Origin of the sequence: Streptomyces sp. NPDC048479 (assembly GCF_040651435.1) — a bacterium.
In the GTDB taxonomy this organism is placed as follows: domain Bacteria; phylum Actinomycetota; class Actinomycetes; order Streptomycetales; family Streptomycetaceae; genus Streptomyces.
Genome location: NZ_JBEZKA010000032.1, coordinates 1 through 57,671 on the forward strand (window position 1 = coordinate 1; position 57,671 = coordinate 57,671).

The following is a 57,671-nucleotide window of genomic DNA, read 5'->3' on the forward strand; positions in this document are numbered from 1 at the left end:
CCACCGGGCGATCGTCCGCTACATCGAGATGTTCTACAATCGAAAACGCCTCCACTCCGGACTCGGCTACAAGACTCCCGCAGAAGTCCACGCCGAGTACGAGGAGTTGCAGGCAGCGGCATAACGAGAACCCTCAACACCGCTGTCCGAGAAGCCCAGGGCCCCTCACTCCGCCATGAGGTGGATCTCCATGGCGGAGCCTCCGCCGCATGGGGGAAGCGGATCATGCGCTGGCCCGATCCCTGCGCGCTGCGGATGCAGAACAGTGATCCCATGGCAATCAGCGAGACGAGTCCAACGACGGCGGTCGAGGGGACCGAGCGGCCTGTGCCGCTCTGGGCAGAGCGCATTGCCCGGCGAGATTGGGAGCCACCCCTATCGGGTGACATACGACGCTGCCGGGATGGGTGCCGGAGTGTCTGTGCGAGCGGTCCACGCGCGGACCGATGTCTGGGGTCCCGAGTTCTCCCAGTCCGCACGTCCGATGGGAACGACGCCGAACCCTCCGTCGTTCCCGGCAGTCAACTGTGTTGAGGACGATGGGGAGGCCAGCTGTGGCGATGTGGGCCATGTCGTTTCCGGCGTTCGTGTGTCTGCTGGTCTGGTTCGCCCTGGTGGAGAGCGCGTGGCGATGGTTCACGGGGCTGGGCTTGATCCCGTGGCTACGCAGGCGCACGGGTCAGTCGTTGTCGAACACGGCCTTCGATGAATTCACGGCGGTCGTGAACGGAAACAAGACGGTGGAGCTGGAGCAGCGGCGGGTGGAGCTGCTGCGGCGGGAGGACGAGAGCGACGGTGCGCCGCCCCGCTCCAGCATTGACCTGACCAAGGGCACGGCGTTCATCGTGTTGCCACAGGAAGCGGACGGCCCGTGCGCTGACAGGCGCGATGTCCTTGAGGGCCGGCGGTGAGACGCGAACCGAAGGGAACAGGTGCAGAACCGTCCACGCTGTGGGGGCGCATCGCGTCCTTGTGGGCGGCCGCGTTCGCCGGGTTGCATTTCTACTGGGCCGTCGGCGGTGATGTGGGGCTGAGCATCTCCGCCGGTCCGCTGGCCACCGAGCGCCCACTGTGGTTCGTCGTAGCCGGTTTGTGGGGTGTCGGTGCGCTCTGCCTCCTCGGCGCCTTGCTGGCATGGCTGCTTGCCCGGTCCAGGCTCCGGGGTGTTCCCGCTCTGCTGGCAAGGTGGCTGGGGTGGGGCGTCAGTGCCCTCCTACTGGTCCGGGGCATCGGTATCGAGGTGCTGCTGCTGACCAACACGACGCACCTGGACACCTCGGTGAGCGTGGGGCAGCGGGCCTGGACGCTGGCCCTCTGGAACCCCTGTTTCATCGCCGGCGGACTGGCCTTCGGCCTCGCCACCCTTCGGTCCAGCAGGCATACCGACGCAGAACCGCGACCCCCGTCCAGAAGCTGATTGCTCCACCAGTCAGCTCACAGCCCCACTACTCCAACAGCGGCAGGTAACACACCATCAGGCCAGGTGGCTCCCAATTTCGTTGCCGAACCAGCGGCTCCCCATCTCAGCGCCCCACCGGCTCTGGGCCTTGACCCCGGATTTTGGACACCGGAGACACTTGGATCTTGATGGTCCGGGTGGTCAGGAGTCCTGCACAGATGGCAATGAAGCACTATCCGCCGGAGTTCAAGGCGGACGCGGTCGCGCTGTACCGTTCGAGGCCGGGAGCGACGATCAAGTCGGTCGCTCAGGACCTCGGGGTCAACACCGAGACGCTGCGGAACTGGATCCGGGCCGACGACGGACGGCGCCCGGGCGCCCACTCGACGCCTCCGGCCGCGCCGGCCCAGGCCCGGAGCCCGGTGGAGGCCGAGCTGGTGGCCGCGCGGAAGCGGATTCGCGAGCTGGAGGAAGAACGCGACATTCTCCGAAAGACGGCCCGGTATTTCGCCGGGGAGACGCGCTGGTGACCCGCTTCCAGTTCGTCGCCGACCACCAGCGCCGCCACGGCGTGAAGCGGCTGTGCGCCATCCTCGGGATCGCCCGTTCCAGCTTCTACTACTGGCGCCGCACCACCCCCAAGCGGGCCGCCCGCCAGGCTGCGGACGCCCAACTCGCGGCCCGGATACGTCAAGTGCACCGGGACTCGGACGGCACCTACGGCGTCCCGCGGATCACCGCCGAACTCCGCGACGACGGCCGGGCGGTGAACCACAAGCGCGTCGCCCGCGTCATGCGGACCATTGGGCTCACCGGAGTGCGCCTGCGCCGCAGGATCGCACGACGGTCCCGGCCCCGTCCGCGGCCAAGGTGAGGTTGATCCCTGGGAGTGGACACCGGGTTTCATGCGGCGAGTGACAGCGTAGTTGCTCTGATCAATCGCTGTTCGAACTCGATCGGTGTGAGGTAGCCGAGGGCTGAGTGCCGTCGGCGCCGGTTGTAGTAGGCGAGCCAGCGGAACAGTTCGAGCCGAGTCTGTGCCTTCGAGGTCGAGGTCGGCGGCACGTTCCAGCAGATCCCGCAGTAGCTACGCCCCGGGGACGGCGGCCAGCGTCGTCGGCGTCACGGCCGGCCTCGCCCTGGATGCCGCCTCACACTGGTGGGCGGACCGCCGCACCACACTCGCCTGGCTCGCCAAGATCACCGGCAAGGCCGAGTTCTACCGCCTCGGAACCGACACCGTGCACACCACCACCGAAGCCGACGGCATCACCGGCAAGCACATCGGTACCGGCGCCTACGCGCTCGACCTTCTCTGCACTAACTTTCGGGATGCGATCGCCTGACTTCGTACGCGCTCATGGGTATCTCGATGAGGCCCAACTCCCGCCGGACTGCTGTAAAGAATGCATGCTGGGCCGACCACAGCTTCTCGAAGTCCTCCGCCGGAAGAGCTGCCTCGGAATGAGTTGCTCGCGCGGCAGCGATCTGGCGGACGCTCCGGACTACATCCCCGGTGGCACTAACGGTCTCGGCGGACTCCGACACGAGACGAACAGCCATCGAGGTTGCCTCCAGCCTTTCTTTGTAGGGCCGTCCGGCTTCGTCAAAGAACGGCATGAGGCTGCCAGGAATCCTGGGATGCGGGACGGCAGTGATGTTGGCGGTCGGCTCAAGCGTGTACGCCATGTACTCACGGTAGGCAGCCACGAAGTCTTTGCAGGCAGCGAGGCGGATGTCCCTCCATTGGCGCGCGTGGTCACGCTGCCACAACCGGTCTTGATTGCGAATGGACAACCACCCGCCCAGAACCACGCCAAGCAGTGCAACCACCGCCGTGATCGATGTGCCCACAACGTCCATCGATTCTCCCCCTCCAGACCGTGTTGGACCAAGCGCAGTTTTCAGCCCTGCGTGTTCGCGACGCGCCCCGGCAACGACGGCGTCTCGCCTTCCACCCCGCTACCACATCGAGCCGTGACCCAAGTTAGTGCAGTCAACTGACCAGAGCTTCCACGCCCTGTTCCTGTTCTTCGCCGCCCTGATCATCGCCACCGTCTGAGAGGAAGGCTCGTCATGAACGCCGAGACGCCGAAGGAACTCGCGACGACCGCCCACGTCACCGCGATCGAGACCACCGCCGACCGCGCGGGAGAGACCGGTGAACTCGGCTTCCTCGCCCCGGCGGCTGCCGCCGCGCTGCGCCTCCTCGCTGACGCCATCCAGCGCGGCACCGACCACGACATCGTCGTCCAGGCCCTGAAGGACGCTGGCGTCCATGACGCGTTCGCCGACGTCCTGGACGCAGCCTCCGGGGCCGTCATGAACAGCACCGAGGACCCGTACGACTTCGACGAGCGCCTGGAAGCCGACAACCTCAGCGGCGCGGCCTCCCAGGTCCGCGACGCCTTCCGTTGGCTGTAGCTGCAACATCGGTCCGAGAGAAAGGGATGCTCACATGGCGCATCGTCTGACCCCCAGGCGACTGGCCGCCCTCCCTGCCGCAGCCGCGCACCCGATGGGCAACATCACCCCGCGCATCGAGATAGCTCCCGGGGTAAAGGCCTGGCTGACGGCAGCAGACGAGATCGCCCTCGAAGAGCTCGGCCTCGGCTACTCGATCGACGACTGCGGCCACGCCCAGGGCAGCGCCGACCCCAGCGGTGAACACCGCGCGCACCCGCACCAGCGTCGATCACTACTCGTCCGGTTCCATTCGCATTGCTCGGGTGCGCGCGGTCTGCGCGCTGCCGCGTGCTTCGCGGGCCTTCCGGGCGGCCTCCGCGGCTCGGTGCCCGGCCTGGTCCAGTGCGCTGCGGGCCTGGCGTTTTTGTACCTGGGCGGCTTTCACCTCCTGGGCGAGGGCGGCAGTTCGCTCCTCTGCCTCCTGAAGCTGCTTCTCGGCCTGCTCCCGCTCCGATTCGGCTCGGCGCAGCTCGTCCTCCCGCTCGTGTGCTCGCTGCTCGGCACTCTCCGCGTCCTGGCGGGCCTGGGCGACCTTCCGCTGCCGCTCCGCATCTCGACGCTGCTCCTTGGCGCTCCGGACCGGACTGTCCGACCCGTTGTGATGGTCCCGCCCGGCCGGGCGGGACGATCGTGTGGGCGGTGGGGCAGGGGCCGTCTGCGGGGTGCTGCTGACCGCGGCCGCAGGGAAGCCGACCGGGGGAGCGAGCGGCCTGACGATGCGGCCAGCGGCCCATTCCCGCGCTGCCTGGGGATCGGCCAGGACTGCGTGCAGGGTCACTTCGATCTCGCGCTGCACGTCTTCACTGACTGGGTGCCCGGCCTCGGCTGCCAGCTGGCGGGCTTGGCGCGCCAGCGCGCCGGCCAGGCGGTGCTGCTGGCTGGACAGTTCACGCAGCTGCTCACGGTCGAGTTCCTGGTGGGCTTCTCGCAGGCCTTGGCCGAGGCGGAGCAGGCCGGCGACTGCGTCGGGCTGGGCACGTACGAGGAGATTGCTGGCCCAGGCGGAGAGCGTCGGCCGTCTCAGCGCGCCGATCTTGCCGGCCAGCTCTCGGTCTCCCGCCTTGCGAGCATCGGCCGCGTGTCGGCTGCGGGCGTCAATGAAGCCCTCGGGCGGCAGCCCGTACAGCTCGTCTGCGATGCTCTCCAGATCCCACAGCTCTCCCAGCACCCCTCACTCAGATAGAGACGAGTTTGCACTCTTTACCCGGGTAATCCCCATGTATGAGTCTTGCTCCTCCGGTGGAGCCGATGCTGGCCCGAGCGGTGCCGCGTCTCCCGGTGCCCGCCGCCTTGCCGGGCGGCACGGTGCTGGAGCCGAAGTACGACGGGTTCCGGTTGCTCGTGTTCGCCGGCGCCGATGGCGCGGTGTTCCTGCAGTCCCGCAACGGTCGTGACCTCACCGGGGCATTCCCGGAGATCGCGAGCGCGGCCGCGGCGCTTGGCGAGGACGTTGTCATCGACGGCGAGGCTGTCATCTACACGGGCAGTCGGCTGGACTTCTCGGCGCTGCAGCAGCGGATGAACCGCCGGCCGCGAACGATCGCGCTACTGGCTCGGGAGCAGCCGACCCATCTGGTCGCCTTCGACCTGCTGCAGCACGCCGGCGCGGAGATGCTCACCTGGTCGTATGCCGAGCGCCGCGCCAGCTTGGAATCGCTTTTCCAAGGCCACGGCCTTCAGGCTCCGTGGGCGCTCACGCCATCGACGACCGACCGGGCCCTTGCCCAGGAGTGGCTGACCGAGTGGACCGCGGTCGGCGTGGAGGGCCTGGTCATCAAGGGCCTCGATCAGACCTATCAGCCGGGCCGGCGAGGCTGGCTGAAGTACCGCACCCGCAACACCGCCGAGGCGGTCATCGGCGCAGTCACCGGAAGCCTCATCCGACCGGAGACTGCCCTGCTCGGCCGCTACACCACCGACGGGCGCTTCCTGCTGGTCGCCCGCAGCACACCCCTTGCACCGCGGCTCCGGGCAGGGCTCGGCGGCGGCCTGCTTACCCCCGCAGGCGCCGATCACCCCTGGCGCGACGTGCACTTCACTTCGCACTGGGGCAGCCCTGAACCGCTCGCCTTCACCCCTGTCGCGCCCCAGCTTGTCGCCGAATTTCACGGTGACACCGCTGTCGATCGCGGCCGCTGGCGCCACCCCGTCAATCTCCACCGGCTCCGTATCGACATCGCCCCCGACGACGTCCCGCCCTATGGCGCGGAACGGCATTCCGCGGACCCGGACCAGCCGGCAGCGGAATGACGCCCGGCTGCGTCAACACCGCTTGCCCGGGCTTCGACCGTCAGTGGGGTCTCACGTGCGCCACGGTCGCTGAACCCAGCATCACGCGTTACTGTTCTCGAACGGAAGTTCGAAATCGCTTTTCGGTGTATTCCGCACGAAAATAGACAGGTGGGGTCAGTGGTGTTCGGAGGCGCGGCGTGGCGGGTTTTACCCACGTGCATGTCGCGTCCGGCTATTCCGCCCGGTACGGGGCCTCCCACCCCGAGGACTTGGTGGAGCGGGCGGCCGAGCGCGGCATGAGCGCGCTGGCGCTGACCGACCGGGACACCGTCACCGGCGCGGTGCGCTTCGCGAAGGCGGCTATGAAGCACGGCATCCGCCCGGTCTTCGGCATCGACCTGGCCGTCGCCCCCCTTGCTGCCGTGCGTGCGCAGCGCCGCCGCACCCCGGTGCGCGGCGGCGCCCACGTGCTGGAGCGGCCGCTGCGTATCGTGTTGCTCGCCGAGAACAAGGCCGGATGGGCGCGGCTGTGCCGCCTGACCTCCGCCGCCCACCAGCAGCCCCACGGCGAGAGGCCGGTGGTGTCCTGGGAGGCGCTGCGCCAGTACGGGGGCGACGGGCTGATCCCCATGCTCGGGCCCCTCTCCGAACCAGTCCGCGCGCTCTCCGCGGGCAGGCCGGACATTGCCGCGCAGCTGCTCCCCCCTGGCGCGAGATTTTCGGCGACCCGCTGCGGCTGGAAGCGGTGTGGCACGGCCAATCCGGCACCGGCCCCGGCTCGCTGCGCCTGGCCGCCCGCACCCTCCAGCTCGCCGACCAAACACACATCCCCACCGTGCTGACCAACGCCACCCGTTACGCCGATCCCAGCCAGCACCGGCTCGCCGACGTCCTGGACGCGGCCCGCCTGCTGCGCCCCATCGACCGGCGCCAGCTCGATTCGGGAGAACGCTGGCTCAAGGACCGGCCGCCATGGCGGATGCAGCCTCCCGGATTGCCGAAGCCGCCAGCACAGGAGAACAGCGGGCCCGCCGCCTGCTCGCCGACACCGAAGAGACCGCGGCGCAGTGCGTGCTTGACCCGGTCGCGGACCTGGGCCTGGGCACACCGCACTTCCCCGAACCGGAAGTCGTCGGCGCCGCCGGCGGAGCGGGGGAGGCATCCCGGCTGCTGCGCGAGCGGTGCGAGGCCGGCATAGTCCGCCGCGGCCTGGACCGCGACACCGCGGCCCTCCAGCGGCTGGAGGAGGAGCTCGCCGTCATCGCCGAGCTCCGCTATGACACCTACTTCCTGACCGTCGCCCAAGTAGTCGCCGACGTACTTGTAGGTTCGCATTTCGCGTGTCCCTTTCCCATTGACGATGGCCCTCGTCCGGCCCATGGGACAACGCGCTGAGACGTACTCCTGTCTGATCGTTCACTCGTCGTAGTGCTGTTCCCGGTCTCGTTCTATGCAGCGGCTCCATTCCGCTTGATCGTGGAGATGTCGCAGCTGGCCGAGACCAGGAGCTCCGCGCCCCGCTCTCGCTGCTCGGGGGTGGAGCATGTCGCGTGTGATCGGCGAAGTCTCGATGAGTCTCCGTAGTACGAACGGGAAAATCGACGAGGACCTGGTCTGGTCGACGACAGACATCGACATCTTCAGGCCCTCGATTCCTTGGCGTACGTTCCGCTGGCGAGAAGGCCAGAAGCACTATTCCGGCCTGTATTGGTCGTCAACCATGCGCGACCACGTCGTCTACGAATCCCGGCTTGAGCTGACACGACTGCTCTACGCCGACTTCGACCAGGACGTGACGGCCGTCTTCGCCCAGCCGTTCTTGCTGTCCACCACCGCCGATGGCCGTCGGCGCCGACACGTGCCCGACTTCCTGGTGATGCGCGAGAAAGACGTTCCGCTGGTCGTGGACGTCAAACCGCGGCACCGGCTCACCCGCCCGAAGGTGAACTTCGCGCTCGGCTGGGCCCGCGAGGTCGTTCTGTCACGCGGCTGGGACTTCCAGGTGTGGTCCGAGCCGCCCGAAGCTGAACTGGCGAACCTGCGTTTCCTCGCGGGCTATCGCCGCGACTGGCTCTTCGACGAGGACCTGCTCGCGGAGATCAGGGCGACAGATCTGAACGAGGCGACGCTGGGCGAGGCGTTTCAAGCCTTCCCCCGTCACCCGGACTGGCGGGTGAGGGCCGCGGTACTGCGGCTGTTGTGGTGCCAGCACTTCGTGACGGACTTGACGGAGCCCCTGTCCGAGCGCCACATGCTGCGCCCGGGCCCGGCCACGGTGGTTGGCGCTGGCAGACGCGACTTGCCCCGCCCCGTCGAAGAGCCCGGGGACGAATCCGCACTCGACGAGGAGCAGATCGAGCAGATCTGTCGGATCACGAGGTCGGGGTCTCGTGGAGGAGGACATGTGACCGGCGCTGCTGTTCGTGTCGGGGTGGGCACGAGGCTGAAGTACGACGGCGAAGTCGTCGTGGTGGAGGAGATGTTCGGCTCAGCGTCCGGCAACGAGGTGCTGGTCCGTGACGGGCCGGGCCGCAGGTTCCGTCTGTCGCTGCGCGAGGTGCTCGCCTCTGGCCGGGCCCAGGTCATCGCGACCGGACCGGGGCCGGAATCGGACGACGACCGCGAGACGGCCTCGGTGCTATTCGCTCTGCTCAGCGATGAGGAACTTGCCGAGGTTCGGGAGCGGGCCGCCCATATCAACGAGGTTCTGACCGGCTTCCGGTCAGGCAGCGACGAGATCGCGGAGGCTGGCGAGCCCCGGCCGCAGTACGCGGCCACGGTGCCCAAGCTGCGGCGATACGAGGCGAAGGCCACCGAGCTGGGCGTGAGCGTACGCACCATCAAGCGGTGGGTGCGCGCCTTCCTCACCGACCGGGAAGCCGGGCTCGTACGCGGCGGTCCGGATCGTGGGAGCGGCGACATGGGAGGACTGGGCCGGGCCGACGTGCGGTGGGTCGAGATGGCTCTGGAGATCATGGCCGAGCACGGGAAGGACTCGAAGCCGACCCGTGGGAAGGTGATCCGCTCCGTCGGCCCGCGCCTGGAGGCCCGCTATGGCGAAGGCGAGGTGAAGCTGCCCGGTCGCGCGACGGCCTACCGGTGGCTCGAGGAGTTGGAGCGGCGGCTGCCGACCTTCCGGCTGAGTACGAAGCGCAACCGGGACATCGCCACCCGGCCGCCGGGCGCGTACGGGAAGCTGCGGCCGACGCGGCCGGGCGAGTACCTGTTGATGGACACTACGCGCCTGGACGTCTTTGCCATGGACCCGATCACGATGAAGTGGGTCCAGGCCGAACTGACGGTCGCGATGGACTGGTACGACAGGTGCGTGTGCGGGATCAGGGTTACACCGGTGTCCACGTCGTCCATCGACGTCGCGGCCGTGATGTTTCAGACTTTCCGCCCCCGCCCCGCCGGCAAGGACTGGCCCGCGCACGCCGTGTGGCCCGACCACGGCATTCCTCGCACGGTGTTCGTCGAGCGGAAGGCACTCGACCCGGACCAAGAGGAGCCGGAGGAAGCCAAGAAGGGCGGTGTCGCCTCTCCGGCTCTGGTGCCGGAGACGATCGTCGTCGACCATGGCAAACCCTTCATCTCGGAGCACGTCACCTCCGTCTGCCAGCATCTAGGCCTGTCGATCCAGCCGGCTCGTCTGCGAACGGGCCGGGATAAGGGGCCGATTGAAAGATTCTTTAAAACCGTGCGCGAGGGGCTGCTGGAGTCGCTGCCCGGCTACAAGGGCCCGGACCTGTTCTCGCGGGGTGAGCGGCCGGAGGACCAGGCGTTCTTCTTCCTCCACGAGTTGGAAGCGATCATCCGGGAATGGGTGGCCTGCACGTATCACCACAGGCCGCACAGGGGACTCGTCGACGCCCATGTACCTGGGCTGAAGCTGTCGCCGGCGGCGATGTTCGAGCACGGCATCGCCCGGGCCGGCTACATCGAGGTGCCCCGCGATCCGGCGCTCGGCTTCGAGTTCCTGAAGACCGAGTGGAAGCAGACCCACCACTACGGCGTCGAGATCCGCAAGTGCCGCTACAACGGCGACGGGCTGGACGGCTACCGGGGCAAGACCAGCCCGTACACCGGGCCGAAGTCCCAGGGGCTGTGGCCCGTCCAGGTTGACCCCGACAACATCAACTACATCTACTTCCGCCGCCCGGACACCCGCCGCTGGCACACCCTTCAGTGGGAGCACGCCCCGGCGCAGAAGTTCCCGATCAGCCGGGGGGCCATCGAGATCGCCCGGAAGATCGCGGGCGAGAAATATCCGTTCCCCGACGACGAGACCGCGGTCGCCGAACTGCTCGACCGCTGGCACCTAGGCCTCGGGCTGACCATGACCGAGCGCCGTCTGGCGCTGCGCCAGGCCCGCGACGAATCCACCTTCGACCTCCCGGGAACCGTCGAGGACGACGTGCGCATGCTGCCGTCCGTCGCGCGGATCCTCGCCACAAACGCCGACGTCGAGGACGACGACGCAGAGGAGCCGGATGAGGTGGAGGCCGAGCCGTATGAGGGCCTGCTGCCTGGTGATGACGACGAGGACGACGATCTCGACGGCCCTGAGGACAACGGGGACTTCTACGACGATGCCCTGGAGGACGCGTGACGCTACCCCGCCCCGAGAACCCGCCGCTGGACAACCTCACTCTCTCCCGCAAGGAGGGCCTTCGCGCTCTTGCCGAGGCGCCGAAGCGGGAGCCGCCGGAGCTGCTCACCCTCAAACAGAAGGCGGACCTGGGCGAGGCGGCACTCGTGGAGTACGAGCAGGACCGGAGCGTCTGGCACGCCAACCTGGGGCCGATCGGCACGCCGCAACTCAAGGCGCTGCACGAAGACTTGCGGGACATCATCGACAGCAATCAGCAGGACGGCGACCAGGCCAAAGGCGCTGTGGCGGTGGACGCCTTCCCGGGACTCGGCAAGACCACCGCGGTCCTGGACTTCGTGCTGAAGTATCACCGGCGGGTGATCGAGCGGGAGGGCGCGTTCACCGCTTCCGGACACGAGCGGTGGCCGGTCTGCCGGGTCGGCCTGACCAGCAACATTGGCATGAAGGACTTCAACCGGTCGCTGCTGGAGTATTTCGCGCACCCCGGCCGCAAGGACGGCACCGCCACGCTCTTCGCGCAGCGCGCCCTGGACTGCGTGTTGGAATGCGAGACACGCATCTTGGTCATCGATGACCTGCACTTCCTGAAGTGGCATGACCGCAATGGGACCGAGGTCAGCAACCACTTCAAGTACATCGCGAACGAGTTCCCCGTCACGATCATCTTCATCGGTGTGGAGCTGGGCAATCGTGGCCTGTACTCCGAGGCCAACCCCTGCGGAAACATCACCATCGCGCAGACCGCGCGGCGCACCACCCCGCTGACGATGGAGCCGTTCGTCGTCACCAACGACAAGCACCGTCATGAGTGGCGCAGCTTGCTGCTCGCCCTGGAGCAGCGGATCGTGCTGTGCCGGAAGTTCCCCGGCATGCTCGCGGACGAGCTGTCCGATTACCTCTACATCCGCTCTACCGGCCACATCGGTTCGCTGATGACGCTGATCAACCGGGGATGTCAGCGCGCGGCCCGCACCGGCATCGAGCTCTTGGACGAGGAACTCCTCGACCAGGTCAAGCTGGACGCGGCGGCGGAGCGGGCGCGCAAGGCGCTCGCGAAGAAGTTCGCCCGCGGACGGATGACGACCCGGCCGCGCTCCCGGACCGCAAAGGCCGCCGCGAGGGTGACCGTTACATGACGCTGATGAGAACGCTGCCGCTGCGGATTGAACCCGTTCCCGGTGAAGCGCTCGACTCATGGCTGGAGGCGGTGAGCCGTCAGTTGCGAACCCCGTGGAACGATCTCCTGCCTGATCTCGGACTCAGTGACCTGCGGCAGCATCCTCAGAAGCATCCCTCGTGGCTGACTCTGCTCCCCGACGCGGAAGCCGCAGCCCTATCCGCAGCCACTGGTGTCGAGCCCGCCCGGCTCCGCCGGATGACTCTTGCCCACTACGACGGTCGGGCCCTGGTTGTCGAACCCAAACCACGCATGATCCACCCGCGGCGTTTGTGGGGGCGTTCACGAGGGTCCTTCTTCTGCCCGGACTGCCTTCGCGAGAACGGCGGCCGATGGCTGCTGCGCTGGCGTCTGGGCTGGTCCTTCGCCTGCGTAAAGCACCGTCGGCTGCTCGGCGACCAGTGCCCTGTGTGCTGCCGGATGCCGCGTCTTCAGCCCTATCCGGCAAGTCACTTATCCGAGCCGAGCCGGTGCATGAACTCCCTGGCCGGGCAGGCGCGAACGCGCGGCCGGGCAGCTCTCCGATGCGGCCATCTGCTCACGGAAGTGCCGCACTGCTATCTGCCCGACGGGCACCGGGCCCTACTCGCCCAGCAGATGCTGAACCAGATCATCACCCGCGACCTTGCCAACATGGGCCTCTACGCGGAGCGTCCACAGAACGCGATCACCGCGCTGGGCGACTTCAAGGCGCTTGCCTGCCGGGTCATCAACAGAGCCACACGACAGCACCTGACCGGCGTGCTGCCCGACGACCTCGTCGAGCTCGGCGCACACCTTCTGCCAGCAGAGCTACCCCGGGACGCTCAGACCCCGTCGCGGGACGGCGGCAAGGCCCCGTCCCGATCCGCCGTCACCGCCGTTTCCCTGACGGCGGCAGCGGAACTCCTGGCGCAACCTGATGTGCACGCGGCCGGCGAGGCGATGCGCTGGCTCATCAGCATCTACTACCCCACGAAGCCGCCGAGCCCCGCCCACGTCCGGCCCTGGGGTGAAGGATGCAGTCCCGTCCTGAATGCCGTCATCATCAAGGCTCTTCAGCCCACGATGCAGCGTGGATCCGTCCTTCGCTACCGCACCGGATCAAGCCTGCCCGGCACTTCCATGCACGTCACTGCCGCTGCAGGACGGGCGAAGAGGCTCCCGGGCCTGATGTGGGGCCGGTGGGCATTGAGGATGCTGCCGCCGAAAGGGTTCAATGTGCGAACGGTGCAGGTGGCGCTGCCTTGCCTCGTCCTGCAGATCGGCAACACCCTCACCCACCCCCGGGCAGCAAAGATCCTGGGCGATGCCAGCACCCAGGAGAGCAACTTCCGGGTCCTGCACGCCCTGCAGAACAACCCGCGCTGGCCCGACACCCAGCGAGCCCTGCTCCGACTGGCCGACCATCTGGACCACACCCCACCCCCCATCGACTACCAACGCCGCCGCGAGCTCAACTACAGCGACGTGCTGCCCGAAGAGGACTGGCACCGGTTCTGTCACGCCGCCCAGGCAGCTGTGGGCCAAGGCCCCCGCTACCTCGTCACCCGGTGCTACCTGATCGAACGGATCAGCGCCATGCCGGTAGGACTCGCTCCTGAGCTGCGCAGCCAACTCTCCGGCTTCCCCGCCACCTTGACGCCGCAGTTCGTAGCCGAACTCGAGGCAACAGCCCACGCGTTCCTGACCCGCTGCGGAATCAGCGAGCCCACGGTGTGGGAGCCCCCGGTGAAACTTTTCGACGGCCTGGCCCTGCCCGGCTTCGACCCGGCAGCAGTACAGGCCCGGGACATTCATGAGCTGATGCGGAAACAGGGCCTGACCGCCGCCCAGACCGCCGACCGGCTGGGCACCTCCTCCCACGTGATCCACCACATCCTTGAGCGAGTGCCTCTCGCGCAGAACCTGTACCAGGCACGGCTCGCCGGAACGAAGCGTGAGGAACTCAAACGCCGCCTGCCCAGGGTGGTGTTGGCGCAGCTCGGACGGCGCTACTCCGAGGCAGAGATCGCCCGCCGCTTCAGCGTGAGCAATCACATGGTCGCGGCGCTCCGCAAGGAATACGGGCTGCCAGCACCGCCGCGGGGCAACCGTGCCGTTCTGGCAACGGACCCCTAAGGCCCGCCGGCGAGGACGACGAGGAGTGCGGGACTCCGATCCTTCGACGCCTTCGGCATCGACATCTGCGGCTGATCCAGGCATGACTGCACCTCCTGTTGCCGCCGGCGGTGTCCCGGGCCAGGATCCGGATCATGCTGGTGAGCAGCGAGGACGCGGCGCGCAGCCGCTTGCTGTAGCCGGACTGCTGGGGCACGTAGGGGGAGAGGTGGCCGATGTCCGCCCCGACACGGCGCAGCCAGCCCCGCTCGGAGGTGTAACCGAGCAGCGCTGACGTGACCGCGAGGGTGACCAGTTCGGCGTCACTGAGTGTGAGTGCGATCCCGACGGCGGGCCGGCACGGGGCCAGCCACGGCGAAGCCTTCAACTCGTCGTCGATCCGGGCATAGAGTGCCGTTGCGAGGGTGTCCAGGTCTGTCTTCACACACTGACATTGGACGCCCTCGTCTCATGTCCGCAGGCCATCCCTCGGACCCAATCATCTAGCCATCAAGGACGGACTGGCCTGCCTCAGCCCGAGTCCGGCGCCTGGGTGTTGTCGGATGCGGTACTGGTCCCCGAGGGCCCGGGCGGTGGCTTGGCAGGCTTCTGCGGCGCGATCCGGGCGGTTACCGTACGGGTGTCTTGTAGGTCTCGGACGTCGCCGAACTCGCGCTCAACGCGCTTGCGGCGGCGGAAGGGCCAGATACCTCTCATTGCGGCGTCTCCTCATTGTCGGGGTGTGATTAGGGGTGTAGCCATTCGACGATGTCACCGTCCTTGAGTGACACCCAGACCCCGGCAGTCGCGTTCACCGGGTCGCCGATCGTGCCGTCCGGGGCGATGTGGTGCTGGTCCTCGATGAAGATGTCGCGTGGCTCGGGGTAGGTACTGACGAACGATTTGGTGGCGAACCAGCCGCCGACCCATCGGCCGTCGCTGAGCCTGATCCGCACCCACCGGCCTTCCAGTCGGCTGGCGACCTGGTCCCACGCTGTCGGCACGGGCGAGTTCGTGGTGCCGCGCGCTGGCACTCTGACCGGGAACCGGCCGATTGCCCTCGCCTCGCGCCAGCGTGGCTCTCCGTGCCGGAGATAGGCGAGCAGTGCTGGGACGAGTAGGCCAAGACAGAGGATGCCGAGTGCGGCGAGGCGGGGCTGCGTCTGCAGGGTGTCAGTGCCCCCGGCGACCCAGCTGACCGCAATCTTGCCGAGCACCAGCAGGTACACAGTGTCGAGGAGGACGCTGACAAGGATCGCCTGCAGGACCCGGGGCGTCCAGCCCCGGTCGTGGGGACGGGTACCGGAGACGGTCGCCCGGACCGCGCCGTAGACGATGCCGGGCAGGACCAGCACCAGGAAGACGGCGACGGCGTACGCGGTCGTGGGGATAGTCATCGGGGCCCCTCGGCTATTCGATCCGCGCTGTCGGACCCGTCGGCCCAGTCCCGCAGCTCGTTAACCGAAGTGTCGAGGTCAGTCGGCAGTAGCTTGCCGGGCTCAGCGAAGTACTGGTCGATGTCGGCGAGCATTTCGTGGACGACGTTGATGCCCTCGCTGTTCCGGTGTAGTGCAATGAAACTGCGGGCCAGTTTGACGTGCAGGCGTGCGAGGTTCGCCCGCCACCATCCAACGTCCAAGGGGTGTTCCCGGAGCGTGGTGATCACGGAGCGTAGATGGTCGATCGAGATGTCCGACAACCCAACTTCGCGGAAGGCATGGGCGGCATCGGCGCTGGCGATGGCGCTGACAGGCTGGAACCATCTGGCATCGGTCGGCACCAGTTCGACGTAGAGAGCCACGGCGCGTACTGCCGCCTCCAGCAAGTGATGGTCATCGGGGTCCCGGCGTGTCAGTCCGGGCAGGGACAAGTGGGTGCAATAGGCGGCGAGCGCGGCGCGCCCCCGTACCGGCTCGCGTTCGATGGCTTGTCCAAGCAGGTCGAGCACCTCGATGGGTGGCGCAGCGCCCATCACCGCCTCAGTGCTCTCTGCCATCCGGGTGGCCAACTCGTGGACCACTTCGCGTGTCGGCCACCGGTCGGTTTTCCTGTCTAGGTCGTGCGCCACGACGAGAGCGTCGACGGCCTGAGAAGTCAGTCCGGAGCGCTGTGCTTTCACCGCTGAGCGGATGAGCCGTTGCCGCGAGTCCAGCTGGCTCTTCCGGGTGTGGCCGCGTCGTTGGTCGTCCGCCACCCCCTTCAGCACGACGTCGATGTGCAGGTTGCGATACGCCGGGCGGGGGCTCGCGGGGCGAAGGTGCGCCGGCCAGGTGACGGGCTGACCGGTCCGTAGCCGCGCGCCGATGGCGGCGCACGCCATGAACGCGAGCAACATAAGCAGCGTGAATCCACCGAGTTGCACGAATTCGGTGACTCCGAATTCTTGGAGGCCGCCGAAGCGGAACGGCCACCAGTGGAAGTCCGACCACGGCGGCTTCCACCGGGGGTAAAGCAGGGGGCGCAGGACGTTAGGTACCGGCGACAGCCCAGCCTTGAGGCTTGCCAGCCCGATGAGCCAACTCACCAACCCGGCCAATCGGGCGACGGGCTGACTGATCGTGGCGACGAACCAATTGGGTGCCCGGCGCAGGCCCCGCAGTACGGTGGCCCGGTGCGCCGCTCCGGCGACCTCGACGCCCGCTAGGGCCATGAATAGCAGGGCCTTCAGTGCTTCCGGCAGGCCCGTGTGGCGCAGTAGCGCACCTGTCATGAGGACCCCGACGGCGGTCACCACGGCGAACGCGAACGTCGACCGCGTCAGTTCGGCGAAGTAGCCGGTGATTTGACGCTGGAAATTGGCGAGGAGTCGTTGGGGTTTGTTCCGGTCCGACATCCTGACAAAGGCCAGAAACTGTCGCACGGTGATGTCACGTCGCGACGGGGCGTGCAGTCTGCGCTGCCAACGAAGCCACGTACGCAGCTGCTTCAGCGTGGCGGCGTCGGTAGCAGCCGTCCTCAGACCTTCGTCGAACTGTCGTGCACCGATTTCTTCACGGACGTCGTTGAGAACATCCAGCGGTTGCTCGATAGCGAACGGTGCAGCACTCCCGAGGGCAACCTTGAACGCTCGGACCGCGGTATCCATCGCATCATCGTTCCTGCCCTGCCTCTGGTAGAGGTCGGCGAGTTCGGCCAGCCCCTCGACCCGGGTCTGATCGTCGTCGATATCCTCGGCAAGATCCAGCGCCTCGTTCAAAGCAGCCACGGCAGACTCGTAGTTGTCCCGCTTCCGGTACAGAGCCGCCATCATCCGGTACGTACGGGCCTGACCGGGCAAGTCGTGGACGATCCTTTGCATCTCCAGCGCGCTGTCGTAGCGCTCTGCAGCGACATCGATCAGGCCCATGTCCACAGCGAGCGTGCCTAATCGTTGGCAAACCAGGCCGCCGACCGCGACCGCGACCGATGGGTGAGCATTCCCGATTGACAGGGCGTTCCCATAGGCGACATTGGCCTCGTACCGCAGCTCGCGCGACCGGTACAGGTCGCCGATGTCGATGTGCACCAGGCAGGCGGATCGGTGGTCCTGTTCGGCTTCATAGCGCGCGAGAGCCCGGCGCAGCTGTGCCTCGGCCTCGGTGTAGCGCTTCTGCTTGAGCTCGGCAAGACCGAGGTGCCGGTAGGTGTCGGCTATGCCATGTGTCGGGGGGAGCGCTCCGCCGCGGGCCCGTGCCTGGTCGAGCAGCTTCTGGCCTTCACTCTCCTCGCCATTGCGGATGGCGAGGGCACCGAGCCGCCCCAGGGTCCCGACGATCTCGGCCTCGTCGCCGTCCCGGCGGAACCCAGCCAGAGCCTGGTCGAAAAACTGCTGCGCCTTCGTGTCATCGCCCGCCAGGACGCAGAGGTCACCGATGCCCTGCTCGATGCGGGCCGCGTCCGCGGGTGCCGGGTGGCCCCAGCCGCGCGCTTCCTCGTAGAGGGAGTACGCCTTCGACCACCAGCCGAGGTCGGCCAGCGTCCGGCATATCTGGTCGTTGACCAGCAGGGCATCACGCAGTTTGCCGGCCTCCTTCAGGTGGTGACGCGCCTCCAGCAGCCAGTCGGTCGGGTTGCCGGGCACGTCGTTACGCCGCCAGTAGGCCGCGGCACGCAGGTGCGCATCGGCCGCATCAGCCGGCCGCCCCTGCAGCATGACACCAGCGATCCAGCGGTCGACGAGGTAGCGGTCATCCGCCCGGGCGACCAGGCCCGCTGCGCAGAGTCGGTCCAGCGCGGTACCGATTCGCCCACGCGAGTTCAGTCCACCGAACGCGTCGGCGCCGACCGGCACCCTGAACACCGCCACATCGAGCAGCAGCTGCCAGTCAGCGTCCATGGCGAGCTGGGTCAGGCCAGCGGCGTCCGCTGCTTCGTCGATGGCAGACGCAACAAGTCGATCCACCACACCGTTCCCAGCTGGCAGCCCCTGACTGGCCCGCATCGCGACCCGCTGGTAGATGCCCGGATGGCCGCCGACTGCCTGCAGCATTCGGGTCTGTGCGTCCGCGTCCAGGGTGGACAACCGTCGGGCGAGCAGGCGCGCCTCGACGGGGTGCAGAGGTCCGACTTGATGCCGGTGTATTCGAGGGGTACCGGGAAGGGCGAACCGCCGCCGGGCGGTGAGTACCAGCGGCGTCGTCGGCGTGAGCTGGGTCCAGGCGGTGAAGAACCAGGCGAGTTGCTGGTCGACGAGCAGCCAGTCGGCCTCGCCGGGTGCCGCCGGCGGCAGGAGCGCGGCGTCGGGCACCTCGATGAGCAGCAGCACCGGGCCGTGTTGAATCGCTGGCCAGATCGTGTCGAGGTAGCGGAACCAGGAGCCGACGCCTTGCCATGGCGCGAGATTTAGGGCATCCGCGATGCTGTAGAGGACACCGCCGACGCCTCTGTCACAGCGGACACGGATAGTCCGTGGCGTTCCCGGCAACCGTTCGGCGAGTGCATTGGCCAGGCTGCGCACACCGCTGCCGCCGAGGCCGTGCAGCATTATGTGCGGGTCGTGCGACTGCAGGACCCGTCCCAGCGTGCGCAGTTCGGCGCGTCGACCGACGAAGGGGATACGGGCCGTTCGCTGGGGTACCGGCCGCTCGGCGGGTATGTACAGGGGACCAGGATCTGCGCCAGTGAACAGCGTCGGCACCCACCATTCCACCTGTGCCTGGCCCGGTGCCGTCCGCTCGGCCTGCTCCCTCGCCTGTTCCCGGTCCTGGCGGGCCTGGGTAAACGCCGTCAGCGGATCGACGGCGGGATCCGCGGCGAGCAACTGGTAGAACGTGCCCGCGAGTTCGGTCGCATAGAGGTCACTTACCGAAGCGGTCATAGCAAGGACGGTCGGTACCCCGTGCCGGATCAGTTCCCTGGCCATCCCCCTGAACTCATCCGAGTCCTTGCTACCGGTCTTCATACCCAACCCCGTAGAGCACGCCGAAAGTACGACGAGGGGTGGTACGTGGCCCGAGGACAGCAAGGATGCGGCGAAGCGGGCGGTGGACACGTAGTCGGGGTAACCCCCGTCGTCCTCCAGTACCAGCAACCCGGGTGCGGCGTGAGCCGTCACGTGCAAGACATGGAACGTTCCACTACACAACCTCGCTTCGATCGCCGCGAGGGAACCCCACTCCTCTTTCTCGAACTCAGCTCCCTGACCACCGTGCACCGCAGGATCGGTCGCGGACAGCAGCCGGTCGACCTCGGCCTCGTAGTCCAACCGCTCCTCCCCGCCGAGCTCAGGGCTGGCGACGACGGCGAGAATCCGCAACGGCCCGGCAGTCGGCACCGCCGCCACCTCGGACCGGCCCGGCACCCTGCGGAACACCTGCACCCGCCGGTCGAGCGCGAACGGCTCCGACTCGCCTGGCGGTACCGTCATCTCCCATGGCAGGTCGACGAGGGCAGGGTCCTCGACCTCGACCGCGAGCCGCAGCACTTCCCCCGCCCGCAGCGCCGCGCAGAGGGCGGCACCGGCTTCTCCGGCCAGGAAATGTTCTCCCAGCCGCCTGCCGAGCCGGTCCAGGGCTGCCACGTACCGTTCGACCGGCTTGTCGGTCGCTGCTGTGCCAGCGCCCGTTCGGTGCCGCGCTTTCGCCACCGCTCGCAACTCCGCGTCGATCTGGCCCAGTTCCCCGCCTGGACAGTGCCGAGCCATCACGCCGACATGCTCAAACGCCACCTCGTCGACGGTGATGCCCAGCCGCGCGATCGCCCCCATATATGCAGACTAGAGTCACAGGTCGTAATCTGACCCCTTTTTGCAACAATCGAACCAGACTTGGATGATCGGCTCTCATGGTCCTCCGCCCCTGCTGACCTATCAACCTGGGCACCTGCTGCGGGTCCGCTGATGGCAGCCCGCGCGCTTTCCCGGCTTGCGTGTCCGGTGGGTGTTCACGCGCGCCTGGCACTTGCGTATCTCCCCAGCACCGAATCGCCCGAGATTAGACGGGACAGCGGGGCAGATCGACGGCGAACCGTCCGAACCACAGCGCCAGCAAAGGAGGCCTCGCCCCGTCCGTGGGCATGTCACCAGCCAGGCAAGGCTTCCACGGCTTGGGATCCTGCAGGCGATCCGTGACCGTCCATCGCCTGGGAACGCGTGGCTGAGATCCCGCTCAACGAGCCCATGGAGTAGACCACGAGATGGGCCAAGATCGTGAGACAGAAATGCCGTGTCCCTCAAATGAGACGACTGGAAAGCCCCAGGTCGTTGCGGCGGGACAGGACATTCCGAATGCGGCCCTACACGTACGGGAGATGGGCATCCGGGTCGCTGCCCGTGGCTCCGGGGCAGGCAGCATGGTCAATCACGCGCTGATGATCGCCACCGCCAACCCGCTGGATCACCGGCTGCTCTTTGAGCGATTCCTGTCGGTGCGCCGCGCCTCGCTTCCGGACATCGACATCGACGTGGAGTCCGCCCGCCGTCTCGACGTCTACGACAAGATCATTGACCGTTTCGGGCTGGATCGGGTCGCCGTCACCGGCATGCCGGAGACCTACCGGGCGAGGCACGCCCTGCGCGACGCCGGCCTCGCCCTCGGCATCTCGCCCGCGGACGTGGACCGGATCGCCAAATCGTTCCCGCACATCCGGGCCTGCGACTCACCGCCGCCCTCGCCGAACTGCCCGAACTGAAGCAACTGGCGGCAGAGGCGGCCCGTACCGGCTGCTGTTCGAGCTCGCCGAGGGCCTCGACGCCCTGCCACGCGGGATCGCCATGCACCCCTGCGGCGTCATCCTCACCGACGCCTCGCTGCTCGACAGGCTGCCCGTGCAGCCCACCCCCGGCGGCTATCCGATGGTCCAGGCCGACAAGGAAGACGTCGAAGACCTCGGCCTGATCAAACTCGATGTCCTCGGCGTGCGGATGCAGTCCGCGATGGCACACGCCACCGCCGAGATCCAGCGCACCACCGGCGAGACCATCGATCTCGATGACCCGCAGCAGGTGCCACTGGACGACTTCTTCGCCTTCAAGCTCATCCAGGCCTCCGACACCCTGGGCCTGTTCCAGCTCGATTCTGTGTCAAGTCCAGCCGTGTTGCCGTCTTCCTGCTGCTTCCCTGCCGGCACCCCATCACGTCAGCTCGTCGGAGTCACGTGATGGACGGTTTCACGCACCTCCACGTCGCTTCCGGGTTCTCCGCCCGCTACGGCGCCTCCCACCCTCAGGACATCGCGCGCAGGACGGCGGAGCTGGGCAGAGGCGCGCTCGCGCCGACGGACTGGGACAGTGTCACCGGCGCGGTACGGCATGCGAAAGCGTGCATGAGCGCCGGGGTACGTCCGATCTTCAGGGTGGACATCGCCATACCTGCGTTCGACGCCGCGAAGGCTTCTCGGCGCCCGCGCACGCTGGTCCGTGGTGGTACGCACGTGGCAGAGCCGCGCCTGCGCATTTCGCTGCTGTCCGGCTCCGCGAGCGGGTGGGCGCAGATCTGCCGTCTCGTGTCCGCGGCCCATGCGCGTCCGGTCAACGGGTTTCCGGTCGCCTCCTGGAAAACGCTGCACGAGCGCCTGGGCGAGGACGTCGTGGTGATCCTCGTCCGCGCACTGGCCGCAGGGCGGCCCGACGTCGCGGAGCGGCTGCTCGTCCCATGGCAGGAGATCACGGGCCAGGGTCTTCTTCGGCTCGAGGCCGTCGCCTACGGTCTGCCCGGGCTGGGTGCCGGGTCGGTGCGGTTGGCCGCGCACACCCTGGCTCTGGGCGGCCGGCTCGGTATCCCGACGGTGCTCACCAACGCCGTGCGCTACGAGCGGCGCGAACAGCACCGCCTGGCTGACGTGTTGGACGCCGCCCCGGCTTTTGCGTCCGATCCCGCGGCGCGGCCCGCTCGACCCCGGCGAGCGGTATCTGAAGTCCGGGCCCGAGATGACCGAGGTGGCCGCGCGGGTGGCCGCGGCCGCGAGCGCCCCGGCCAGCCGGGGATGGAGTACACCGCACACACCCCGGCGCTCAGAGCTGCCGCCTACGACCTGTACGCCCGGCTCGGGCTCCAGCATGCCCGCGTTCGCACGATCACCCTTCGCGCAGATCTCACCGATGCCCAAGGCGCCGTCCAGCAGCTGCTCCTGGACCCGGCGGACGGCAAGCGGCGCCGTATCGAGCGCGCCGCCGACCAGGCACGGGCCCGCTTCGGCGATCACGCGATCCGCCCGGGAACCTCGCCCAGCGGGCTCAGCCGGTGCCGTGTTGCACCGGATAGTGGATGACGACCGCACCGCCGGTGGCGTAGTTGGCGACATCGGCGGCCACCTGGCGGCCCTGCGGCGACGCTCTTGCCGCGGTCATTGCCGCAGCGTCAGCGAACTCGGCTTCGAAGACCGCGAAGTACGGCGTCTGTCCCTGCGTCGCTGCCACGTCGAAGCTGTAGCGCCACGCGAGCAGGCCGGGCAGGCGGGTGACCAGCGGGAGGTGGTTGGTCACGTAGTAGTCGCGGAAGTGGTCGGAATCGGCGGGTTCGGGGTACAGGACCATGAGCTTGTGCATGACAGACCTCCGTTGAGCAGCGGGCGAGCAAAGCACTCCGGAGACGCCTCTGGCGCGGCCGTCATCGGTGCGTCCTGTCCAGCCAGTCGGTGATGAGGGGGAAGGCGTCGCTGAGGGTGTCGGCGCGGTGGTGTGCGCCGGCGAGTTCTTCGTCAGGGTGGGTGGTGCGGACTGCGATCACCGTCATGCCTGCGGCCCGGGCCGCTCCTACGCCAGCGGGAGCGTCCTCGATCACCAGGCAGGCGGGCGCCGGCACCTTGAGGAGCTGGGCCGCGCGTAGGTAGCCCTCCGGATCGGGTTTGCCGCGTCGGACTTGGCTGCTGTCGACCAGGATCGGAGGATCGGGTAGCCCGCCTGCGCGGAGGCGGTGCAGGACCGTGGGTGTTCGGCCTGAGGTGACGACGCCCCACCGCCGGTCCTGCAACAGGCGCAGCACCGCGGCGGCGTCGGGGTACACGGGAAAGCTGTCGCCTTCGTGGGCCATGATTTCCTTGATCAGCCGGTATTCAGCGGCGGCGTCGAGTTGTGGCGCCACTACCTGGATGGTGTCGACGGGCCGGCGGCCATGGGTGTGTGACCAGACCAGGTCTGGATCGAGGTTGCGGTGGGTTGCCCATCGGCTCCAGATGCGGCGGTATGCGGGGTACGAATCGACGAGCACGCCGTCGACGTCGAACAACACTGCCCTGTCGGTAGAGCTCGCCCCGATGTCGTGGAGGTGATGGAGCCCTTCGTGCGCGGCCTGCCGAACCATGCACAGGACGGTGCGGCGTTCGCGAGGGAGCCGGACGGCTGAGCGGCTCCACTGCAGTGCGCTGATCTCTCTCGCGAGGGCGGCGAACCGGTCAGCATTGCGCTCGAGATCCAGGAGTACGGCGGTCAGCGATTGCTGGTTGTAGGCGCCTTGCTCGGCGCGCTCGTCGTTGCGCATCGGTTCGAGGGTGGGTTCGTGCTCGGTCAGCGTGCGGCGGACTCGGGTGCCGTAGACGTCGTAGACGTCGCGGACATGGCAGGCGTACTCCAGCGCCGACCATACTCCGGGCGCCGGCCGCCGGCGCAGGACGTCGATCGGCAGGTGCAGCAGCCGGCGCCGGTACCGCGCGGGATGGCTGCGGATCAGCTCGAGGGCCGCCGACGGGGTCAGGTCGCCGTATCGCAGACCACACGATTCACAGTGGTGGCCCTCTTCCGGCAAGGGCGGGAGGGCCATCACACCGCCAGGCTCTGCAGTCGGCCGACCGCGTGGACGGCCGGTGCCGGCCCGATCGACAGATCAATGCCCATTTTGGCGTACAGCGCAGTGCGTAAACGCCTCACGATGCCATCCCTGTCGCTTCGGAAATAGAATCAATACGCGGGACGGTACTGTATCGAAGATCGAAGCATCAAGAGGGGTGGCGCAGGCGATGACGATGCCCAGGCCGGGCCGGCCGGTACGCGGATCGAGTACCGGGCGACCCCTCATGGCCGCCCTCGACCTGTTCGGCCGCCGCTGGAACCTGCGCATCGTCTGGGAGCTGCAGCACGGGCCGGTCGGGTTCCGCGCGTTGCAGCAGCGCTGCGACAACATGTCCTCCAGCGTCCTGCGGCAACGGCTGACCGAGCTTCTTGACGCCCACCTCGTCGCCCAGCAGCCGGACACGACCTACACGCTCACCGATCTGGGCCGCGGCGTCTACCAGGCATTGCGCCCGCTCGCCCGTTGGTCCGACACGTGGGCCTCGGCCCTGGGCGAGGACGGCGAAAAACCGATCCCGTGAAGCACCACCTCTGGCGCTTCGGAAACCGAATCACTACCGTGCTTCTGAATCCGAATCACCTGGAGGGACCATGGCTCGCATCCCGGCGCTCGAACCGCCGTTCACGCCGGACGTGGAGGCACAACTCGCCACGATGATGCCCGCCGTCTCCTATCGCCCTGTTCCGGACGTTCGCCAAGAACTTGCCGATGACCGTCGCGATGAGCAACTGGGGCAGGTACGAACTCGGCCGCGACCTGACCCTGACACTCCGCGAGCGGGAGGTCGTCATCCTGCGCACCTGCGCGCGCTGCGGCTGCGAATACGAGTGGGGCGTCCACGTGATGGTCTTCGCTGAGCGTGCCGAACTCTCGCCGGCCGAGGTCACCTCACTCACCTGCGGCTCCCCTGACGATCCCTGCTGGACGGCCGGCCGCGAAGCCATGCTCATCCGGATGGTGGACGCCCTGCACGACTCGTGCCACGTCGACGACGAACTATGGCGATCCGCGCAGGAGTTGCTCGACGAGCGGCAACTGCTCGACGTGCTACTGCTGTGCGGGTGGTACCACGCGATCTGCTTCGCCGCGCGCACCGCTCGCGTCGACCTCGAGCCCGGCGCTCCCCACTTCGCCGACATCACGGCCGCCTGATGGCCGGCCCACCGATGGCAGTGGTAAACGCCTGCACCCGCGATGGGCAGGGCGGCAGCCCCACCGCGGTCGTGATCGACGACGCCACGCTCACCGACGACGACCGGCACGCCACCGCCCGCAGGACCGGCACCTCCCACACCGCGTTCATCGACACCAGCACAGCGGACACCCCCACGGTGCGCTTCTTCGCCAGCGCCGGAGAACTCACGAACTGCGGCCATGGCACCATCGCCGCGCAAGCCGTCCTGCTGCACCGCAGCGGCGCCACCGAGCACCACGGGCGCCAGCGCACCGCAGGCCGCACCTTCGCCACGACCGCCATCCGCCGTCGCGACGGCGTCGAAGTCTGGTTTGACCAAGGCATCATCGCCCTGGCGGACCACGCCGACGCCACCGGCGGTGGCATTATCGCGGCCCTCGGCCTGCAACGAGCGGACATCGCCGCCGGCGTACGGGTCGCTTCGCCCGGCACGCCACGCCTTCTCGTCCCCGTCCGGGATCACCCGACACTGCTGTCCATGCAGCCCGACTTCGATCGGCTGGCAACCGAGTGTCGCCGACTCGGGTATCTCGGCTGCTTCACCTACGCACTCTCGCCGACCGCAGGAACGGCCGCAGCCCGCATGTTCGCCCCCGCGATCGGCGTCACCGAGGACATCGCGAACGCCAACAGTGTCGGCTGCCTCGCCGCCCACTTACTCGACACATCCGGCAACGGCGAAATCGAAGTCCACCTGGGTGACACGCTCGGGAGACCGTCATCGATTTCCGCCAGCGCGAGACACACCGGATCCGGCATCGTCGCCAGAATCGGCGGAGTAGTCGACCTCGGCCCGCCCATCGTTTCCGGCTGAACCATCAAGCGAGCAGCGCTCGGCCGTCTTCCTGGTCCCCCTCGCGTTCGGCGGGGACCTGACCGGTTCACCGCTGCGGGCGATGACCTTCATGATCGTGGCCTCGCCGTGCGCGGTGGTCCTGGCGACGATGCCGCCGCTGCTCCCCGCGATCGCCAACGCCGGACGTCACGGCGTCCTGGTGAAGTCCGCCGTGGTCATGGAGCGTCTCGGGCAGGTCGAGGCGGTCGCCCTGGACAAGACCGGCACCCTGACCGAGGGCACCCTCCGAGTCACCGACATTCGCTCATCGCCCGCTCCGGGCTGACCGAGGACGCCGTGCTGGCGCTGGCGGCCGATGCCGAACGCCCCAGCGAACACCCGCTGGTCCGCGCCGTCGTCGACGCCGCCCGCACCCGCGACCTGGCCATCACCGGCATGCGGGACTTCTCCTCCACGCCCGGCGTCGGTGTCACCGCCACCGTCGGCGGCGACACGGTCGCGGTCGGCGCGCCCGCCCGCCTCCTCGCCGGCACGGACGGCACCGAGGCAGCCTGCGCCGCCGAGGTCGCGGCCGAGTTGGAGGACGGCGGCCGCACGGCCGTCCTGGTCCTGCGCGACGGTATCCCCGTCGGGGTGCTGGGCATCGCCGACCGGCTGCGGCCGGACGCCGCCGCGATGGTCGCCGCGCTGAGCGCGCTGACCGGCAGCTCTCCGATGCTGCTGACGGGCGACAACCCGCGCGCCGCTGCCCGCCTGGCCGCCGAGGCCGGCATCACCGGCGACGAGGTCCACGCCGGCCTGCTGCCCCAGGACAAGGTCGAAGCCGTACGGCGCCTGGAGGACCAGGGGCGCAACGTGCTGGTCATCGGCGACGGCGTCAACGACGCCCCCGCCCTGGCCGCCGCCCACACCGCCATCGCACTGGGCAGCGCGGGCTCCGACCTCGCCCTGAAGACGGCCGACGCCGTCATCGTGCGCGACGAACTCGCCACCGTCCCCAAGGTGATCGCCCTGTCGCGGGCCGCCCGCCGCCTGGTGGTGCAGAACCTTCTCATCGCCGCCGGTCTTCATCTCCGGCCTGGTCATCTGGGACCTGGCCGGCCACCTGCCGCTGCCGTTCGGCGTCCTCGGCCACGAGGGCTCGACCGTCATCGTCGGCCTCAACGGCCTGCGCCTGCTGCGCGATGCCGCCTGGAACCGCGTCACCGCCTCGCAGACACTCCGTCTGTAAGCCGCTGTCGGTCACCGGTTCACCGCGACGATCTGTGTCTGCCGGTCCTGCTCGGGCCCGCCCTCCCATCCGCCTGGCCACCAGGAAGGCGGGCATCACCTCTCCCTCGCCCATGGGCTGCTGTCCCTGTCACTGGGCGGGCGGCCGCTGCCGGACTGGGAGCGCGCGCACCACACCGTCCTTGCCGGCCGACTGCCGCAGCTGCTGGTTCTCGACCTCCAGCACGTGGACCACGCGCGCCAACTGCTTGATATCCGTACGCAGCTGGTCGTGCTCGCCGCGCAGGGACGAGGACGCCCAGCTCTTCCTCGGCCGCTTCCTGCTCGCGCTCGCCCTCGACCCCGAGGATGCCGGGCGCCCCGCCGTCACGGACGGCCGATTCATTGACTGCGGCCGCTCCCAGGGCTACGCCCAGTCGCGGCTGTACGAGCTACGCGAGCTGGCCGAGTACGCCCACGCCCGAGGCCTGCGCGTCACCTGGGGCTGACAGCCCGCCCAGGCCGCCCCGCCGCGCTGCCGCCAGGGTGGCATCGGGGCCGACACGCGGGTACGCGCGTTGTGCAAGCCCCTGGTCCCCGTTGGCTGGAACCACGCCCGAAGCGAGTGAGGAAGAAGGATCATGATGCGCGCTGCCGTCCTGTATGCCCCCGGCGATGTCCGGGTGGAGGAGGTCGCCGAGCCGGAGATCACCGCTCCGACGGATGCGGTCATCCGGTTGGCGGCCAGCTGTGTCTGCGGATCGGACCTGTGGCCCTACCGCGGTATCGAGCCCGTCTCGCAGCCCGTGCCGATGGGGCACGAGTACGTCGGGGTCGTCGAAGAGGTCGGCAGCGAGGTCCGCAGCGTCAGGCCGGGGCAGTTCGTCGTCGGCTCGTTCGCGACGTCGGACGGAACCTGCGAGATCTGCCGCTCGGGCTACCCCTCCTCCTGCGTCCACCGCGAGTTCATGAGCGGCGCCCAGGCGGAGTTGGCCCGGGTCCCGAACGCGGACGGAACGCTCGTGCCCACGCCGGGCGTGCCCGACGCCGACCTGCTGCCCGACCTGCTGGCCGCCTCCGACGTGCTGGGCACCGGCTGGTTCGGCGCGGTCGCGGCCCAGGCCGGGCCGGGCAAGACGGTCGCGGTCGTCGGCGACGGCGCGGTCGGCCTGCTCGCGGTGCTGGCCGCCCGGCAGCTCGGCGCGGAGCGGGTCATTGCGATGAGCCGCCACGAGCAGCGGCAGAAGCTGGCCCGGGAGTTCGGCGCCACCGACATCGTCACCGACCGCGGCGACGCCGGCGTGGCCCGGATCAAGGACCTGACCGGCGGCCTGGGTGCGCACTCGGTCGTCGAGGCGGTCGGCACCCAGGAATCGATGCAGCAGGCCATCGGCTCCACCCGGCCCGGCGGACACGTCGGTTTTGTGGGCGTCAACCACGACGTTGCCCTTAGCGGCGAAGGCCTCTTCTTCTCCCAGGTCCACCTGCACGGCGGCCCGGCGCCCGTGCGCCGTTTCCTGCCGGACCTGATCGACCTGATCTGGCAGCGCAAGATCAACCCCGGCAAGGTCTTCGACCTGACCCTTCCCCTCGATCAGGCCGCCGAGGCGTACGGGGCCATGGACGAACGCCGCGCGATCAAGGCCCTGCTGCACGTATAGGCCCGCATCCAGCCGCGCCGGCACCCAGCGCGCACGCGATCGTGCGCGGCACCCCGACATCCAGGAGACGCAGATGGAGATCCTCAAGCAGCCTGCGACAGGCAAGCTGCCCGAACAGTGGTTCACCGGTGACGCCTGGGCGGACGTGATCTTCCGGGGTGGGGAGCCCTCTCGGTCCCGAGCCAACATGGTCCGCTTCGCGCCCGGGGCCCGCACTGCCTGGCACTCCCACAGCCTCGGGCAGACCCTCTGCATCGTCGAAGGCATCGCCTTGATCCAGTCCCGCGGCGCGGAGGTCCTCGAAGCCCACCCCGGCGACGTGATCTGGACCCCGCCGGGCGAAGAGCACTGGCATGGCGCCGCCCCCGACCGCTTCATGGCCCACCTGGCCCTGTGGGAGGGCGACGACGTCACCTGGCTCGACCACGTCACCGACACCGAGTACACCGGCCCGCGATCCAGCACTCGCAGCCACCCCTCATCCCCACCACCCCTGGTCCCCGTCCGGGCCCCCGCGGCCCCCGCGGCGGGCAGACGGGCCGGGACTCGCCGCCGCGCGGCCGCGCGGCCCGGAACCTGCCCCGCCCCAACCTTGTGGTGCCGACCATGACCACCTACGCCCTGCCGGTGATGCCCCGCCCCGGGGTGGGGCGGGGCATCACGCACCTGCCCAAGGACGAGCGCGCCGTGAGCTGGGCAGCCGCACTATGCCGGAGCCGAACTGTCCTGGGAGCGGGCGGCAGAGGCCCGCGTGAACCGGGAAGTCGTCTTGGATGCTCGCCGACCCGGTGTGCGGTGAACGCCTTCGAGGCCAGGCGGCGCAGCTGGTGTGGTCGGGCGGTCGGGAGCGGGGCATGTTGCTCATCATCAACTCGCGCTCGGTCTCGGGCGGCTGCTCCACCAGGCGCGGGGCCGGGGCGTCCCGCACGTCGCTGCTCAGCCTCGGGTCGGACAGCCGCGAGACCGTCTTCGTAGCGGGTGACCAGTCAGGCGTCCGGGCCGCCCGCGATGACGGCGCGACGGACCGGGCCGTCCTCGCGTAGCTGCCGGTACAGCAGGAAGGGGTTCGCCACGAGGCCGGGCCGGCGTAGGGGGAAGGGCCGGCTGCTGGCTCATCGTGCCTCCCGGGGGACTGGTGACCGATTGCAGCGGTTTTCTATTACTTGAGGGTATGTATCCCAGTGTGGCGGATCACGAGACGTACCGAAGGGAGGGGGCGTGATGGGCGCGAAAGATGCAGAGATCGACGCGCAGGCCACGACGTACACGGACGACGCGGGGAACATGGCCCGCACGGGCGAGACCGTGGATCGGACCACGTGCTGCGTCGTCGGCGGTGGCCCCGCCGGAATGGTCCTCGCCCTGCTGCTGGCCCGCGCCGGCGTGCAGGTCACGGTCCTGGAGAAGCACGGCGACTTCCTGCGCGACTTCCGCGGTGACACCGTGCATCCCACGACCCTGGCGCTCCTGGACGACCTCGGCCTGGGCGAGCGCTTCGCCCGGCTCCCGCAGCGCCGGGTGACGACGATTCAGCTGCCTCTCGGCCCCGGCCGCTCCCTCGTCACCGTCGGAAACCTCGGCGCACTGTCGGGCAAGTACAACTACATCGCGATGGTGCCGCAGTGGGACCTGCTCGACCTCCTGGTCGACGAGGCCTGTCGGGAGCCGGCCTTCTCCTTGCGCATGAACACCGAGGCGACCTCCTTCCTCGTCGAACGCGGCCGGATCGCCGGCGTCCGCTACCGCACGTCCGACGGCCGCACCGGCGAGCTGCGTGCCGCTCTCACGGTGGCGTGCGATGGCCGCGGCTCCCTGGCCCGGTCCCTGACCGAGCTGGGCGTGCGGAGGTTCAGCTGCCCGATGGACGCCTGGTGGTTCCGGCTGCCGCGGCGCGAGGACGACCCGCACGGGCTCGTGGGAGGCGTCGGCGACCGGTTTCTCGGCGTCCTGATCGACCGCGGCGAGTACTGGCAGTGCGCCGCCCTCATCCTCAAGGGCACCGACGCGCCGCGGCGCGCCGCCGGTCTCGACCGGTTCTTGGACCAGTTCACGGCCGCCGTCCCCTGGCTCGCGGACCGGGGGAGCGCGCTCGGCTCGTGGGACGAGGTGAAGCTGCTCGACGTACGCCTCGACCGGCTGCGGCGCTGGCACCGACCGGGGCTGCTGTGCATCGGCGACGCGGCCCACGCCATGTCACCGGTCTTCGGCATCGGTATCAACCTCGCTGTCCAGGACGCTGTGGCCGCCGCCCGCCATCTCGTCGGACCGCTGCGTGCCGGCTCGGTCGGCTTGCGGGACCTACGCCGCGTGCAGCGCCGCCGCTGGCCGACCACGGCCGCGACCCAGGCCCTCCAGCGCTTCGCTCACGCCCGCGTCATCGAACCGGTCCTGACGGGTCTGCCGCCTTTCGGCGACGTGCGGCGCGCCGAGCGCCTGACCGACCTCGTCACTACCTCGCGCTGGCTGAACCGGGTGCCCGCGTACTTCCTCGCCTACGGCGCCCTGAGGGAACGGCCCCCGGCGGAGTCGGTGCGTCCGACGTCGGTGCGCTGAGCGGCGGCGGGATCGCCGCAAGGGCACTGCGCCGAGGCCGGCCGCCGGGGCCTACTCGCCCGGCAGTTGGGTGATGTGGCAGCACCCCGAGACCGGCGAGACGTGCACGGGCATCGTCACCAACTGGCTGCGGGGCAACCGGACCGTAGGCGGGCGGCGGCCGCAACCGCCGTGCTGTGATTCCCTCGGACGGCAGCGAGCCGGTCGTGATCGAGCTGGCCACCGGTGCGAAGCCGACCGGGGGCCCGTGGAAAGCCGTTGATCGGGCTGAGCAGATCGGGGTGGCGCAGAAGGGGCGCGGCCTGGTGATCGCGGGGGCTGGGGATGGTCAGGCGTCGCGGGCCGCCAGCGCTGCCAGCGCCGTGCTCGGTGGCGGACAGGGCGGCCTCCGCCGTGGCGGCGAGGCAGGGGTCGGTGAGCAGATTCGCCGCCCAGCTGACGACGGTTTCGTCGACCCAGGTACGCCAGGACTCTTCCGCCTCTTCCATGTTGTGCTGGTCAGCGCCGGTGAGCGACTCCAGCCGGTCGGAACCGCCGGGGCCGACCAGGTTCAGCAATTCAATGTCGAGAGTCGTGGGGTAGCGCAGCGCGGCGGCGACGGCGGCCGCTTGTCGTGCCTGGGCTTCGGCCAGGGCGTAGTTCATGGCGCCGGCTGCTGCCGGGAAGGCGGTCAGCAGCCAGCGCGTGGCGGCAGCTATCACTGGCGAGAGGTCACCGGGCATGTGAACCGTCTTTCACGCGCGCCCGGTGCCTGTCTGTCGTGCGTGAGTCGGCCGCGCTGTCGTGTTCGGCGCGTCAGCGTATGCGACCCTCCCTGGCCGGTGACAAGGAGCTGCGTCACACGCGGCGGTGGGAAGCGCCCGCTCCCGACCGGTGTCTGGAGTCAGGACTTGCCGCGGCCGGTGACGAAGTCACGCACGCGGTCCACCATCCCCGCGCCCGGTGCAAGCAGTTTGTTGGCGGGCGGCGTGTCGGGGGCTGAGGGATGCGGCCTGGTAGGAGCCATGGCCTTGGCCCGGCGGATCTTGTCGCCCAGGTCCTCCAGCGCATCAGGCCTACATGCCTGGCGCAACCGCGGGAACAGCTGCCCTTCCTCGTCACGGACGTGGGCGTTGACGTCATTCATCAGCGTCTGCAGGGTGGGGTGAAACTGCTCGTCGTCCACCCTCATCTGCTCCAGCTTCTTCATGAGCTTCTCGGCCTCGGCGTGTTCCGCGATCTCCTTATCCGCGAGTTCCGCGCCGCCCTCGACGTGCTCGCGGACCGCGGGATACAGGTACTGCTCCTCCGCGACCGAATGCCGCACGAGCTCGATCGTTACCTCGTCCACCAGGCCACGCAGGCTGATATCCCCCGTCGGCAGCGCCTCGATTTGGGAGAAAAGCTGCTCGACCTCGCGGTGGTCGGCCATGAGCTCCTCGATCACGTTTCCGCCATGCCCCATGCCCTCTTCCTCTCACATCGGCCAGCAGCCAGGATTGCCCGGCCACGGTGATGCGTTCCCCATCGCCTGCCACTGCCTACGCCATCCCGGGCAGCCCACCCGACTGGCGGCAGCCGGAAAAGCGAGATCAGGCCGCGGTGGCAGACCCGGCACCCCGTCAAAGGGAAGAGTGTGCATGTAGTTCGGTGCAAGCACAGCGGACGGGCACGCCGCGTTGGCCCTTGACCACTCTCGCTAGGGCCGCCGTCAGATCGCGGCCAAGGGGTGCTCCTGCACGCTGCTCCTTCGGATGACCGCCCCGCCGGGGCAGCGAAGGAGACGAGACGATGACAACCACCCATCGATCGAGCCGGAAGGCCGGCCCGTGGCGGGCAAGCCGTGCCGGGCTCCCGCGGGCCTCACTTCGGGGGGCACTTGGGAACCCCCTTTGGTGCCCGACACCCCGAGCCGTGGAAAAGCCCCTGTTCAGGCCGCGAATTGGCGCGAATTCCGCAGCGTCACAACCCTCTTCTCTACTCCTGATGTCAGTGGTGGAGGAGATCATCGGGTTCCGGGGGCCCCGGCGCCCTCCCAGGCCGGGCGCGGCCGGCGGGCATTCGGCGGCCGGTCGCGAGTGATGAAGGAGCAGAGCTGATGGCGGGGAAGCTGAAGACCAACCCGGCGGGGTCGACGAACAGTTTCCGCGGCGATGTGCTGCGCGTGCTCGGAGCGTTGAAGGTGGCCACGGCTGATCAGATCCAGCGGATCGGCGCTCCGCACCTGAGTTTCCGGCACACCGACAAGGAGACCCCGTCCGAGCAGAAGACGGCCCGCACCGCCTCGCACACCGGCGCGCTCTCCGGCATGCGCAAGCACGGCCTCACCGAGAACGGCGGTTCCACCACAACGGGGGAGAGACTGCGGAACCTGACCCTCAAGCGCCTGGAGGCCGCCTCCTGCGAGCTGCGGCGCCCGGTGACGGAGATGGGCTCCACGGCACGCGGCGCGGGATCCAGCGGGGCCTCCCATCCCGTGGCCGTCAACGAGACCGTGATCGCGATGCTGCGCCCGAAGCCGAACCTCGCCAAGCTCACCGAGGATCCGCCTGAAGTCCGGTCAGCCAGGGCGGATGCGCGGTACTGGGGGGAAGAGGCCCGCCAGAACGGTGGCCTCCGGGTGGCCAACCAGTCGACGGCGTTCCCTGAGCCTTACCACGAGGCGAGCCCTGTGCAGCTGGCCCACGACATGGGGTATCTCCCACTGGAGGCGTACCGCGGGCCCAGCCGGCCTTGGTCCGTCCGCTGCACCGCGTGCGGGGAGATCCGGCGGATCCGACTCGGTGTCGAAATCACCAGCCAGGGGCGGCAGGGGTGCAGAAGGTGCGTTACTCGGGCCAACTGCTCGGCCTGCTAGGCGCAGTGACCGGAAATGATCACCGGGTGACGCTCCCGGAGCTCTACCGCTCAGTACACGACGGGCACAGCCCGGGCCAGCGGCTCCAGGTCGCCGTACAGGGCGGCGTGCATCGCGGCCGCGAGCTCGCTCCTCGTCCGCCACGTCGTACAGCGTGAGGTGCACCAGCCCCGCCGACGAGCCGGAGCGGACCTCACGGTCGCGGACCAGGCGGATGACGGCGTCCCGGATGGCGTCGCATGCGCCGTCGTCGACGACGACGTGCCCCGGAGCGGCTGTGAGCGCGTGGGCCGATACCGTCCACCGCCTGCTGCGGCGCTCGACGGCGACGAACACCACGCGCGCCGTCTTGGCCGCCTTGTACGCGGCGTTGAACGCGTCGAGGCCCGTGGCGTCCGGGATGAGGCCAGCGGGGCAGGCGAACGGCAGCGGCTGCGTAAGGGCATCGTGCCAGGAGGGTTGTATTGGCGAGCTCGCCTACGAGTCGGCCATTTTGGCGGCCAGGTCAGCCATCGCACGGCATTCCTGGGCGCCGGAAATGCGGGCGGGCCCGTCCTCGACGGACGGACCCGCTCGACACCCGGCAGATCGGCCGGTCAGAAGATTCCCTTGTACGCCTGCCAGCCGGTCGCGATCTTCGTCGTCGAGCCGAAGGAGCCGGTTCCCGTCCCGCTGTTACGGAGCAGATCACCGGCCGCGTTCCTCGACAGCAGATCCGCCTTGCCGTCACCGGTGATGTCCCCAACGCCGACGAATGCGTTACGGCCCGTGCCCCAGTTATTCCCGAAGGCAAGAACCCGCGGCTTCACCGTGCCCGCCGCGGTACCGTTGTACCGCCACAGTGAGTTGGTGCCGTCCACGGCGAGCAGCTCCCCGATACCGTCGCCGTTCAGATCGCCGGCACCGAAAACCGCCCGATACAGCTTCCAGTTGGTACCGATCCGCCCTCGCGCCTTCAGACCACCTGCACCATTGTCGGCGTACAAGTACATGTCCCCGGTCGACGCCTGGCGTGCGACCAGGTCTGGCCGGCCGTCGCCCGTCATGTCACCGGGCGATGTCAACACATTGAACTGGGCCCAGGCGGTGCCGAGGGACGTGTACGGAGCAGTCGGAGTCAATGCCTTTCCACAGCCGGGCTTGTACGCGCGCAGCTCGCCGCCGACACGTACGAGCACGTCGTTGCACCGGTCACCATTGAGGTCCCCGAAGGGCACGGCGCGGACCGAGGTCGACCAGCCGGAGCCGGAGGTGCTGCCGGCGAACTTTCCGGCGCCGTCGCCGTGCTGGAAGGTCAGCGAGCCGGACGCGTTGAGAGTCAGCAGATCGGCAATGCCATCCTGGCCGACGTGATCCCGGTACACCGGCGCCGCCGTCGGTCCGGCGTACACCAGGTGAATGCGCTCAGAGGCATCGACGAAGGCCACCCGGTTCCCGTTCGGGTCCACGGTCCACCTGATGCGGCGGTCCGAGGAGTGGCTCTCCGGCTCGAGATTCTCCGTGGCCGGGAGCGGGGCGAGGTCGGTACTGACCGCTTGGCCGGAGCCGAATGCGGTGCGGACCAGTTGGCCCCGGCTGGTGTCGTGCCGGACGAGAAAGCCGTCGGCCAGCAGGGCGTGCCCCACCGGCACGGGCACGGAGCGGCCGCGGGAGCGGTCAAACACGCCCGCCTTCCGCTGAGCCTCACAGGCCCAGTACACCCAGCGGCCAACGACCTGCAGCTCACTGGGGAAACAGGCGGCACCGATGTCGACACTGACCGCGGGCAGGCCCGATCCGAGACGGCTCATGGAAAGTCGTCCCGCGGTGGAGGTGGTGGTCCACAGCTGTCCGTCCCACACCGTCGCGGCCGCGACGGCATGGGTGGACACCACCTTGGACTGCGCCCAGTCGACAAGGTGTTTCTTGCGCGTGATCCCGCCGAAGAACACCGCGTACCGGCCATGCGCCGCCACCAGCTCACCGGACGACTCCGGCAGCAGCACCGCCTGGACCTCACCCGCGGGCGTACGCCTAAAGAGCTGGGAAGCGCCGTAGTAGTAGACGACGGAACCGTCACCCGCTCCGAACAGCCGGACACAGCTGTAGATGAAGATGCAGGGCTTGCCCGAGCCACCGGCTTGACGCACCGGCCCCACCTGAGGGTTGTCTCCGGCCGTCACCGTGCGGGTGTTGAACATGACGTCGCCGTGCGTCGGTGGCGAGGTCTGGTCCGTGTAGGCCAGCGTCCCGTTGGCCAGCGACACACCGTCGATGGCAGCAGGAACGGGCGGAAGGTCGATGATCTCCCGGGCGACGATCTGCCCTTCCGGCGACTGCGTGAGGCGTTGCACGCCCCAGTCCTTAGGGCCGGTACCGGCCTGGACGATGGCTGATCCGTCCGGCGCCTCATCGATCCATCCGCCCATCCTGGGGAACAGCTGACGCCACTCGCCTCCGGCGACAGGCATCGTCAGAACAGCATGGGTGCCCCAGTCCTCCACCACCACGTGGTCGCCGACAACCCTGAACTCGACCTTCCCTTGGGTCGGTTGGGCCGGAACCTGGATCTCTGCTCCCCCCAAGTCGTCCCGTCGCAGCAGCCGCGCGCCGGCCCCCGGATACCACCATCCGACGTAGTCGTGGCTGAGGAAGGGAGCGCGGGCGGAGCCCGCCTTGTAGGAGTCGAAGATCTTTGCCACGGACCCGTCGCCCACATCGACGAGCGCGAGCTGCTCCATGAACACCTTCGGATCGTCGCTGGGCATGCGGTAGCGCATCAACAGCGACTTGGCGTCTCGCTCACTCGTCGTGAGCAGCTGGGCGCCCTCTGGCCAGCCGGTCACCGTCAGATCGGTCGTGCCGCCCCCGGTCGTGGGCTTCAGCAGGTGCACCTCACGCACATCGGAGGCGGTGCCCAGGTAGGCGATCACCGTTTCCCCTGCGGTTCCTGCATATGCCAGCCCTTCGGGAACCGTGACCGTGGCCTTGGTGGCGCCCGAATCGAGGTCGTAGAACCGGACGACGTACGGCTTGGTGGGAGTCAACTCGTACGCGGTGTCCGACTGGGCGAGTGTCACCTGCCCATGGGGGGCGTCGTACTGGGGCAAGTCCCGCGATACGCCGGTCGCGTAGTCCGTCCAGCGCAGGTGGGCCGATCCTTCCGGCTGGGAGAGCAGCCCTGTGTCGCCGCGGCCGGAAAGCACTGCGTTGCGGGGCTGGTACCTGTCGGCGGCCGGCAGGACGATGTCAGAAGTGGGCGCTGCGGCCGCCGGAGTACCGGCCAGCGGCAAGGCTCCAACCGCGAGCAGTACGGACACGCCTACTGCGACACTCGGGCGAAAGAAGGCGTGGTGAGGCAAGAGATCCCTCCCGGAGACCTGAGGTCAGGGGTGACGGACACACGGGGAGTCGATGACCGCCCGCACATGCGTAGAAAGGCGACCTTCGGAAAACGAAGCCGGATACGCCCCGGGTGAACGCCCGTGCGAATCGCGCGATCTTAACAGCCGTCACATATGTGCCGGAAGTGAAAAGAGCCAGCAGCACTTCCTCTGCTGAAACGTGCGGCCGTGGCACCGGGACGCCGGAGCGGCACCAGTTCCTGAAGGGCGTGGTCGCAGACTGGCCGCCGCAGGGCTGGCAGGTGGAGTCCTCGCGCGGAGAATCTCCGCGACGCTCGTGCGCCCGAGGGTCCAGGATCACCGTTCCGATGGCTGCAACGGACTGAGCCCTCGAGTTGGGACTGTCAGACCAGGCTCGTAGCATCGGAAGCGAGCCTGGAGCGGCCGGGCCCCGGAGGCACGGGAGCAAGCCATGGGCGAGATCAGCGTCGGCAGGCAGCACCTCGATCGACTGATGGCCGACGCGGCCGGCACCTACGGAGCCCCCTACCAGCGGTCCTTCGCCGAGCTCGCCGAGACGCACCGCGGCTGGCCCGTCGCCGAGATCTTGCCCCTGTTGCGACGGGCGGCCGACCAGGCCCTGCTGGAGTTCCCTCATTCTGATCTGGTCGAGCAGGCCGAAGCGATCAGCACCGGCGAACGGTACGTCCTGCGCGTCAGGGTCACATGAAGGCCGCGGGCCCCAAGCGTCTGCGCCGCGAGGACGGCCGCGGCCATTCTCGGCAAGGTGGTCGCCGTCCTGCGCACTCTCTGAGAACCATGCAAGAGCGGTCCGCCCGGTCGACGTGCGATGGACTCCCGGGCGGACTCTGCTTCCCACGCTGCCCTGTCGCCAGCCGGGCCGCAGTGAAATACGGCCGGAGCCTGTGCCGAGCGAGGCAGCACCTGATTCCCTGAGGCTGAACCTTTGGAGTGGACACCCTGACAATGGATCTTGATGGTCCAGGGAGGGATGTCCAGGTGGGACGCAAGTCTGCGTATCCGGAGGAGTTCAGGAAGGACGCGCGCCGGTCGAGCACGGCTTCGCCCACCTGAAGAACTGGCGGACCCTCACCAAGCTCCGCACCGACCCCGCCCGCGCCACCCGCCTCTTGCGCGCCCTGCTCGTCCTGACGAACCTCGAAGTCAACCGCTGACAGACGATCTTCCCCGCAGACTGCCGCCCACGACCAGCGTGAGCACCCCGACAGACGGGCACACCAGCCCTTTGAGCTGCGACTTCAAGTTGGCGGAGGTTCAGTGCACCCGGCGGTGCGCACCACACCCCGGCAGTGCGCACCGGCCGGTGCGCATCGCGTGCGCGCGCCGCGCACCGGCCGGTGCGCGGCGGTGCGGCTACCGGTGCGCCCCGGCCACGGAGTGCACCACGCGGGCTCGCTCCAGGTGCTCATCGCGCAGCGCCTCCAGGGCGCGTCCTTCGGTTCGTCACGATTCGCTACAAACTCGCCCCATCTTGCTTGACGGATGTAAAGCGGAAGCACATATTTGGCCAGTCCATGTGGGGATCTTGTAAGACCTGGGGTGGGGTTTTGAGGGGTGGGGTGTGGCGTCGTGCGCGCCGCAGAACAGTCGTGGTGACAGCCGCGGCGATCGTGGCCTCGGTGCTGCAGCCGTTGGCTGGTCAGGCCACGGCGCAAGTGCCGGCCGGGGCGCCGGCGTCGGCGCAGAGCGCGGCGGCGCTGGCCGCTGCGACGGGTGAGCCGGTGGAGGTCATGTCTGAGAGGACGCCGTATGCGCAGACGATGGCGAATCCGGACGGTACGTTCACGCTGACGCAGTCAACGACGCCTCAGCGGGTGAAGTCCGGGGACGGTTCGTGGCGCAGTGTGGATGTGACGCTGGTTCGGCGTGCGGATGGCTCGGTGGGTCCGAAGGCTGCCGTGGTGGACTTGTCGTTCGCCGGTGGCGGCAGCGGCAAGGATCTGATCCGGCTGGCCACGTCGAAGGGTGCGGTCGAGCTGGGCTGGCCGCAGGCGCTGCCGGAGCCGACGCTGGACGGGGCGACGGCGACCTACCCCGAGGTGTTCAAGGGCGTCGACCTGCAGCTGACGGCGACGGCCACTGGCTATCGCGAGGTGCTGGTGGTCAAGTCCGCTGAGGCTGCGGCCAGCTCTGATCTGGAGCAGGTCAAGCTCACCGCGTCGGGCGAGAAACTGGACATCCTGCCCGGTGCGGGTGGGGGACTGCGCGCCGTGGACGGCGACGGCAACAACGTGCTCACCGGCCCGGCCGGCCTGATGTGGGACTCCACGGGTGATACCGCGGGTGCCGGGGCGCAGCCGCAGATGCTCCGTACGGAGTCGCCGGATGAGCCGGCCGCCGCGGTGGACGGAGATCCGGAGGCCGCCCGGCCGGACCACGACGACGCCAGCGCGGAACTCCCAGTACAGGTCGAAGACGGCGCGGTCGCGGTTGAGCCGAACCTGACGCTGCTGCGCGGCAAGGACACCGTCTACCCGGTCTACATCGACCCCTCCTTCGGACTGGGTGTTTCGGAGAAGACGGTGCTGTCCTCGGACGGGGACCATTTCTGGGACTTCGACGGAGACCTTGGTGTTGGCAACTGCAGCCACCTGGGTCCGTGGTACTGCGGCACGGACTACACCAACCGCATGTACTTCGAGTTCTCCCCGGCCCAGCTGTCCGGCAAGTACGTCATCGATGCCACCTTCCGTGCGTATGAGACATGGTCGTTCTCGTGCAGTGCGCACGATGTGGACCTGTGGCGCACGAACAACATCTCCAGCGCTACGCGCTGGCCGGGCCCTACGCAGCTTGACTTGATGGGCGACCGCAGCGTTTCGGCGGGCCGGGGCGACAACTGCTCGCCCGCCCAGCCGGACTCGTGGGTCGAGTTCAACGACAGTGCGAGTGAGCCGGACGAGAACCTGACCAAGACGGTCCGCTCGTTCGCCGACGGCAACTTCTCCCGGCTGACGCTGATGCTGCGCGCCAAGAACGAGAGTGACCCGGACGCCTGGAAGCGGTTCAAGGAGAACGCGGAACTGCAGGTCGTCTATGTCCTCAAGCCCGGATACCCGATCAACGTCGGCGCGATTCCGGGAGACGGCGCGATCGCACATTGCTCCGTTGACGCGAACGCCCCCGACATCGCCACGCGTGTGGATCCCACACTGCAGGGCAGGGTCCGCACCCTGCAGACGCCGGCCAATGACTCGGAGAAGGGGTCCCTGCGTTCCCACTTCTTCGTCCAGAGGAACACAGGGAGTAGCTTCGTCGACGCCTGGCAGGTCAACCAACCGACCGCGGGTTACGACGTGAACGGTGATTTGGAGAAGGTGAGCCTGGCCGGTGGCGCCGACGCCACGCTGTACCGCTTCAAAGTGCTCACCCAGTCATTCTGGACCTACGAGGGTGTCACCACAGCGATCTCCTCGGGTTACTCCCACTGGTGCTACTTCAAGATCGACCTTGACGCGCCCGAGGCACCCGTGATCGAGCCGGGCGCGCCATACAACGCGGCGTGTGCGGACGTGGGCTGCGGGGAGCCGGGCAAGGCCGGTTCCTTCACGTTCAAACCCAATCCCGAAGACGCAAGCGACACGACCGACCCGGACATCACCGGCTACCGCTGGTCCCTGTCCACCAAGTCAGGTGCCAAAGAGGTTCCCTCTGTCGACGCGAACGGGGACGTCGTCACCGTCACCGATGTGACGCCGCCTGTAGCGGGCTCTACGATACTGACCGTTGAGGCCAAGGATGTCCGCAACCGCTACGGCCCAGCCTCGACCTTCGAATTCATGGTGGAGCAGCCGGATGGGGCGGTCGGACGCTGGCATTTCAACGGCGTCACCGACAGCGCGACCGACGGCACCACTCGTCATCCCATTGAGCTGCACCAGCAGGCGGGCAAGGCCGCAACCTGGGGGCCCGAGGGACGCCGCGGCATCGATGACCATTCATTGCGCCTCAACGACGACGTCACGGATCCCGCGCAGCAAATCGGCTATGCCTCGACCCAGGGCGGCGCCCCAGTAGACACCGCCAAGTCCTTCACGGTTTCGGCATGGGTCATGCTGACCGATGCGAACAAGACGAGGGTGGTTGCTTCCGCTCCGGGCGCCTACACCTCGGCCGCGTTCAACCTGTCCTATTCAGGCTCTGAGAAGAAATGGGTGTTCGACCGGGCCGTGGCCGACTCCGCCACCCCGGTCTACGTCAGTGCCCTTGCGGACACGACGAACCCGCCCACCAAGGTGTGGACGCACCTGACCGGCGTGTTCGACACCAAGGGCGACCAGAACAAGGCAAACGACACCATCCAGCTGTTCGTCAACGGCCGCCCCCAAGGGCCCGCGACGGGCGTCGTGCTGGCCGGCGTGAACCCTGCCTATGCGCCGTGGACCTCAGCGCAGGACATGAGGGTCGGGGCTTCCAAGGCCGGTGAGTACTTCATGGGCCGCATCGACGAGTTGGCGGTGTGGCAGCGGGCCCAGGGGCGCCCGCTCATCGCGGACGAGGCGAACCTGACCGAGAACAGCGAGCAGGCCACCGCCCTCGCGGCGTCCTGGGATGCAACCGCCGCTAGCGGCACCACGGTTCAGGACACCTCGCTGTACAAGAGGCCGAACCTGACACTGGCAGGCGGCGCGACGCTGAACGCGGAGCAAGGCATTGTCCTCAACGGCACCACCGGCTACGCAGCCGCGACCGGCCCAGTGGTGGACGAGACCGGTTCGTTCACCGTCTCCGCCAAGGTCAGCCTGAACAAGCTCAACCTCCAGGCGAAGCCTGTCGGCTACCAGGCACAGGTCGCCGGACAGCGCACCGGCGGGGAATCCTCCTGGGCCCTGTGGGTCGTTAAGCCTGCTGAGGAGGTCTACCAGTGGAAGTTCACTCGCACCGCCGTCGACGGCACGGGCCTGGTGGTCCAGTCGGCCGAGGTCGCACAGCTCAATGGCTTCGCTGACACGACAGGCGCGTCTGTCGATGTCACGGGTGTCTTCGACGCGCAGGCCCGCCGGACTGAGGGCAGCGCTGACAGTTACGGCGAGTTGCACCTCTTTATCGGAGCTGAGTCGATGAACGACTCGGGCGATACGAACTCCTTCACCGCCGCCCAACAGGGGACGGGTGAGCTGTCGGCCGGCCGGGGCACCACCGCGGGCACCACAGCCCACTACCTGCCCGGTGCCCTGCAGAAGCTCCGGGTCTGGACCGGTGCCATGTCAGGCGCTCAGGTCCTGGCCCAGACGCAGGAATCTGGCGCCTAGCGCTCACGTAGTACTGCAGGTCCGGGCCGGCATGAGCGCCCGGACCTGCCCCAAGCACACGCATGAACCCGGCCCCCCGGCCGGGGCATAAGCCGCGGCCCGGACGGGTCGCACACACCAGGGGCGGGACATGACGAACTTCGGTAGGTCTGGCTGCACGGGCGCACGCGCGTCCGGCGCGAGGAGAGGGTGGACGCGGCGGATCGCCGCGATTGTCGGGTTCGCGATGGTGCCGGGCCTGTTGACGCCGATCGCGTGGGCTGCTGAGCCGGATCCGCTGGGCCCGTCAGCCCTGCCGAAGTTCACGTCGGTCAAGGTGTCGCCGTTCACCGCGAGGGTGGACAACAAGACCGCCGCAGTCGTGAAGACGGCCGCGGCGGCCGACAAGAAGGAGATCGCCCGCGCCACGAAAGACCGGGCGAAGACCGTCACGTGGCCATCGGCCGGGCAGTCCACCCTGACGCTGCCGTCCACGGGTGCGGCGAAGGCCGCTCCGGGAATGCTGCCGGTCACCCTGGGCCACCCGAAGCCTGCCAAGGGAAAAAACGGGAGCAAACCAAGGCCCCCCCTCGCCGGCTCGGTCGTGGTCAACGTTCTGGATCAGAACAAGTCTGCCGCGCTGGGCGTCAAGGGCATCGTTGTGACCGTCACGGGCCCCACCACGGGCGGACAGGCCGCACTCGGTATCAACTATGCGGCGTTCGCGTCCGCCTACGGCGGTGACTGGGCCGGCCGTCTGCAGGTCCTGCGCCTGCCCGACTGCGCGCTCAGCAACCCGACCGTAGCGAAGTGCCGTACCCGCACACCGGTCGAGTTCACCAACCACCGCACGAAGCAAGACCTCAGCACCGAACTGGCCTTCAAAGCTGCGCCGGGCACCGCGCCGGGCACCGCGCCAGGCACGGCAGCGAGTACCGCGCCGGGCACCGCGCCAGGCACGGCAGCGAGTACCGCGCCGGGCATGGTGGCGGGTACCGCGCCGAGTACCGCGCCGGGCATGGTGGCGGGTACCGCGCCGAGCGCGGTGCAGGGCATGGTGGCGAGGTCCGCGACTGCCCCCTCTGCCGGCCAGACCATGGTCCTGGCGCTCGCGGCGGGCACCAAGTCCGGGGGCGGTGACTACAAGGCCACCCCGCTCGCTGCGTCGTCGACGTGGGAGGCGGGTGGTTCCGCGGGCACGTTCACGTGGTCCTACCCGTTGCGTGTGCCGCCGTCCGCGGCCGGCCCCGGGCCAGACCTGGCCATTTCCTACGACTCGGGCAGCGTGGATGGCCGTACCGCGTCCACGAACAACCAGGGCACGGTGATCGGCGAGGGCTTCGACATCACCTCGTCCTACGTCGAGCGCAAGTACGGCAGTTGTGACGACGACGGCCAGACCGACAAATTCGACCTGTGCTGGAAGTACGACAACGCCTCCCTCGTCCTCAACGGCAAGGCCACCGAGCTCGTCAAGGACGACACCACGGGTAAGTGGCGGCTGAAGAACGACGACGCCTCCACGGTGACCGTTGCCACGGGCGCGGACAACGGTGACGACAACGGCGAGCACTGGACCGTCACCACCGGCGACGGCACGAAGTATGTCTTCGGCCTCAACAAGCTCGACGGCGCGGGAGCTACCGACCGCACCAACTCGGTATGGACCGTGCCGGTCTTCGGCGACGATGCGGGCGAGCCCGGTTACGCGGATGGCTCCAGCTTCTCCGGCCGGTCCAAGACGCAGGCCTGGCGGTGGAACCTCGACTACGTCGAAGACACCCACCAAAACGCCATGTCCTACTGGTACGAGGCTGAGCTCAACCACTACGACATGCTCGGCGACGACAACAACGGCACCGCCTACACCCGCGGCGGCTACCTGGCAGAGATCCGCTACGGGCAGCGCGCCGGCGCCCTGTTCTCCGCCACCCCGGCCGCGTCGGACAAAGTCGTCTTCGGCTACGCGGAGCGCTGCCTGGCCGCCGGGACCGGCTGTGGCTCGCTGACCGACGCGACCCGTGACAACTGGCCCGATGTGCCGTTCGACGCGGAGTGCAAGGCGGATCAGAAGTGCACCGGCAACACCGGCCCCTCTTTCTACACCCGTAAGCGGATGACCGGTATCGCCACCCAGGCGTGGGATGCGGCGGCCGCCACCCCCGGTTTCGCGTCGGTGGATTCCTGGGAGCTGAAGCAGCAGTACCTCGACCCCGGTGACACCGGAGACTCCACCGACCAGACGCTGTGGCTGGACGAGATCCGGCACACCGGTAAGCGCGGCACCGACCTCGCGCTCGACCCGGTCAAGTTCGATCACGAGTCCCGCCCCAACCGGGTCGACGGCGCCACCGACGACATCCTGCCGCTGACCAAGCCCCGCCTGAAGGCCATCACCTCCGAGACCGGCGGGCAGACCACCGTCTCCTACATGCAGGCCGACTGCCTGGCCGGGCAGACCATGCCCAAGGTCGACACCAACACCCGCCGCTGCTACCCGGTGTACTGGTCTCCGAATGGGGAGAAGGACCCGGTCCTGGACTGGTTCCACAAGTACCCGGTTGAGGTCGTCTCCGCGAAGGACGCATACGGGGGCGCACTGGCCGTGCAGCACACCTACACGTATTCCGGTGGCGGGGCCTGGCACTACAACGACGACCCGTTCACCAAGGAGAAGGAACGCACCTGGTCGATCTGGCGGGGCTTCGAAAAGGTCACGCACATAACTGGTCTGCCGGGCAAGACCCAGTCCAAGACGGTCAACGTCTACATGCGCGGCATGAACGGCGACCGGGTCCTCGGCACGGACGGCAAGACCCCTGACCCGGACCAGCGCAAGAGCGTCACAGCCGGCGGCATCAAGGCCGCGGGGATCGCCGATGCCGACCAGTACGCCGGGTTCACCCGTGAAAGCGTCACCTACAACGGAGCTCAGGAAGTCTCCGGCACGGTCAACGATCCCTGGTCCAAGCGCACCGCGACCCAGCACAAGTCCTACGCCGACACCGAGGCGTACTTCGTCCGCACCGCCGCCACGCATACCCGCACCAACGTCACCACCAGCGGCACCCCGCACGATCGGGTGCGCTCCACGGCGACCACGTTCGACGCGTATGGCATGGCTGAGACGGCCGAGGACAAGGGCGACGACGCAGTCAGCGGCGACGAGACGTGCACCCGCACCTGGTACGCCCGCAACGACACCCTCGGCATCAACTCCCTGGCCTCCCGCACCCGCACGGTAGGAAAGCCCTGTGCGACCACGGACGCGCTTCTTGACCTGCCAGTTGATGCGAAGCGCCCCGGTGACGTCATCTCCGACACTGCGATCGCTTACGACACGACCACCTGGACGGGCACCCAGACCCCAACCAAGGGGGAGCCGCTGTGGACGGGCCGCGCCAAGGCCTATGGCACGGACGATTCTCCGGTCTGGCAGAAGACGGCCACCACCAGCTATGACGTGCTGGGCCGTCTGCTGACGGTCAAGGACACCAACGACACCACCACCGCGAAGACGACCTACAACCCGGTGGCCGCCGGGCCGCTGACGTCGTCGTCGGTGGAGGATGCCAAGCTCTACAAGACCACCACGCTGGTCGACTTCGCCACCGGCGCTGCCACGATGGTCACCGACCCGAACGGCAAGGTCACCGAGTCGACGTATGACGCGCTCGGCCGGGTCAGCAGCGTGTGGCTGCCCAACCGCCTGAGGGTGCTCAACGCACCCGCCAACTACGTCTACACCTACAGCGTCACCGCCTCGGGCCTGCCGTGGGTTTCGACTGCCACGGCCCGCGGTAACGGCTCCGGCTACAACACCACGTACGAGATCTTCGACTCGCTCCTGCGCCCCCGGCAGGTGCAGACGCCTTCGCCGTCCGGTGGCAGCGTCATCGCGCAGACCGTCTACGACGAGCGCGGACTTGCGGTGAAGGCCTCGAGCGACATCTGGGCCAACGCTACAAATCCGTCCGGCACCATGGTCCAGATCGACGGCGGCCAGGCCCCCATCGAGACCGTCACCACCTACGACGGCGCAGCCCGCCCGACCACCACTGTCACCCAGAGCTACAACGTCCCGCTCTGGACCACTGACACCACCTATACCGGCGACACCGTCGCCAGCAGCGCCCCGGCCGGCGGACAGGCCACCGCCGTGGTCACCAACGCGCTGGGCCAGGCCACCGAACGCCGTGAATACGGCGGCACGCAGCCCTCCGGCAGCGACGTCACCAAGACCGCCTTCACCTACACCCCGGCCGGCCAGCAGGAGACCGTCACCGGCCCTGACCAGGCCAAGTGGACATACAGTTACGACCTGTTCGGCCGCCCCATCGAAGCGACTGACCCGGACAAGGGCAAATCGACCACGGCCTTCAATGAACTCGACCAGGCCATCAGCACCACTGACGTGGCCCGCAGCAAGACACTCGTCTCCGAGTACGACATTCTCGGCCGCAAAACCGGCCTGTGGGACGGCACCAAGACGGACGCCACCAAGCTCGCTGCCTGGACGTTCGACACGCTCAGGAAGGGCCAGCAGGACACCGCTGTCCGCTACGACGGGGGCCTGACCGGCAAGGCCTACACGAGCAAGGTCACCGGTTACGACAACCTTTACCAGGTCACCGGAAGCCAGCTGATCCTCCCCGACAGCACCAAGGAACCCCTGGTCGCCGCCGGCGTCCCGCAGACCCTGTCGTTCTCCACCAGTTACTTCCTCGACGGCAGCATCGCTTCATCCACCAGCCCGGCCGTGGCCGGTCTTCCATCCGAGGTCGTGGAGAACGGGTACAACTTCACGGGCGTTGGCCTGCAGCAGACGTCCAAGGGCCTTCTCCAAGGCGGCTTCTACTCCCCGCTGGGCGACCTGATGCGCCTTGACCTCGCCACCGACCCGACGTCCACCAAGAAGCTCTACCTCAACTACGCCTACGAGCAGGGCACTCGCCGTCTGAAGAACTCCTTCGTCGAATCAGACATCCACGGATACCGCCTGCAGGACCTCGCCTTCACGCAGGACCAGGCCGGCAACGTCACGAAGATCTTCGACAACAGCACCCTCGGCGGTACCGAGAAGACCGACAACCAGTGCTTCACCTACGACGGCCACCGCCGCCTGACCGAAGCCTGGACCCCCAAGACCGCCGACTGCGCTGCCAGCGGCCGCACCACCGCGAACCTCGACGGCGCAGCCCCGTACTGGACCGGCTACACCTACAACGCCGCCGGGCAGCGTAAGTCCGAGACCGAGCACACCACCTCGGGCAACAAAATCACCGACTACACCTACGGCACCCCGACCAGTCAGCCCCACCCGCTCGCCAAGACCACCGGCGCCAAAGCCGCCACCTACGCCTACGACCCCGCAGGCAACACCACCAGCCGCCCCGGCACCCAGGCCCGGCAGACCCTGACCTGGAACACCGAAGGCAAACTCGCCGGCAGCAGTGAACCGGCCGCAGGCACCAAACCCGCCACAGGTACGAGCTACTTCTACGACGCGTCCGGCGAACTCCTGATCCGCCGCAACACCACCGCCGACGGCGACACCGTCCTCTACCTCGGCGGCACCGAAATCCGCCTCACCACCAAGGGCACCACCAAAACCCTGTCCGGCACCCGCAACTACACCGCCGCAGGCCAGACCATCGCCGTCCGCACCGCCATCGCGGGCACCACCGGCACCAAGCTCAACTTCCTCGCCGCCGACCACCACGGCACGAGCAGCCTCGCCATCGACGCCACCACGCTGGCGCCGACCAAGCGCTACACAACGCCGTTCGGCGCCCCACGGGGTACAAAGCCCACCACCTGGCCCGACGACAAGGCCTTCCTCGGCAAACCCGCCGACTCGAAAACGGGCCTCACCCACATCGGCGCCCGCGAATACGACCCCGGCACCGGCCAGTTCATCAGCGTCGACCCCATCCTCTCCCTCGACCAGCACCAAGCCCTCAACGGCTACAGCTACGCCAACCAGAACCCCACTACTACATCTGATCCCACGGGGCTTTGTGTCGACCCCGGCAACGGCCATTGCATGCCGACCAACGGCGGAGATGCGGGAGTGAACGCCCCGCCCCAGGAGCACGTCGGCAGCGGCAGCGGTAGCACCGGCGGAACAGCCAGCGGTGGCGGTGGAACCACATCAGAAGACGGCCAGCCGGTGATCGACGGAATCCGAGTGCCCCGATACGAAGAGCTGGGCAACTATGCAGCCGGTTACCAGAACCAGGACACATATGGCTACCGGATAGAGAAATGGGCCAAGAACAACTGTTTCAGTAACACGCCCAGCTCCGAATACACTGCCTTCTGCGGCACCGCACAGAAAGCCGGCCTGCTGGAAGTCGGCGACGACCCGTTCGGGATCAAGGTCGTCGGGCGATGCATCGTCAAGGGCAAGAATTGCGGCGAAGCAGCCGTCACCGTCGGGCTCTACCTCGTTGGTGCGGGAATGGAATGGGCACTAGCCAGAAGAGCCGCAGCGGGTTCGATCGCAGCTAACGGGGAATCCGGCGCAATAGCGAAAGCCTTGAGCGGATGCAAATGCTTCCTCGCCGGAACTGATGTCTTGATGGCTGATGGCTCCACAAAGGACATCGAAGACATCAAACCCGGTGATCAAGTTCTTGCGACCGACCCGGAAACAGGGAAGACCGGAAAGCGTAAAGTCACCCGACTTATCGTCAATGAGGACGATAAGCATTTCAACGAACTCGCCATCGCGACCGACGAGGGAACGAAAAAGCTCACAGCCACGCACGAACATCCCTTCTGGGTGGCATCCGAGCATCGCTGGGTCGAAGCCGGCAACCTCAAGCCCGGCATGACCCTGCTCACGGATGATGGCACCACGGTCGCCGTGGCAGGCAACCGCGCCTTCACTAAGCATGCACGGACCTACAACCTCACCGTCGACGACCTGCACACGTACTATGTGCTGGCGGGACAGACTCCGGTCCTTGTGCACAATTCAAGCTGCGGGATCGCCGACCCGTATTCGCTGAGTCGTACTGAGGGTCTATCGGGGAATGCTTCGATCAAGAATGTCGACAAGCTGGCAAAGGACATGAAGGAGAACGGGTGGCAAGGAGACCCGATCGAGGTGTTCGAGCATGGTGGATCGCGATATGTAATCAACGGCCATCATCGAGTAGCTGCCGCCAAGCGCGCTGGAATAGAAGTTCCCTACACGAATATTTCCCTGGAACGGCTCCAAGAGTACGGATACAAGAGTGCAGACGACGTCGTTGCCGCATGGGCGAATGTCAGACCGGATAGCCTGACAAATAAGTACAAGCGGAGATGACCATGGTGAATGCACCCGCACGTGAATGCGTGCTCGACTTCGTCTCAGCACTGGCGTCGGTGAGGCAGTCGATGGTCACCAGTTATCCAGCACTGAAAACGCTTTCTGACGTGATTCCGCTGGTCAGGCGTGGCGGTATGGATCGACGTGGTACCTCGCGTGACGGTGTGGACTACGCGGTTCATGGAATCGGTTGCAGGATGGTCGATCAGGAGGGCAGGGAAGTAGATGTCGACTTTCTGCCGGATGGGTCGGAAGTCTTCGATGATTGGCGAGTGATTCGCTTCATTGAGAGCTTGGATAACGGACTTGATATTTCTCGGGAGGATGTCTTGTCATCTTGTCGTGAACTGGCCCGTGGTGGAGTTCTCGGAGAGGTTAGAACGGGCTGGTTCAGCGCTGTCGTTCTGCAGTGAGTAGCGCTGAAGGTTGAGGTGTCACCTGGTCAAGTGACGGGTCCCGCTCGTGGGCCCCGTTAGCGCTTGATAGTTGGACGCGAAATCCATGTACTGAGCACAGGGATTCTCCGCCTTCCACCTTGGCGTCTCCGAAATATGCAAGGCGATGCCCCGCCGGGTTTGGCCGGTTCTACTGATCCCCGCAACACCCTGGAGTTCAGGGAGTTGCGGGGATCATGGGTTTTTGAGGTGCTGAAGGCGAGGTTCTTCGAGGCACTGGATCGGGAGGACGGCAGCATCACCGCTGCCGCTCGCGCAGTCGGAGTGAACCGCAATACGGCGTTCGGATGGGCCGGTCAGGCCGGTGTCCGCGGTCGCGGGAAGCCTCGCAGGCCCGGGCATCCCGGTCGGGCGGAGTACGAGCGGCTGCGTGCGGCCGGAGTCCGACGCCGCGATGCCGCCGCGCAGGCCGGCGTCCACGAGCGCACCGCCGAGGACTGGGACCAGGGCATCCGGCAGATCGGCCACTCGCGCCTGCGCGCTGACGGCCGCCTGATTGACTACAAGACCGGTGTGACCACTACCCGTCGCCGCCACGACCCAGCCGTCCCTCGCGGCGGTCGACGCGCGGCTGCACCCCCGGTTTTTGAACGTGACCGAGCGGGAGACGATCGCTGACATGCACCGGGCCGGCCATTCGCTGCGGGCGATCGGACGGGCTCTGGGGCGACCGGCGTCCACGGTCAAGCGGGAGATCGACGCCCGGGCGGTCGACGGCGTCTATCGGCCGCACCGGGCCCAGCGGGCCTGGGCCGAGAGCCGGTCACGGCCCAAGGCATCGAAGCTCGCCGCAGACGGTCCGCTGCGTCGATACGGGGTCTTCGAAGTTAAGCGGTGCGTGTAGGTGTACGCGCTGACTTCCCGTCACTGTCAATGCCGAATGAGTGGTTGTCGGTCCTGGATGCAGGAAGCCCGTGGTCCTGGGTGATCATTTCTGTGTTTGAGGCAGAACGATCATCTGGGAGCCACGGGCATGGTCAACGATACGACGTTGCTGTTGGACCTGGACGGGGTGTCCGTCATCCGGGTCGAGCGGCTGGAGGACGGTACGCGCCGGGTGGGTCCGGCACAGCTTCTGACCCGCGCATGGGGATCCGGCCGCCCGGGAAGCGTTCGAAGGCCCGCGGGACCAATTGTCCGGCCCACGAGTTCACGATCATGAGCTCCTCGCCCCCTTAACTCTTGCCCGGCCTCAAGGACGGGCCCGTAGTACGAGCAGGGGGGATCCCTGATGGACCCGACCACGGCCGTCATCGTCTCGACCGTCATCGCCAAGGCCTGCACGCTGCTGGCACTTTGGATCCGCCTGCGCTGGCGGGCACGCCGTGAACAGCAGCGGCAGCGATACCTTCTTCAGGTCACCGAGACGGTGGCCCTGAACGGCCAGGTCGAGCTCGATGACCGGGACAGCGACGGCCACCGCCTGCAAGTGAAGATCACCCGCACTCCGGTTCCAGGGGAGGACCAGGCAGCGTGAGCAACCATGACCCGGCAAACAGCGCCGACCGACCTGCGGCCACGCCCGCACCCCCCGGCCCGTCCGGCCAACGCCAGCGCGCCCGGCAGCAGACGGACGAGGAGTTCTCCGCCTTCTACCGCGAGAACATCCGACCCCTGACCGGCTTCCTGATCAACCACGGCGCCGGCGTTCAGGTGGCCGCGGACATTGCCCAGGAAGTCATGACCGATGCCTACCGGAACTGGGAGCACATCACTCATCCGAAGGCCTGGGTCCACAAAGCCGCCTCACGCGCGCTCGTGCGCAAGGTCGCCTCCGTCGAAGAACCTGTCGACTACGTACCTGAACCCACCTCCCTGGTGCCCCGGCCCGACGCTATCGCGGAATGGGAGGCCCGGCACGACGCGCTACCCCTGCTATGCAGCCTGCCGATGAAGCAGCGCCAGGCCATGGCCTGGACACTGGCAGGCTTCACCCCCACCGACATCGCCGACCACCTGGGGCTGCTGGCCGAGAACGTACGCGCCAACCTGAAAAAGGCCCGCCGCACCGCAGCCGCCTACCTCAAGGCACGGGAGGAGGACCAGTGACCCGCCACCCCAACGTCCACGACCAGGCCGCGCACCACTGGCTCACCCAGCACCAGCACGCCCTGACCCGCGCCCTCGACGACCTCCTCGACGCCGAAGCAGGTCTGCGCGAAATCCTCCTCCACTCCCGCTACGACACCGCCACAGACGACCTTGACACCATCCTGGACACCGAAGCAGGCCTTGCCGCCATCCTCCCCGCCCCCCTGACCCCACCGGCGGACACACAGGACACGCCGCACCACCACACCGACGCAACGGAACTCCTCCGCGCGCTCAGTCCCGCAGACCGCATGACCCTGCGCAACAACCCCGACGTCAAAACAGCCAGCTTCGACCTCGACCGCGACCGCGACCTCGACCGCGACCTCGACCGCGACCTCGCCCGCGCCCGCACTATCGACCTCGCCCGCAACCTCGCCCACGCCCTCGACCGCGACCTCGACCGCCACCTCGCCCGCCACCTCGTCCGCGACCTCGACCTCGCCATCGGCCTCGCCCGCCACCTCGTCCGCGACCTCTACGCCGCCCTCGCTCGCGACCGCGGCCTCTACGGCGCCCGCGACCTCGCCCGCGACCTCGTCCGCGACCTCGACCGCGCCCGCGCCCGCGACCTCGACCTCGACCGCGCCCGCGCCCGCGCCCGCGACCTCGACCTCGCCCTCGACCTCGACGGCGCCCTCGCCCTCGACCTCGACGGCGCCCGCGCCATCGGCATCATCGTCGACATTCGTACCGCCGAGGTTGGCCGGGCCATCGGCCTGGCACTCCGCCGGGAGCCCCCCGCCCTCGACAAGGACTCGCTGCACGCGCTCCTGGACGACTTCACTACCACCGACCTGCGCAACGCCGACCTGACCGGCATCGACCTCAGCGGTATCCACTGGTCCGAACACACCACACAGTGGCCGCCAGCCATCGACGTCGAAGGCCTCAAGGCCCGCTCGGACGAAACCCCGCCCGGCAGCGGCACCTGGATCGTCCGGTCCGGCACCGCCACCATCCGCGACCTCGCCGAACGGTAAGACGTACTGGAAGCTGACGACGCCCTCTCCAGCTTGAGCGCTCCGACCTGCGCAAAGAGGACACAGCTTCTCAGACTGATCAACGAAGGCATACGAAAGCGGGAATGGAACACGCGAGCCCCCTATGCCCAGCGCATTCCGATGGCGGACAGCTGCTCCACCCGTTCCGGCGTCAGCGTGGCGGCCCTGCTCCGCTGGTTGCTGACCCATGCCCCCAGGCGGAACTGAAGCTCCCGGCCGTCCTCGGAGAGCACCGGCTCGATGTGCTTGCGCGGCACCTTCAGGTGGCCTTCGCGCTGGTAGAACTGCTGGGCGGCGGTGTGGTGCAGCGCCCACTTGTCGGCCTGGCTGGTGCGGGGCTTGGGTTTCTCGTCCTCGCTGGCGGGTGTGATGCCGAGGACTTGTTCGCACATCCACTGCTGTACGCCGGTGAGCTTGTCCCAGCCGTGGCGCTGGGCGCGGACCCACCGGCCGAGGTCTTCGCCCTGGTGCACGACGACGCCGGGTTCGGTGGGCAGTTCGCTTCCGACCTCTTCGAGGTGGAGGCGGGTGAGGTGGAAGGCGCGTTGCCATTCGACCGGCCAGGTGGGGCACCAGGACGGGTCGATGTCCTCCAGCTGCTCGTGCCGCTCCGGTGACATCGCCCCGGTCCATGATTGGACGGGGAGCCCTTCGGCCTGGCGCTGTTCAAGCTCCTGGGCGTGCCGGGCGGCGGCGCGGGCGTTCTTCAGCCAGATGCCCACCTTGTAGCCCTGGTGGGCGGCGTCCAGCGGCGCCAGGAGGTGGCCGTTCTCGGAGGCCCACCCACGCGCTGCCGACAGACCTTCCTCCCAGGCGACGTCGTAGTGCGACCAGACCATGCCGAGCTTCTCCAGCTGGTCGACGCGGTCTTCGTCCATGTCGCCGCGGGCGTAGAAGCGGCGGGCGTCGGCGGTCCACTGCCCGAGGGGGAAGTTGGCGAGCGAGGCCGGCCACCCCACCCCTTCGGCCTCCTCGCCCTCGGGGACGCGGTACGTGAACGGCACCCGCAGGTCGCCGTGCTCGCGGGCGAAGATCACGGCGGCCTCTACCCCGCGCCGCCAGTGCTCGTGCTCCGGGTTGAGGACGCGCAGGTTGATGAACGCCGCGAGCGCGGCCGGGTCGCGCGGCACAGAGAACTTCAACAGGGCCTTCGCGGGGGCGCTGACGACGCCCCCGGAGCCGTCGCCGCTCCCGCCCGTGCTCTTCCCGCTCTCGTCCTTGCTCACGGGCTTGTAGCGGCTCGGGGCCTGCTGCTCCGCGAGCGTCTCCACGATCCGCGCATCGTGCGCCCTCAGCGCCTCCAGCAGCTTCGCCAAGCCGCCGAACGCCCGGGACGTGAGCATGTTGTCCGCCGTCTCGCCGGGCCCGAGCAGGATCGGCACCACGAGCGACGCCATCTTGCCCTCGCCGGGCTGCACCCGCAGCGCCCGCCCCACGGCCTGGACCAGGTCGGGCATGGAGCCGCGCACATCCGCCCAGTAGACGGAGTCGCAGTTCTTCGTGTCGACGCCTTCCCCGAGGACCTTCACGGACCCCAGGTAGCCCTTCTCCACGACCGTGCCGTCGCCTGCGATGCCGTCGGCGAACTCACCCAGGACGCGGCGGCGGTGGAGCGGCTTGTGCTCGCCGCACAGCCAGTTGGCCCAGATCGTGGCCGGGTACAGCTCGGGGTCGCTGGCGTGCAGCTGCGCGGCGACGTTCGGGAGGCCGGCCGCGAAGGCTTCGGCCTCCTTCACGACATGGTGGAAGACCAGCGTGCGCCGGAAGTTCTCCTCCGCGGACGCCTTCACCAACGCGGTCTGCAGCGCTGCGAGCCGGGCCCCGCGCATCTCGTCCGACCGCCCCTCCGCACCCAGGAGCTGCGCGGCCTGGAAGTGGGTGTCGGTCACGTCCACGCACACCACCTGGTACGGCGACCCTTGGGTATTGCATTAGGTGGGTGAGTTGTCGCAGGTCGTGAGGTCGCTATGGCGCTGCTAAGCCTTCATACGCTACTCCGAACCCGGCTGTTTATCAGGGCAGTTGAAGGTTTGATCCCGTCTGATGCAGGATTTGCCCAGGAGACGGGAGGTCCTGGGAGTGGGTTCTCGACGCAGGAGCGATCTTGCCGGTGCCGCGCATCTGGAGCTGGTCGCTGGCGTGGTGCAGTTGCGGCCGCAGGACGCGATGGTGGAGGCGATGTTGCGGGGATGGCGTGCTCAGCAGGCCGCGCGCGGGCTGAAAGCGGACACGGTCGAAGCGCGGGAGCGGACCGTGCAACGCTTCCTGGAGTTCACGAACGAGTACCCCTGGGTGTGGACGCCGGCTCACGTGGATGAGTGGTCGGCCTCCTTGATGGGGGAGAGGCATCTGGCTCCGTCCACTGTGCGTGCGTACCAGTGCGAGCTGCGTTTGTTCAGTGAGTATGTGACCGATGCACGTTATGGGTGGGCGGAGGCGTGTGAGGCGGAGTTCGGAACGCATCCGGTGGCGATCTGCCACGAGTGGAACACGATCGCTCATCTGAACGGCTATGAGGGTGATCCGGAAGCCCGGCCCTTCACCCGCGAGGAGTTGCAGCGGTTCCTCGATTATGCCGATGAGCAGGTCGATCGTGCGGTGCGCGCCAGACGCAAGGGCGCGCTCGTGGCATACCGGGATGCGACCTTGTTCAAAGTTGTCTATGGCTGGGGTTTGCGGCGCACGGAAACATCGAAGCTCGATCTCGTCGATTTCGGCCGTAACGCGAAGGCGCCGCAGTTCGGCCGCTACGGGATGCTGAACGTGCGCTACGGAAAGGCCAAGCGGGGACAGCCGCCGAGGCGCCGGAACGTTCTGGCGGTGATGGACTGGGCGGTGGAGGCGGTGCGGGACTACGCCGAGAATGTTCGGCCGAGATTCGGCTGTACGGAGCACCCTGCCTTGTGGCTGACCGAACGGGGAGGCCGGGTCAAGCCCGCAGAAATCAATGCCCGGTTCGTCGCCTACCGCGACGCGTTGGGCCTGCCCCGTGCACTCGTCCCGCACTCGCTGCGCCACTCCTACATCACTCATCTCACGGAGGACGGGGTGGACCGGCGGTTCCTGCAGCTTCTCTTGAGTCCTCTGGACTGTGTCCTTGACGTGCAGCACGGGCCTGGGGTGGGCGGAGATCTGTGTGGTGGAGGTGGTTATCTACCGCCGTCCATCACGCAGTTCCCCAGGAGGTCTGATGCTGGTGCAACGGGTGCTGATGCCCGCCTCGTCGCTTGAGTCGTGGACCGTGCTCGGCGACGAGGGCGGCATAGTCGAGCCGATCGAGCGGTACCTCTCCTATCTGACCGACATCGAGCGGTCGCCGAACACGGTCAAGGCATACGCCCATGATCTGAAGGACTGGTTCGTCTTCCTCGGCCGACGGGGCCTGGACTGGCGCGAGGTCCGGCTGGAGGACCTGGGCGAGTTCGTCGCCTGGCTCCGCCTGCCGCCCGCAGGCCGCGACGGCCGCGTCACGATGCTGCCGTCGGCGGAACATCACTGCGGGGTGACCACGGTCAACCGGAAGCTGTCCGCGGTCAGTGGTCTGTACGTCTTCCACGCACGCCACGGTGTGGATCTCGGCGATCTCGTCACTGAGCTGCAGCCGGTCCGTGCGCGACGCACAGGCTGGAAGCCGTTTTTGTATCACCTGGCCGGCGGCCAGCCCGAGCGGCGTCGCACGATCAAGCTGAAGGCGCCGCGCACGTATCCGACGATCCTGACCGCTGCCCAGGTCCAGGTGATCCTGGACGCCTGCACCCGGCTGCGGGACCGGTTCTTGTTCGCG

37 protein-coding genes and 10 pseudogenes (1 of these 47 running past the window's edge) are annotated in these 57,671 nt (G+C 68.1%); 36 read left to right on the top strand and 11 right to left on the bottom strand.

The window, feature by feature from the left end:
• Positions 1-560 precede the first annotated feature (560 nt).
• The 4 genes from AB0D12_RS34135 (at position 561) to AB0D12_RS34150 (ending at position 2,273) form a co-directional block, all read left to right on the top strand.
• Positions 561-911 (top strand): DUF6191 domain-containing protein, encoded by a 351-nt coding sequence (locus AB0D12_RS34135; protein ID WP_362691868.1) that lies wholly within the window; start codon positions 561-563, stop codon positions 909-911.
• A complete protein-coding gene (locus tag AB0D12_RS34140) occupies positions 908-1,417 on the top strand; it encodes a DUF3995 domain-containing protein (RefSeq protein ID WP_362691747.1) in 510 nt (169 codons plus the stop codon). Before AB0D12_RS34135 ends, AB0D12_RS34140 begins: the two co-directional genes overlap by 4 nt.
• 200 nt (positions 1,418-1,617) lie before the next feature.
• Entirely contained in the window at positions 1,618-1,929 is a 312-nt protein-coding gene (locus AB0D12_RS34145) for a transposase (protein WP_362691750.1), read from the top strand.
• A complete protein-coding gene (locus AB0D12_RS34150; RefSeq protein WP_362691753.1) occupies positions 1,926-2,273 on the top strand; it encodes an IS3 family transposase in 348 nt (115 codons plus the stop codon). Before AB0D12_RS34145 ends, AB0D12_RS34150 begins: the two co-directional genes overlap by 4 nt.
• A 29-nt stretch (positions 2,274-2,302) precedes the next feature.
• On the opposite strand, the pseudogene AB0D12_RS34155 reads toward AB0D12_RS34150, so the two are convergent.
• Positions 2,303-2,431, bottom strand: a pseudogene (locus AB0D12_RS34155) (integrase core domain-containing protein); the annotation flags it as partial.
• Between the two features lie 5 nt (positions 2,432-2,436).
• Between AB0D12_RS34155 and AB0D12_RS34160 the strand changes: the two are divergent.
• Positions 2,437-2,745 (top strand): hypothetical protein, encoded by a 309-nt coding sequence (locus AB0D12_RS34160; protein ID WP_362691756.1) that lies wholly within the window; start codon positions 2,437-2,439, stop codon positions 2,743-2,745.
• On the opposite strand, the gene AB0D12_RS34165 is transcribed toward AB0D12_RS34160, so the two are convergent.
• Positions 2,720-3,262, bottom strand: coding sequence for a hypothetical protein (locus tag AB0D12_RS34165; RefSeq protein ID WP_362691759.1), 543 nt, complete (start codon positions 3,260-3,262; stop codon positions 2,720-2,722). The genes AB0D12_RS34160 and AB0D12_RS34165 overlap by 26 nt on opposite strands.
• Before the next feature lie 213 nt (positions 3,263-3,475).
• Between AB0D12_RS34165 and AB0D12_RS34170 the strand changes: the two genes are divergently transcribed.
• From AB0D12_RS34170 to AB0D12_RS34205, 8 genes and pseudogenes are all read left to right on the top strand, one after another.
• Entirely contained in the window at positions 3,476-3,823 is a 348-nt protein-coding gene (locus AB0D12_RS34170) for a hypothetical protein (RefSeq protein WP_362691762.1), read from the top strand.
• Positions 3,824-3,857: 34 nt separating this feature from the next.
• A complete protein-coding gene (locus tag AB0D12_RS34175; protein ID WP_362691765.1) occupies positions 3,858-5,048 on the top strand; it encodes a hypothetical protein in 1,191 nt (396 codons plus the stop codon).
• 38 nt (positions 5,049-5,086) lie between these two features.
• Positions 5,087-6,115: an ATP-dependent DNA ligase gene (locus tag AB0D12_RS34180; protein ID WP_362691768.1), complete on the top strand. Its 1,029-nt coding sequence runs from the start codon at positions 5,087-5,089 to the stop codon at positions 6,113-6,115.
• Positions 6,116-6,294: 179 nt separating this feature from the next.
• A pseudogene (locus AB0D12_RS34185) lies at positions 6,295-7,417 on the top strand (PHP domain-containing protein); the annotation flags it as partial.
• A gap of 250 nt (positions 7,418-7,667) precedes the next feature.
• Positions 7,668-10,709: a TnsA-like heteromeric transposase endonuclease subunit gene (locus tag AB0D12_RS34190; protein ID WP_362691771.1), complete on the top strand. Its 3,042-nt coding sequence runs from the start codon at positions 7,668-7,670 to the stop codon at positions 10,707-10,709.
• Positions 10,706-11,848 (top strand): TniB family NTP-binding protein, encoded by a 1,143-nt coding sequence (locus AB0D12_RS34195; RefSeq protein ID WP_362691774.1) that lies wholly within the window; start codon positions 10,706-10,708, stop codon positions 11,846-11,848. Before AB0D12_RS34190 ends, AB0D12_RS34195 begins: the two co-directional genes overlap by 4 nt.
• 5 nt (positions 11,849-11,853) lie before the next feature.
• Positions 11,854-12,270: pseudogene (locus tag AB0D12_RS34200) on the top strand (TniQ family protein); the annotation flags it as partial.
• A 93-nt stretch (positions 12,271-12,363) separates the two neighbouring features.
• On the top strand, positions 12,364-13,989 hold the full coding sequence (locus AB0D12_RS34205) for a hypothetical protein (protein WP_362691883.1): 1,626 nt from the start codon (positions 12,364-12,366) through the stop codon (positions 13,987-13,989).
• A 109-nt stretch (positions 13,990-14,098) separates the two neighbouring features.
• Here the strand turns inward: AB0D12_RS34205 and AB0D12_RS34210 are convergent.
• From AB0D12_RS34210 to AB0D12_RS34220, 3 genes and pseudogenes are all read right to left on the bottom strand, one after another.
• A pseudogene (locus tag AB0D12_RS34210) lies at positions 14,099-14,413 on the bottom strand (IS982 family transposase); the annotation flags it as partial.
• 301 nt (positions 14,414-14,714) lie between these two features.
• Positions 14,715-15,365 carry a DUF6338 family protein gene (locus AB0D12_RS34215; RefSeq protein ID WP_362691777.1) on the bottom strand — a complete coding sequence of 217 codons (651 nt, stop codon included), beginning with the start codon at positions 15,363-15,365 and terminating at the stop codon, positions 14,715-14,717.
• The gene (locus AB0D12_RS34220) at positions 15,362-20,152 is read right to left on the bottom strand and encodes a tetratricopeptide repeat protein (RefSeq protein ID WP_362691780.1); all 4,791 of its coding nucleotides are present in this window, start codon (positions 20,150-20,152) and stop codon (positions 15,362-15,364) included. The genes AB0D12_RS34215 and AB0D12_RS34220 overlap by 4 nt, the downstream gene beginning before the upstream one ends.
• Positions 20,153-20,685: 533 nt before the next feature.
• Here AB0D12_RS34220 and AB0D12_RS34225 point away from each other — a divergent pair.
• Both AB0D12_RS34225 and AB0D12_RS34230 read left to right on the top strand, forming a co-directional pair.
• Positions 20,686-21,463, top strand: a pseudogene (locus tag AB0D12_RS34225) (DNA polymerase III subunit alpha); the annotation flags it as partial.
• An 80-nt stretch (positions 21,464-21,543) separates the two neighbouring features.
• Positions 21,544-22,369: pseudogene (locus AB0D12_RS34230) on the top strand (PHP domain-containing protein); the annotation flags it as partial.
• 249 nt (positions 22,370-22,618) lie between these two features.
• Here the strand turns inward: AB0D12_RS34230 and AB0D12_RS34235 are convergent.
• Both AB0D12_RS34235 and AB0D12_RS34240 read right to left on the bottom strand, forming a co-directional pair.
• Positions 22,619-22,930, bottom strand: a complete 312-nt coding sequence (locus AB0D12_RS34235) for an EthD family reductase (protein WP_362691783.1) — start codon at positions 22,928-22,930, stop codon at positions 22,619-22,621.
• A 61-nt stretch (positions 22,931-22,991) separates the two neighbouring features.
• Complete coding sequence (locus tag AB0D12_RS34240; RefSeq protein WP_362691786.1) at positions 22,992-24,140, bottom strand: HAD-IA family hydrolase; 1,149 nt, start codon at positions 24,138-24,140, stop codon at positions 22,992-22,994.
• 253 nt (positions 24,141-24,393) lie between these two features.
• On the opposite strand from AB0D12_RS34240, the gene AB0D12_RS34245 reads away from it, so the two are divergent.
• The 9 genes and pseudogenes from AB0D12_RS34245 (at position 24,394) to AB0D12_RS34285 (ending at position 31,584) form a co-directional block, all read left to right on the top strand.
• Positions 24,394-24,690 (top strand): helix-turn-helix domain-containing protein, encoded by a 297-nt coding sequence (locus AB0D12_RS34245; RefSeq protein WP_362691789.1) that lies wholly within the window; start codon positions 24,394-24,396, stop codon positions 24,688-24,690.
• A gap of 188 nt (positions 24,691-24,878) precedes the next feature.
• Positions 24,879-25,322, top strand: coding sequence for a carboxymuconolactone decarboxylase family protein (locus AB0D12_RS34250; protein ID WP_362691792.1), 444 nt, complete (start codon positions 24,879-24,881; stop codon positions 25,320-25,322).
• Positions 25,323-25,336: 14 nt separating this feature from the next.
• Entirely contained in the window at positions 25,337-26,179 is an 843-nt protein-coding gene (locus AB0D12_RS34255; protein ID WP_362691795.1) for a PhzF family phenazine biosynthesis isomerase, read from the top strand.
• Positions 26,180-26,201: 22 nt separating this feature from the next.
• Positions 26,202-27,392 (top strand): annotated as a pseudogene (locus tag AB0D12_RS34260) (heavy metal translocating P-type ATPase); the annotation flags it as partial.
• 247 nt (positions 27,393-27,639) lie between these two features.
• Positions 27,640-27,879: a hypothetical protein gene (locus tag AB0D12_RS34265; RefSeq protein WP_362691798.1), complete on the top strand. Its 240-nt coding sequence runs from the start codon at positions 27,640-27,642 to the stop codon at positions 27,877-27,879.
• 135 nt (positions 27,880-28,014) lie between these two features.
• Complete coding sequence (locus AB0D12_RS34270; protein ID WP_362691871.1) at positions 28,015-29,031, top strand: zinc-dependent alcohol dehydrogenase family protein; 1,017 nt, start codon at positions 28,015-28,017, stop codon at positions 29,029-29,031.
• A gap of 73 nt (positions 29,032-29,104) precedes the next feature.
• Positions 29,105-29,500, top strand: a pseudogene (locus AB0D12_RS34275) (cupin domain-containing protein); the annotation flags it as partial.
• Positions 29,501-29,885: 385 nt separating this feature from the next.
• A complete protein-coding gene (locus tag AB0D12_RS34280; RefSeq protein WP_362691801.1) occupies positions 29,886-30,074 on the top strand; it encodes a hypothetical protein in 189 nt (62 codons plus the stop codon).
• A 262-nt stretch (positions 30,075-30,336) separates the two neighbouring features.
• Positions 30,337-31,584 carry an FAD-dependent oxidoreductase gene (locus AB0D12_RS34285; protein ID WP_362691874.1) on the top strand — a complete coding sequence of 416 codons (1,248 nt, stop codon included), beginning with the start codon at positions 30,337-30,339 and terminating at the stop codon, positions 31,582-31,584.
• Between the two features lie 116 nt (positions 31,585-31,700).
• On the opposite strand, the gene AB0D12_RS34290 is transcribed toward AB0D12_RS34285, so the two are convergent.
• Entirely contained in the window at positions 31,701-32,306 is a 606-nt protein-coding gene (locus tag AB0D12_RS34290; protein ID WP_362691804.1) for a hypothetical protein, read from the bottom strand.
• A gap of 161 nt (positions 32,307-32,467) precedes the next feature.
• Entirely contained in the window at positions 32,468-33,028 is a 561-nt protein-coding gene (locus AB0D12_RS34295) for a hemerythrin domain-containing protein (protein ID WP_362691807.1), read from the bottom strand.
• A gap of 633 nt (positions 33,029-33,661) precedes the next feature.
• Between AB0D12_RS34295 and AB0D12_RS34300 the strand changes: the two genes are divergently transcribed.
• Positions 33,662-34,420 (top strand): hypothetical protein, encoded by a 759-nt coding sequence (locus tag AB0D12_RS34300; protein ID WP_362691810.1) that lies wholly within the window; start codon positions 33,662-33,664, stop codon positions 34,418-34,420.
• Positions 34,421-35,016: 596 nt separating this feature from the next.
• Here AB0D12_RS34300 and AB0D12_RS34305 read toward each other — a convergent pair.
• Positions 35,017-37,719 (bottom strand): VCBS repeat-containing protein, encoded by a 2,703-nt coding sequence (locus AB0D12_RS34305; protein WP_362691813.1) that lies wholly within the window; start codon positions 37,717-37,719, stop codon positions 35,017-35,019.
• Between the two features lie 496 nt (positions 37,720-38,215).
• Between AB0D12_RS34305 and AB0D12_RS34310 the strand changes: the two genes are divergently transcribed.
• From AB0D12_RS34310 to AB0D12_RS34350, 9 genes and pseudogenes are all read left to right on the top strand, one after another.
• Complete coding sequence (locus AB0D12_RS34310; protein WP_362691816.1) at positions 38,216-38,473, top strand: hypothetical protein; 258 nt, start codon at positions 38,216-38,218, stop codon at positions 38,471-38,473.
• A 331-nt stretch (positions 38,474-38,804) separates the two neighbouring features.
• Positions 38,805-38,939, top strand: a pseudogene (locus AB0D12_RS34315) (IS5/IS1182 family transposase); the annotation flags it as partial.
• Positions 38,940-39,377: 438 nt separating this feature from the next.
• On the top strand, positions 39,378-43,037 hold the full coding sequence (locus tag AB0D12_RS34320; protein ID WP_362691819.1) for a LamG-like jellyroll fold domain-containing protein: 3,660 nt from the start codon (positions 39,378-39,380) through the stop codon (positions 43,035-43,037).
• Between the two features lie 130 nt (positions 43,038-43,167).
• Positions 43,168-50,334 carry a polymorphic toxin-type HINT domain-containing protein gene (locus AB0D12_RS34325; RefSeq protein WP_362691822.1) on the top strand — a complete coding sequence of 2,389 codons (7,167 nt, stop codon included), beginning with the start codon at positions 43,168-43,170 and terminating at the stop codon, positions 50,332-50,334.
• 2 nt (positions 50,335-50,336) lie between these two features.
• Positions 50,337-50,750, top strand: a complete 414-nt coding sequence (locus AB0D12_RS34330) for a hypothetical protein (RefSeq protein ID WP_362691825.1) — start codon at positions 50,337-50,339, stop codon at positions 50,748-50,750.
• Positions 50,751-51,158: 408 nt separating this feature from the next.
• Positions 51,159-51,606 (top strand): annotated as a pseudogene (locus AB0D12_RS34335) (helix-turn-helix domain-containing protein); the annotation flags it as partial.
• Between the two features lie 417 nt (positions 51,607-52,023).
• Positions 52,024-52,269 carry a hypothetical protein gene (locus tag AB0D12_RS34340; protein ID WP_362691828.1) on the top strand — a complete coding sequence of 82 codons (246 nt, stop codon included), beginning with the start codon at positions 52,024-52,026 and terminating at the stop codon, positions 52,267-52,269.
• Positions 52,266-52,841, top strand: coding sequence for a sigma-70 family RNA polymerase sigma factor (locus AB0D12_RS34345; protein WP_362691831.1), 576 nt, complete (start codon positions 52,266-52,268; stop codon positions 52,839-52,841). The genes AB0D12_RS34340 and AB0D12_RS34345 overlap by 4 nt, the downstream gene beginning before the upstream one ends.
• The gene (locus tag AB0D12_RS34350) at positions 52,838-53,866 is read left to right on the top strand and encodes a hypothetical protein (protein ID WP_362691834.1); all 1,029 of its coding nucleotides are present in this window, start codon (positions 52,838-52,840) and stop codon (positions 53,864-53,866) included. The genes AB0D12_RS34345 and AB0D12_RS34350 overlap by 4 nt, the downstream gene beginning before the upstream one ends.
• 122 nt (positions 53,867-53,988) lie before the next feature.
• On the opposite strand, the gene AB0D12_RS34355 is transcribed toward AB0D12_RS34350, so the two are convergent.
• Positions 53,989-55,716, bottom strand: a complete 1,728-nt coding sequence (locus tag AB0D12_RS34355; protein ID WP_362691877.1) for a Helicase associated domain protein — start codon at positions 55,714-55,716, stop codon at positions 53,989-53,991.
• A 250-nt stretch (positions 55,717-55,966) separates the two neighbouring features.
• Between AB0D12_RS34355 and AB0D12_RS34360 the strand changes: the two genes are divergently transcribed.
• Together AB0D12_RS34360 and AB0D12_RS34365 are read left to right on the top strand one after the other, a co-directional pair.
• Positions 55,967-57,118 carry a tyrosine-type recombinase/integrase gene (locus AB0D12_RS34360; RefSeq protein ID WP_362691837.1) on the top strand — a complete coding sequence of 384 codons (1,152 nt, stop codon included), beginning with the start codon at positions 55,967-55,969 and terminating at the stop codon, positions 57,116-57,118.
• Positions 57,078-57,671, top strand: partial view of a tyrosine-type recombinase/integrase gene (locus AB0D12_RS34365; protein ID WP_362691840.1) — the 5' portion only. 516 nt of this gene lie beyond the right edge of the window; 594 of the gene's 1,110 nt are visible here — the first part of the coding sequence; it begins with the start codon at positions 57,078-57,080; the stop codon falls past the right edge of the window. The genes AB0D12_RS34360 and AB0D12_RS34365 overlap by 41 nt, the downstream gene beginning before the upstream one ends.

Coding starts and splice junctions, on each gene's coding strand:
- AB0D12_RS34135 (WP_362691868.1), top strand. CDS start 561: ATGTGGGCCATGTCGTTTCCGGCGTTCGTGTGTCTGCTGGTCTGGTTC.
- AB0D12_RS34145 (WP_362691750.1), top strand. CDS start 1,618: ATGGCAATGAAGCACTATCCGCCGGAGTTCAAGGCGGACGCGGTCGCG.
- AB0D12_RS34165 (WP_362691759.1), bottom strand. CDS start 3,262: ATGGACGTTGTGGGCACATCGATCACGGCGGTGGTTGCACTGCTTGGC.
- AB0D12_RS34170 (WP_362691762.1), top strand. CDS start 3,476: ATGAACGCCGAGACGCCGAAGGAACTCGCGACGACCGCCCACGTCACC.
- AB0D12_RS34175 (WP_362691765.1), top strand. CDS start 3,858: ATGGCGCATCGTCTGACCCCCAGGCGACTGGCCGCCCTCCCTGCCGCA.
- AB0D12_RS34180 (WP_362691768.1), top strand. CDS start 5,087: ATGAGTCTTGCTCCTCCGGTGGAGCCGATGCTGGCCCGAGCGGTGCCG.
- AB0D12_RS34190 (WP_362691771.1), top strand. CDS start 7,668: ATGAGTCTCCGTAGTACGAACGGGAAAATCGACGAGGACCTGGTCTGG.
- AB0D12_RS34205 (WP_362691883.1), top strand. CDS start 12,364: ATGAACTCCCTGGCCGGGCAGGCGCGAACGCGCGGCCGGGCAGCTCTC.
- AB0D12_RS34215 (WP_362691777.1), bottom strand. CDS start 15,365: ATGACTATCCCCACGACCGCGTACGCCGTCGCCGTCTTCCTGGTGCTG.
- AB0D12_RS34220 (WP_362691780.1), bottom strand. CDS start 20,152: ATGGGGGCGATCGCGCGGCTGGGCATCACCGTCGACGAGGTGGCGTTT.
- AB0D12_RS34235 (WP_362691783.1), bottom strand. CDS start 22,930: ATGCACAAGCTCATGGTCCTGTACCCCGAACCCGCCGATTCCGACCAC.
- AB0D12_RS34240 (WP_362691786.1), bottom strand. CDS start 24,140: ATGGCCCTCCCGCCCTTGCCGGAAGAGGGCCACCACTGTGAATCGTGT.
- AB0D12_RS34245 (WP_362691789.1), top strand. CDS start 24,394: ATGGCCGCCCTCGACCTGTTCGGCCGCCGCTGGAACCTGCGCATCGTC.
- AB0D12_RS34250 (WP_362691792.1), top strand. CDS start 24,879: ATGACCGTCGCGATGAGCAACTGGGGCAGGTACGAACTCGGCCGCGAC.
- AB0D12_RS34255 (WP_362691795.1), top strand. CDS start 25,337: ATGGCAGTGGTAAACGCCTGCACCCGCGATGGGCAGGGCGGCAGCCCC.
- AB0D12_RS34270 (WP_362691871.1), top strand. CDS start 28,015: ATGCGCGCTGCCGTCCTGTATGCCCCCGGCGATGTCCGGGTGGAGGAG.
- AB0D12_RS34280 (WP_362691801.1), top strand. CDS start 29,886: ATGTTGCTCATCATCAACTCGCGCTCGGTCTCGGGCGGCTGCTCCACC.
- AB0D12_RS34290 (WP_362691804.1), bottom strand. CDS start 32,306: ATGCCCGGTGACCTCTCGCCAGTGATAGCTGCCGCCACGCGCTGGCTG.
- AB0D12_RS34295 (WP_362691807.1), bottom strand. CDS start 33,028: ATGGGGCATGGCGGAAACGTGATCGAGGAGCTCATGGCCGACCACCGC.
- AB0D12_RS34300 (WP_362691810.1), top strand. CDS start 33,662: ATGGCGGGGAAGCTGAAGACCAACCCGGCGGGGTCGACGAACAGTTTC.
- AB0D12_RS34310 (WP_362691816.1), top strand. CDS start 38,216: ATGGGCGAGATCAGCGTCGGCAGGCAGCACCTCGATCGACTGATGGCC.
- AB0D12_RS34325 (WP_362691822.1), top strand. CDS start 43,168: ATGACGAACTTCGGTAGGTCTGGCTGCACGGGCGCACGCGCGTCCGGC.
- AB0D12_RS34330 (WP_362691825.1), top strand. CDS start 50,337: ATGGTGAATGCACCCGCACGTGAATGCGTGCTCGACTTCGTCTCAGCA.
- AB0D12_RS34340 (WP_362691828.1), top strand. CDS start 52,024: ATGGACCCGACCACGGCCGTCATCGTCTCGACCGTCATCGCCAAGGCC.
- AB0D12_RS34355 (WP_362691877.1), bottom strand. CDS start 55,716: ATGCGCGGGGCCCGGCTCGCAGCGCTGCAGACCGCGTTGGTGAAGGCG.